Annotated in this window: 51 protein-coding genes (1 of these 51 cut by a window edge); 29 read left to right on the top strand and 22 right to left on the bottom strand. The window is 68.7% G+C overall.

The features are described from left to right. Positions 1-822 carry the 3' portion of an HpcH/HpaI aldolase/citrate lyase family protein gene (locus tag ACKTT0_RS13315; protein WP_407850349.1) on the top strand. It extends 3 nt beyond the left edge of the window, so the window shows 822 of its 825 coding nt (coding positions 4-825); its start codon lies beyond the left edge, outside the window; the stop codon is at positions 820-822. A gap of 48 nt (positions 823-870) precedes the next feature. Here the strand turns inward: ACKTT0_RS13315 and ACKTT0_RS13320 are convergent, their stop codons facing one another. From ACKTT0_RS13320 to hda, 4 genes are read right to left on the bottom strand one after another with little or no spacing between them, the layout of a single operon-like run. Further along, on the bottom strand, positions 871-1,359 hold the full coding sequence (locus ACKTT0_RS13320; RefSeq protein ID WP_407850350.1) for a 2-amino-4-hydroxy-6-hydroxymethyldihydropteridine diphosphokinase: 489 nt from the start codon (positions 1,357-1,359) through the stop codon (positions 871-873). After that, positions 1,356-2,711, bottom strand: coding sequence for a polynucleotide adenylyltransferase PcnB (pcnB, locus tag ACKTT0_RS13325; RefSeq protein ID WP_407850351.1), 1,356 nt, complete (start codon positions 2,709-2,711; stop codon positions 1,356-1,358). Before pcnB ends, ACKTT0_RS13320 begins: the two co-directional genes overlap by 4 nt. After that, positions 2,712-3,410 (bottom strand): HAD family hydrolase, encoded by a 699-nt coding sequence (locus tag ACKTT0_RS13330; protein ID WP_407850352.1) that lies wholly within the window; start codon positions 3,408-3,410, stop codon positions 2,712-2,714. Continuing rightward, positions 3,407-4,108: a DnaA regulatory inactivator Hda gene (gene hda, locus ACKTT0_RS13335; protein ID WP_407850353.1), complete on the bottom strand. Its 702-nt coding sequence runs from the start codon at positions 4,106-4,108 to the stop codon at positions 3,407-3,409. Before hda ends, ACKTT0_RS13330 begins: the two co-directional genes overlap by 4 nt. A gap of 227 nt (positions 4,109-4,335) precedes the next feature. Between hda and purM the strand changes: the two genes are divergently transcribed. Continuing rightward, positions 4,336-5,385 (top strand): phosphoribosylformylglycinamidine cyclo-ligase, encoded by a 1,050-nt coding sequence (gene purM, locus ACKTT0_RS13340; protein ID WP_407850354.1) that lies wholly within the window; start codon positions 4,336-4,338, stop codon positions 5,383-5,385. A 116-nt stretch (positions 5,386-5,501) separates the two neighbouring features. Here the strand turns inward: purM and miaA are convergent, their stop codons facing one another. Both miaA and mutL read right to left on the bottom strand, forming a co-directional pair. Continuing rightward, complete coding sequence (miaA, locus tag ACKTT0_RS13345) at positions 5,502-6,449, bottom strand: tRNA (adenosine(37)-N6)-dimethylallyltransferase MiaA (protein ID WP_407850355.1); 948 nt, start codon at positions 6,447-6,449, stop codon at positions 5,502-5,504. Positions 6,450-6,495: 46 nt separating this feature from the next. Continuing rightward, entirely contained in the window at positions 6,496-8,400 is a 1,905-nt protein-coding gene (gene mutL / locus ACKTT0_RS13350; RefSeq protein WP_407850356.1) for a DNA mismatch repair endonuclease MutL, read from the bottom strand. A 208-nt stretch (positions 8,401-8,608) separates the two neighbouring features. Here mutL and ACKTT0_RS13355 point away from each other — a divergent pair, with 208 nt between their 5' ends. Beyond that, a complete protein-coding gene (locus ACKTT0_RS13355; protein ID WP_094805799.1) occupies positions 8,609-9,253 on the top strand; it encodes a VTT domain-containing protein in 645 nt (214 codons plus the stop codon). 4 nt (positions 9,254-9,257) lie between these two features. Here the strand turns inward: ACKTT0_RS13355 and ACKTT0_RS13360 are convergent, their stop codons facing one another. The 3 genes from ACKTT0_RS13360 to tsaE form a co-directional block, all read right to left on the bottom strand. Next, entirely contained in the window at positions 9,258-9,692 is a 435-nt protein-coding gene (locus ACKTT0_RS13360; protein WP_407850357.1) for a VOC family protein, read from the bottom strand. Between the two features lie 99 nt (positions 9,693-9,791). Next, positions 9,792-11,186, bottom strand: coding sequence for an N-acetylmuramoyl-L-alanine amidase (locus tag ACKTT0_RS13365; protein ID WP_028356678.1), 1,395 nt, complete (start codon positions 11,184-11,186; stop codon positions 9,792-9,794). Beyond that, positions 11,117-11,653, bottom strand: coding sequence for a tRNA (adenosine(37)-N6)-threonylcarbamoyltransferase complex ATPase subunit type 1 TsaE (gene tsaE / locus ACKTT0_RS13370; protein ID WP_407850358.1), 537 nt, complete (start codon positions 11,651-11,653; stop codon positions 11,117-11,119). Before tsaE ends, ACKTT0_RS13365 begins: the two co-directional genes overlap by 70 nt. 145 nt (positions 11,654-11,798) lie before the next feature. Here tsaE and fumC point away from each other — a divergent pair, with 145 nt between their 5' ends. Next, entirely contained in the window at positions 11,799-13,190 is a 1,392-nt protein-coding gene (gene fumC, locus ACKTT0_RS13375; protein WP_407850359.1) for a class II fumarate hydratase, read from the top strand. Positions 13,191-13,980: 790 nt separating this feature from the next. Here the strand turns inward: fumC and ACKTT0_RS13380 are convergent. Next, positions 13,981-14,877 (bottom strand): AEC family transporter, encoded by an 897-nt coding sequence (locus ACKTT0_RS13380; protein WP_028356675.1) that lies wholly within the window; start codon positions 14,875-14,877, stop codon positions 13,981-13,983. A gap of 225 nt (positions 14,878-15,102) precedes the next feature. Between ACKTT0_RS13380 and ACKTT0_RS13385 the strand changes: the two genes are divergently transcribed. Continuing rightward, positions 15,103-16,086 carry a tripartite tricarboxylate transporter substrate binding protein BugE gene (locus ACKTT0_RS13385; protein WP_407852426.1) on the top strand — a complete coding sequence of 328 codons (984 nt, stop codon included), beginning with the start codon at positions 15,103-15,105 and terminating at the stop codon, positions 16,084-16,086. Between the two features lie 147 nt (positions 16,087-16,233). Here the strand turns inward: ACKTT0_RS13385 and ACKTT0_RS13390 are convergent, their stop codons facing one another. Next, on the bottom strand, positions 16,234-17,130 hold the full coding sequence (locus ACKTT0_RS13390; protein ID WP_407852427.1) for a LysR family transcriptional regulator: 897 nt from the start codon (positions 17,128-17,130) through the stop codon (positions 16,234-16,236). 94 nt (positions 17,131-17,224) lie between these two features. On the opposite strand from ACKTT0_RS13390, the gene ggt reads away from it, so the two are divergent. Then, positions 17,225-18,976, top strand: coding sequence for a gamma-glutamyltransferase (ggt, locus tag ACKTT0_RS13395; RefSeq protein ID WP_407850360.1), 1,752 nt, complete (start codon positions 17,225-17,227; stop codon positions 18,974-18,976). Positions 18,977-18,988: 12 nt separating this feature from the next. Here ggt and ACKTT0_RS13400 read toward each other — a convergent pair whose 3' ends face one another. Beyond that, positions 18,989-19,900, bottom strand: coding sequence for a LysR substrate-binding domain-containing protein (locus ACKTT0_RS13400; protein ID WP_407850361.1), 912 nt, complete (start codon positions 19,898-19,900; stop codon positions 18,989-18,991). Positions 19,901-19,986: 86 nt separating this feature from the next. Here ACKTT0_RS13400 and ACKTT0_RS13405 point away from each other — a divergent pair, with 86 nt between their 5' ends. Both ACKTT0_RS13405 and ACKTT0_RS13410 read left to right on the top strand, forming a co-directional pair. Next, positions 19,987-21,267 (top strand): amidase, encoded by a 1,281-nt coding sequence (locus ACKTT0_RS13405; protein WP_407850362.1) that lies wholly within the window; start codon positions 19,987-19,989, stop codon positions 21,265-21,267. A 7-nt stretch (positions 21,268-21,274) separates the two neighbouring features. Then, positions 21,275-22,246, top strand: a complete 972-nt coding sequence (locus ACKTT0_RS13410; protein ID WP_407852428.1) for a Bug family tripartite tricarboxylate transporter substrate binding protein — start codon at positions 21,275-21,277, stop codon at positions 22,244-22,246. 20 nt (positions 22,247-22,266) lie between these two features. On the opposite strand, the gene ACKTT0_RS13415 is transcribed toward ACKTT0_RS13410, so the two are convergent. From ACKTT0_RS13415 to ACKTT0_RS13425, 3 genes are all read right to left on the bottom strand, one after another. Beyond that, positions 22,267-23,436 (bottom strand): CaiB/BaiF CoA transferase family protein, encoded by a 1,170-nt coding sequence (locus ACKTT0_RS13415; protein ID WP_407850363.1) that lies wholly within the window; start codon positions 23,434-23,436, stop codon positions 22,267-22,269. A gap of 9 nt (positions 23,437-23,445) precedes the next feature. After that, entirely contained in the window at positions 23,446-24,423 is a 978-nt protein-coding gene (locus tag ACKTT0_RS13420; protein ID WP_028356669.1) for a Bug family tripartite tricarboxylate transporter substrate binding protein, read from the bottom strand. A 100-nt stretch (positions 24,424-24,523) separates the two neighbouring features. Continuing rightward, a complete protein-coding gene (locus tag ACKTT0_RS13425) occupies positions 24,524-26,203 on the bottom strand; it encodes an acyl-CoA dehydrogenase family protein (RefSeq protein WP_407850364.1) in 1,680 nt (559 codons plus the stop codon). A gap of 120 nt (positions 26,204-26,323) precedes the next feature. Here ACKTT0_RS13425 and ACKTT0_RS13430 point away from each other — a divergent pair, with 120 nt between their 5' ends. From ACKTT0_RS13430 to ACKTT0_RS13490, 13 genes are all read left to right on the top strand, one after another. Then, positions 26,324-27,211, top strand: coding sequence for a LysR family transcriptional regulator (locus tag ACKTT0_RS13430; protein WP_407850365.1), 888 nt, complete (start codon positions 26,324-26,326; stop codon positions 27,209-27,211). A 91-nt stretch (positions 27,212-27,302) separates the two neighbouring features. Further along, positions 27,303-27,806, top strand: a complete 504-nt coding sequence (locus ACKTT0_RS13435; RefSeq protein WP_407850366.1) for a MaoC family dehydratase — start codon at positions 27,303-27,305, stop codon at positions 27,804-27,806. A gap of 59 nt (positions 27,807-27,865) precedes the next feature. Beyond that, on the top strand, positions 27,866-28,855 hold the full coding sequence (gene dctP / locus ACKTT0_RS13440; protein WP_407850367.1) for a TRAP transporter substrate-binding protein DctP: 990 nt from the start codon (positions 27,866-27,868) through the stop codon (positions 28,853-28,855). A 1-nt stretch (position 28,856) separates the two neighbouring features. Continuing rightward, positions 28,857-30,473 carry an amidase gene (locus ACKTT0_RS13445; RefSeq protein WP_407850368.1) on the top strand — a complete coding sequence of 539 codons (1,617 nt, stop codon included), beginning with the start codon at positions 28,857-28,859 and terminating at the stop codon, positions 30,471-30,473. Then, positions 30,470-31,474 carry a TRAP transporter substrate-binding protein DctP gene (gene dctP, locus ACKTT0_RS13450; RefSeq protein ID WP_407850369.1) on the top strand — a complete coding sequence of 335 codons (1,005 nt, stop codon included), beginning with the start codon at positions 30,470-30,472 and terminating at the stop codon, positions 31,472-31,474. The genes ACKTT0_RS13445 and dctP (ACKTT0_RS13450) overlap by 4 nt, the downstream gene beginning before the upstream one ends. Continuing rightward, positions 31,461-32,093, top strand: a complete 633-nt coding sequence (locus tag ACKTT0_RS13455) for a TRAP transporter small permease (protein ID WP_407850370.1) — start codon at positions 31,461-31,463, stop codon at positions 32,091-32,093. Before dctP (ACKTT0_RS13450) ends, ACKTT0_RS13455 begins: the two co-directional genes overlap by 14 nt. Continuing rightward, positions 32,090-33,361: a TRAP transporter large permease gene (locus tag ACKTT0_RS13460; protein ID WP_407850371.1), complete on the top strand. Its 1,272-nt coding sequence runs from the start codon at positions 32,090-32,092 to the stop codon at positions 33,359-33,361. Before ACKTT0_RS13455 ends, ACKTT0_RS13460 begins: the two co-directional genes overlap by 4 nt. Before the next feature lie 28 nt (positions 33,362-33,389). Further along, on the top strand, positions 33,390-34,790 hold the full coding sequence (locus tag ACKTT0_RS13465; RefSeq protein WP_407850372.1) for an MmgE/PrpD family protein: 1,401 nt from the start codon (positions 33,390-33,392) through the stop codon (positions 34,788-34,790). A 39-nt stretch (positions 34,791-34,829) separates the two neighbouring features. Then, on the top strand, positions 34,830-35,984 hold the full coding sequence (locus ACKTT0_RS13470; RefSeq protein WP_407850373.1) for an acyl-CoA dehydrogenase family protein: 1,155 nt from the start codon (positions 34,830-34,832) through the stop codon (positions 35,982-35,984). Continuing rightward, positions 35,981-37,171: a CaiB/BaiF CoA transferase family protein gene (locus ACKTT0_RS13475; protein ID WP_407850374.1), complete on the top strand. Its 1,191-nt coding sequence runs from the start codon at positions 35,981-35,983 to the stop codon at positions 37,169-37,171. Before ACKTT0_RS13470 ends, ACKTT0_RS13475 begins: the two co-directional genes overlap by 4 nt. Next, complete coding sequence (locus ACKTT0_RS13480) at positions 37,168-37,926, top strand: GntR family transcriptional regulator (RefSeq protein WP_407850375.1); 759 nt, start codon at positions 37,168-37,170, stop codon at positions 37,924-37,926. Before ACKTT0_RS13475 ends, ACKTT0_RS13480 begins: the two co-directional genes overlap by 4 nt. After that, entirely contained in the window at positions 37,923-39,143 is a 1,221-nt protein-coding gene (locus ACKTT0_RS13485; protein WP_407850376.1) for an MFS transporter, read from the top strand. The genes ACKTT0_RS13480 and ACKTT0_RS13485 overlap by 4 nt, the downstream gene beginning before the upstream one ends. Then, complete coding sequence (locus tag ACKTT0_RS13490; RefSeq protein ID WP_407850377.1) at positions 39,127-39,969, top strand: HpcH/HpaI aldolase/citrate lyase family protein; 843 nt, start codon at positions 39,127-39,129, stop codon at positions 39,967-39,969. Before ACKTT0_RS13485 ends, ACKTT0_RS13490 begins: the two co-directional genes overlap by 17 nt. A gap of 43 nt (positions 39,970-40,012) precedes the next feature. Here the strand turns inward: ACKTT0_RS13490 and ACKTT0_RS13495 are convergent, their stop codons facing one another. Continuing rightward, a complete protein-coding gene (locus ACKTT0_RS13495) occupies positions 40,013-40,804 on the bottom strand; it encodes an IclR family transcriptional regulator (RefSeq protein ID WP_407850378.1) in 792 nt (263 codons plus the stop codon). Between the two features lie 183 nt (positions 40,805-40,987). On the opposite strand from ACKTT0_RS13495, the gene ACKTT0_RS13500 reads away from it, so the two are divergent. The 8 genes from ACKTT0_RS13500 to ACKTT0_RS13535 are packed head-to-tail and all read left to right on the top strand — an operon-like array spanning position 40,988 to position 50,515. Then, positions 40,988-42,130 (top strand): ABC transporter substrate-binding protein, encoded by a 1,143-nt coding sequence (locus tag ACKTT0_RS13500; RefSeq protein ID WP_407850379.1) that lies wholly within the window; start codon positions 40,988-40,990, stop codon positions 42,128-42,130. 28 nt (positions 42,131-42,158) lie between these two features. Further along, the gene (locus ACKTT0_RS13505; protein ID WP_407850380.1) at positions 42,159-43,034 is read left to right on the top strand and encodes a branched-chain amino acid ABC transporter permease; all 876 of its coding nucleotides are present in this window, start codon (positions 42,159-42,161) and stop codon (positions 43,032-43,034) included. Between the two features lie 2 nt (positions 43,035-43,036). Beyond that, positions 43,037-44,023, top strand: a complete 987-nt coding sequence (locus tag ACKTT0_RS13510) for a branched-chain amino acid ABC transporter permease (protein ID WP_407850381.1) — start codon at positions 43,037-43,039, stop codon at positions 44,021-44,023. Then, positions 44,020-44,799, top strand: coding sequence for an ABC transporter ATP-binding protein (locus tag ACKTT0_RS13515; protein WP_407850382.1), 780 nt, complete (start codon positions 44,020-44,022; stop codon positions 44,797-44,799). The genes ACKTT0_RS13510 and ACKTT0_RS13515 overlap by 4 nt, the downstream gene beginning before the upstream one ends. After that, positions 44,786-45,487, top strand: a complete 702-nt coding sequence (locus tag ACKTT0_RS13520; protein ID WP_094805827.1) for an ABC transporter ATP-binding protein — start codon at positions 44,786-44,788, stop codon at positions 45,485-45,487. The genes ACKTT0_RS13515 and ACKTT0_RS13520 overlap by 14 nt, the downstream gene beginning before the upstream one ends. Positions 45,488-45,506: 19 nt before the next feature. Next, a complete protein-coding gene (locus ACKTT0_RS13525; RefSeq protein ID WP_407850383.1) occupies positions 45,507-46,829 on the top strand; it encodes an aspartate aminotransferase family protein in 1,323 nt (440 codons plus the stop codon). Next, entirely contained in the window at positions 46,829-48,847 is a 2,019-nt protein-coding gene (locus tag ACKTT0_RS13530; protein ID WP_407850384.1) for a hydantoinase/oxoprolinase family protein, read from the top strand. The genes ACKTT0_RS13525 and ACKTT0_RS13530 overlap by 1 nt, the downstream gene beginning before the upstream one ends. Positions 48,848-48,862: 15 nt before the next feature. Further along, positions 48,863-50,515 carry a hydantoinase B/oxoprolinase family protein gene (locus ACKTT0_RS13535; RefSeq protein WP_407850385.1) on the top strand — a complete coding sequence of 551 codons (1,653 nt, stop codon included), beginning with the start codon at positions 48,863-48,865 and terminating at the stop codon, positions 50,513-50,515. On the opposite strand, the gene purU is transcribed toward ACKTT0_RS13535, so the two are convergent. The 6 genes from purU to ACKTT0_RS13565 all read right to left on the bottom strand — a co-directional run bounded on the left by purU (position 50,516) and on the right by ACKTT0_RS13565 (position 55,538). Further along, a complete protein-coding gene (purU, locus tag ACKTT0_RS13540) occupies positions 50,516-51,370 on the bottom strand; it encodes a formyltetrahydrofolate deformylase (protein ID WP_407850386.1) in 855 nt (284 codons plus the stop codon). It abuts the gene before it with no gap. Between the two features lie 10 nt (positions 51,371-51,380). Then, a complete protein-coding gene (locus tag ACKTT0_RS13545) occupies positions 51,381-52,490 on the bottom strand; it encodes an NAD(P)/FAD-dependent oxidoreductase (RefSeq protein ID WP_407850387.1) in 1,110 nt (369 codons plus the stop codon). A gap of 12 nt (positions 52,491-52,502) precedes the next feature. Next, positions 52,503-53,015 (bottom strand): flavin reductase family protein, encoded by a 513-nt coding sequence (locus ACKTT0_RS13550; protein ID WP_407850388.1) that lies wholly within the window; start codon positions 53,013-53,015, stop codon positions 52,503-52,505. A gap of 31 nt (positions 53,016-53,046) precedes the next feature. Beyond that, positions 53,047-53,679, bottom strand: coding sequence for a pyridoxamine 5'-phosphate oxidase (gene pdxH / locus ACKTT0_RS13555; protein ID WP_407850389.1), 633 nt, complete (start codon positions 53,677-53,679; stop codon positions 53,047-53,049). 90 nt (positions 53,680-53,769) lie between these two features. Continuing rightward, positions 53,770-54,408 carry a gamma-glutamylcyclotransferase gene (locus tag ACKTT0_RS13560; protein ID WP_407850390.1) on the bottom strand — a complete coding sequence of 213 codons (639 nt, stop codon included), beginning with the start codon at positions 54,406-54,408 and terminating at the stop codon, positions 53,770-53,772. After that, a complete protein-coding gene (locus ACKTT0_RS13565) occupies positions 54,405-55,538 on the bottom strand; it encodes an MFS transporter (protein ID WP_407852429.1) in 1,134 nt (377 codons plus the stop codon). The genes ACKTT0_RS13560 and ACKTT0_RS13565 overlap by 4 nt, the downstream gene beginning before the upstream one ends. Between the last annotated feature and the right edge of the window lie 215 nt (positions 55,539-55,753).

A 55,753-nucleotide genomic window follows, 5' to 3' on the forward strand; every position in this document is an offset into this window, starting at 1 on the left:
TCCTCCGTCGTCCGTACCGCCCTGTTCGTGCCGGCCAGCCGGCCCGAGCGCATCCCCAAGGCGCTGGCCTCCGGCGCCGACATCGTCATCGTCGACCTTGAAGACGCGGTCGAGCACCTGGCCAAGGACAGCGCCCGCGAGGCGCTGTGCGATTTCCTGGGGACGCATCCCGAGGCGCATCTGTGGGTGCGCATCAACGACGGTTCGACCGCCTGGCACGACGACGACCTGGCGGCCTGCCGCAACCATCCCGGCGTGGCGGCCATCATGCTGCCCAAGGCCGAATCGCTGGCCCAGGTGCGGCACGCGGCGCAGACCGGCATCGATATCGTGCCCATCCTGGAAACCGCCGCCGGCGTGCTCAACGCCGCGGAAATCGCCGCCACCCCCGGGGTGCAGCGGCTGGCGTTCGGCAGCCTGGACTACGCGCTGGACCTGGGCCTGACGCCCGATTCGGCAGGCGCCGGCGCGGTGCTGGACCACGCCCGCGTGCAGGTGCTGCTGCGCAGCCGCGCGGCCGGGCTGGCCCCGGCGCTGGACGGCGTGTTCCCGGGGGTGCAGGACACCGCCGGCATGCGCGCGGCGGCCTGCCGCGCCCGCGACATGGGCTTCGGCGGCATGCTGTGCATCCATCCCACCCAAGTCGGCATCATCCACCAGGCCTTCGCGCCGCCGGCTGCCGACCTGGAATGGGCGCGCCGCGTGGTGGCGGTGCACCGCGACAGCGGCGCCGGCACGTTCATGCTGGACGGCAAGATGGTCGACGCGCCGGTCATCGCGCGGGCGCGCCAGCTGCTCGAGCGCGCCGGCGAGCAATCCTAGGCCACCGGTTCCAGGTGTCTGACTCCTTCGGAGTCAGACACCTAGTCTTCAATCGGCCAGTCGTTCGATCGGCTGGTCTGCCAGTTGCGCCAGCAGTGTGCGCAGCGGGCCCTGCGCCAGCACCAGGCCGGGCGCCACGTCGCGCAGCGGCGCCAGCACGAAGGCGCGCTGGTGCATGCGTGGATGCGGCAGGACCAGCCGCGGGGTGTCCAGCACCGTATCGTCATGCAGCAGCAGGTCCAGGTCGAGCGTGCGCGGGGCGTTGCGGTAGGGGCGCTGGCGGCCGTGGCGCTGCTCCAGCGCCTGCAGCACATCCAGCAATTCCAGCGGCCCCAGGGTGGTGTCGAGCGCGGCCACCGCATTGATGAAATCGGGGCCGGCGGCGTCCACGGGCGCGCTGCGGTAGAAGGGGGACGGCAGGCAGTGCGCGATGCCCGGCGTGATGGCCAGCTCGTCGAGGACGCCGCGCAGCGTGGCGAGGCTGTCGCCCAGGTTGGCGCCCAGGCCGACGTAGGCGCGCACGGGCGGGTGCGTCATGCCGGATCGCGCGGCGCGGCGGGGCGGCGCGGGCGGCGGCGGCGCTTGCGCGGCGCGCCGGCTTCGGCCGGGTCGCGCGGCAGGCGCGCCAGTTCTTCGATCATGTCGGCGCGGGTGGCGTCGTCGCCGTTGGCCAGGTCCATCCACCATTGCGCCAGCACGCTGTCGAACTCGCCGGCGGCCGCGCGCAGCTGCAGGAAGTCGCAGGCGGCGCGGAAGCGCGGCTGTTCGATCATGCGGTAGATGGTCTTGCCCATGCGGCGCTCGAAGCGCGGCTGCATGAACCAGATTTCGCGCATGTCGGACGAGAAGCGGCGCTGGATGGCGAGCTTCTCGGTCTGTTCGTCGAGCACCGAATCGGCCGCCCGCACCAGCGCGGGAATGGTGTGCTCGCCGTCGGCGCGCAACTGCTTCCAGCGCGACTCGACCTGTTGCCACAACAGCGCGGCGAACAGGAAGCTGGGGCTGATGGTCTTGCCGGCGCGTACGCGCGAGTCGGTGCGTTCCAGCGCCAGTTCCACGAAATGCTCGCCGCCGGGCTGCTCGAGCACGACATCCAACAGCGGCAGCAAACCATGGTGCAGGCCGTCGGCGCGCAGCTGGCGCAGGCAGTCCATGGCATGGCCGCAGGTCAGCAGCTTGAGCATTTCGTCGAACAGGCGCGAGGCCGGCACGTTCTCGACCAGCGCGGCCATGGTGCCGATCGGCTTGCGCGTGGCGGGGTCGATGGTGCCGTTGAGCTTGGCGGCGAAGCGCACCGCGCGCAGCATGCGCACCGGGTCTTCGCGGTAGCGCTGGACCGGGTCGCCGATGATGCGCACCTGGCGCTTCTTCAGGTCCTGCACGCCGTTGTGGTAGTCGATCACTTCCTCGGTGTGCGGGTCGTAGTACAGCGCGTTCATGGTGAAGTCGCGCCGCGCGGCGTCTTCGGCCTGCGAGCCGAACACGTTGTCGCGCAGGATGCGGCCGTGCTCGTCGGTTTCCGCGTCCTGCGAGGCGGGCGCGCGGAAGGTGGACGTCTCGATGATCTCCTGGCCGAACACCACGTGCACCAGCTGGAAGCGCCGGCCGATGATGCGGGCGCGGCGGAACAGCGGGCGGATCTGCTCGGGCGTGGCGTTGGTGGCCACGTCGAAGTCCTTGGGCTCCAGGCCGACGATCAGGTCGCGCACGGCCCCGCCCACGATGTAGGCTTCATAGCCGTGCTGGCGCAGCACTTCGCAGACCTTGATGGCATGGCGCGAGACGTTGCGGCGGTCGATGCCGTGCTTGTCGCGCGCAATGCGCTGCGGCCCCCGGGAAGCCGGCATGAACAGCCGGCCGACGAATTTTTTTATGGTGTCGGTGATCATTTAAGACTTGGCATCTTCCATGTGCTCGAACAGGTCGAGCACCTGCCAGCCGCGCGCCAGCGCGATTTCGCGCAGCGAGGGGCTGGGATTGGCGGCGACGGGCCGGGTCACGGCCTCGAGCAGCGGCACGTCGTTGATCGAATCGCTGTAGAAGAACGATTCGGAGAAATCCGCGAGCGCCAGGCCCATGTCCGCCAGCCACTGGTTCACGCGCACTACCTTGCCTTCCTTGAAGCTGGGCGTGCCGTGGATGCGGCCGGTGTAGCGGCCGTCGCGGTACTCGGGGATGGTGGCGATCAGGTGCGGCAGGCCGAAGGCGCGCGCGATGGGCGCCGTGACGAAGCTGTTGGTGGCGGTGACCAGCGCGCACAGGTCGCCGGCCGCCAGATGCTGGTCGACCAGCCGCACGGCCTGCGGCGTGATGTCGGGCCGCACGACCTGCGCCATGAATTCTTCGTGCCAGGCGGCCAGCTCGAACGGCGTGTGCGCCGCCAGCAGCCCGAGCATGAATTCGGCGGCCTGCTCGGCGGTGAGCTGGCCCTGGTTGTAGCGCACCATCAGGTCGTCGTTGCGGCGGCGCGCCTCGGCGGGGTCGCCGGCGCGGCCGGTGCGCGCCAGGAAATCGGCCCATTGGTAGTCGCTGTCGAGCGGCAGGAGGGTGTGGTCCAGGTCGAACAGCGCGAGTCGTCGGGAGGTCATGTTGTTTGTGATTCCGGGTCTGCCAGCATGGCGCGCAACAGCGGTATGGTAATGGGCCGGCCGGTGGCCAGCGAATAGCGGTCGAGCGCGTCGAGCAGGGCGGCGAGCTTGCGGATGTCGCGTTCGCGATGCGTCAGCATCCACTGGATGACTTCGGGCGCCAGCTGCAGGCCGCGCTCGGCGGCTTGCGCCGCCAGCGCGGCGAGCTTGTCGGCATCGGACAGCGGCTCGAGCCGGAAGACCAGGTCCCAGCCCAGGCGGGTGCGCAGGTCTTCGCGCAACGGCATGGACAGGGGCGCGCGATCGCCGGCGACCGCCAAGGCGAATGCGCGGCTGGTGGCCGCGCATTCGCGCCACCGATTGTACAGGGCGAACAGGCCCGCCTGGCGGGCCTCGTCCATGCGGTGCACGTCGTCCACCGCGACCACGCGCGGCATGGGCTCCGCGCTGTTGGCGTCGGCCAGCCGGCGCAGCGCGCCGGCGTCCTGGCGGGCATCGATGTAGACCGCCCCGTCGCCCGCCGCCAGGCCGCGCAGCAGGTGGCTGCGGCCGCAACCGGCCGCGCCCCACAGGTACAGGGCCCGGCCGGCCGCCAGCGCGCGCGCGGCGGCCAGCGCCTCGCCGCTGGCGCCGGCGATGTAGTTCTGCAGCGTCGGGGCGGGCGCCGGAAGAACGTCGAGCAGTAGCTGTCGATTCATGAATAACGATCTAGGGCCTGTTCACACTCAAAGGAGCCGCGCGTCGGACGGATAACCGACGGCGCCGGGCGCGGGCCGCGGCGCGGCGGCCCATGCAAGGCCTGCGCAACGACGCCCGTCGCCGGCGCGAAAACGCCTGCCGCGCGAGCCAGGGCGCCCGGCATCGTAAAATTGCAGGCGCTGCACCCCTGAAACCCGCAATTGTTACATACCCCACGGTTTTTCTCATGACTACTCAACCTTCCGCCCCCCTGACGTACCGCGACGCCGGCGTCGACATCGACGCGGGCGACGCCCTGGTCGACCGCATCAAGCCCCTTGCTGCGCGCACCATGCGTCCCGGCGTGCTGGCCGGCATCGGCGGGTTCGGCGCCTTGTTCGAGGTGCCGGGGAAATACCGCGAGCCCGTGCTGGTGTCCGGCACCGATGGCGTGGGCACCAAGCTGCGCCTGGCCTTCGAATGGAATCGCCATGACACCGTGGGCATCGACCTGGTCGCCATGAGCGTCAACGACATTCTCGTGCAGGGCGCCGAACCGCTGTTCTTCCTGGACTACTTCGCCTGCGGCAAGCTGGCGGTGGACACGGCGGCGGCGGTGGTGGGCGGCATCGCGCGCGGCTGCGAACTGGCCGGCTGCGCCCTGATCGGCGGCGAGACCGCCGAGATGCCGGGCATGTACCCCGACGGCGAATACGACCTGGCCGGCTTCGCCGTCGGCGCGGTCGAGAAATCGGCGATCCTGGACGGCAAGTCGATCCAGCCGGGCGATGTGGTGCTGGGCCTGGCTTCCAGCGGCGCCCATTCCAATGGCTATTCGCTGGTACGCAAGATCCTCGAGCGCGCCGGCGCGCGCCCCGACCAGGACTTCCACGGCCAGCCGCTGGCCGACGTGGTCATGGCGCCGACCCGCATCTACGTCAAGCAGGTGCTGGCCGCGCTGGCGGCCCACCAGGGCGGCATCAAGGGCCTGGCGCACATCACCGGCGGCGGCCTGCTCGACAACGTGCCGCGCATCCTGCAGCCCGGCCTGGCGGCGCAATTGCACCGCGACGCCTGGGAAATGCCGCGCCTGTTCCAGTGGCTGCAGCAGCAGGGCGGCGTGGCCGACACCGAAATGCACCGCGTCTTCAACTGCGGCATCGGCATGGTGATCGTCGCCGACGCCGCCCAGGCCAACGCCATCGCCGCCACCCTGGCGGCGCAGGGCGAGACCGTCAGCCGCCTGGGCGAGATCGTCGCGCAAAAAGACGGCATGGCGCAGACCGTCGTCATCTGATCGCACGGCCGGTGTGCCCAGGTGTCAGACACCCTTGCGTAGATGGCGCGGGTAGGCGGCAATGCCGCAAGGGTGTCTGACACCGAGGTGAGGGAAACCATCGCCCGGCGACCGGATCACCCCCGCAATATCCCCGCCACCGCATCGACCACCCGCCCCGCGGCATCATCTGCCAGGCAGTCCACCACCATCCGTTCCGGCTGCGCGCGCAGCCAGGTAATCTGCCGCTTGGCGAGCTGTCGGGTCGCGGCGATGGCCTGCTCGCGCGCGGTGGCCAGGTCGACGGCGCCCTCCAGGTGCGCCCACATCTGCCGGTAGCCCACGCAGCGTACCGACGGCAGGCCGGGGTGCAGGTCGCCGCGCGCGTGCAGGGCGCGCACTTCGTCCAGCAGCCCTTGTGCCAGCATGGCGTCGAAGCGCTCCGCGATGCGCGCATGCAGCGCGGCGCGATCGGACGGCTCCAGGCTCAGCGTCACATAGCGATGGGCGTCCGGCTCGGCGGCGTGCTGGCGGGCGCCCAGCAAGGCCGACATGGGCCGGCCGCTCAACCGGCAGATTTCCAGCGCGCGCTGGATGCGCTGGCTGTCGTTGGGCGCCAGCCGCGCCGCGGTGACCGGGTCCAGCGCCGCCAGTTCGGCGTGCAGCGCCGGCCAGCCCCGCTGCGCGGCGCGTTCTTCCAGCTCGGCGCGCAGCGCCGGGTCGGCCCGAGGCAGGTCGTCCAGGCCCTCGCGCAGCGCCTTGTAGTACAGCATGGTGCCGCCGGCCAGCAGGGGCATGCGGCCGCGCGCCCGGATCGCGTCGATCAGGCGCAGCGCATCGCCGCGAAACTCCGCCGCCGAATACGATTGCGCCGGGTCGCGGATGTCCAGCAGATGCTGCGGCACGCGCGCCTGTTCGGCGCGCGAGGGCTTGGCGGTGCCGATGTCCATGCCGCGGTAGATCGTGGCGGAATCGACATTGATGATTTCCAGCGGCCAGCGCTGCGCGAGCGCCAGCGTGGCGGCACTCTTGCCGGCGGCCGTGGGGCCGGCCAGGCAGATGATGGGGATGGCGGAGGGGATCATGCCGGCGAGGGGGTGGCACGCCGGCGTGGCGATGTGCGCATGGCGGCTACTGTCCGCGCAGGAACAGTTTATCCAGGTCGGCCACCGACCATTGCACCCAGGTCGGCCGGCCATGGTTGCATTGATCGGCCCGTTCGGTGACCTCCATCTGGCGCAGCAGCGCGTTCATTTCCTCGATGGTGAGGCGCCGGTTGGCGCGCACCGAGCCGTGGCACGCCATGGTGGACAACAGTTCGTTGCGCTGCTCGGTGAGCAGGCGCGACACGCCCACGGCGGCCAGGTCGCGCAGCACGGCGCGCGCCATGGTCTCGATGTCGCCGCGCGCCAGCAGGGCCGGCACCGACCGCACGGCGATCGAGGTGGGGCCTGCGGGGCGCAGGTCGAAACCCAGTTCGGTCAAGTGTTCCCGGTGTTCTTCCACCAGGGCCACGTCTTTTTCCTGGGCATGGAACACCACCGGCACCAGCAGGTCCTGGCGCGGCAGCTCGCGCGCGTCCAGCGCGCGCTTGAGCTGCTCGTAGACCACGCGCTCATGGGCGGCGTGCATGTCCACCAGCACCAGGCCGCGCCGGTTCTGCGCCAGGATGTAGATGCCGTGCAGTTGGGCCAGCGCCATGCCCAGCGGATGTTCTTCGTCGGCCGGCAGGGCCGGCGGCGGTGGCGGCGCCGGCTCGCGCAGCGCCGCCACGGGTGCCGCCGCGGCGCTGTCGAGCGGCCGGTACAGCGTGCGCCAGTCGGTGGCCGGCACGCCGGCCGGCTCGTTGTGCAGGCGGAACGGCACCTGGGTGTGCGGCCGCGCCGCCGGCCGGTTCGGGATCGGGGCCGCTGGGCTGCCGCCCCCGTCGCGCATGGGCTGGGCCGGCATGGCGGCGCGCGCGCCGGCCGCCACGGCCGCCGTGGCCGCGAGCGGAGCCGGCTCGTCGTCGTCCCGCGCCGGCGGCGCGGCCGGCACCGCGGCGGCGCCGCCGGTCTGGGCCAGCGCCTGCCCGACCACCTGCGAGACGTAGCGGTGCACTGCGCCGCTGTCGCGGAAGCGCACTTCGTGCTTGGCCGGATGGACGTTGACGTCTACGGCGCCGGGATCGATGTCCAGGTACAGCACATAGGCGGGCTGGCGGTCACCGTGCAGCACGTCGGCATAGGCCGCGCGCAGCGCATGGCTGACGGTGCGGTCGCGCACGAAACGGCCGTTGACGTACAAATACTGCCGGTCGGCGCGCGCGCGCGCCGCGGTGGGCCGGGTAATCATGCCGGACAGGCCGATGGCGCCGACCGAGGCTTCGATCGGCAACCCGTGTTCGGCGAACTCGGCCCCGAGCACGTCGCGGATGCGCTGGCCCGGGTCGGCGGGCAGCCATTGGCGCTGGGCGCGGTCGTGGTGGAACAGGCGGAAAGCGATCTCCGGGTGCGCCAGCGCGATGCGCTCCAGCGCATCGACGCAATGCCCGAATTCGGTGGCTTCGGCGCGCAGGAACTTGCGCCGGGCGGGCACGGCGTCGAACAGCTGGCGCACGTCGACCGTGGTGCCGGGCGGGCCCGACGCGGGCGCGACTTGCCGGCTGCCGCCGTCGATCTGCCAGGCGTGGTCAGCGTCGCGCGTGCGCGAGATGATGGTGACTTGCGCGACCGATGCGATCGACGCCAGGGCCTCGCCGCGGAAACCCATCGAGGCCACCGATTCGAGCTCATCGAGCGAGCGGATCTTGCTGGTGGCGTGGCGCGCCAGCGCCAGCGGCAGTTCGTCGGGCGGAATGCCGCTGCCGTCGTCCGACACGGCGATGCGCCGGATGCCGCCGCCCTCGAGCCGCACTTCGATGGCGCGCGCGCCGGCGTCGATGGCGTTCTCGAGGATTTCCTTGAGCACCGACGCGGGCCGCTCGATGACCTCGCCCGCGGCGATCTGGCTGATCAGCAGATCGGGCAGGGCGGCGATGGCGCGGCGTTCGGACATGGGGAGCGATTCGGGATGGGCGGACATGCGACGATTTTAGCCCTACGTCGCGCCGTTTCCGGCAGGCCATGGCGGCCCGGCCGCGCGCAGGCGCGCATCGGGCGGTGCGCTATAGTCGAAGGCGGCTCGCACCCGGAAATCCCATACGGGCGCCGCGCCGCCGGGCAGGCGGAGGCGCGGCGCCCGCGACTGACTGACGCATTGATTCATGCTCGAATTTTTTCAGATGGTGTTGCACATCGACCAGACGCTGGGCGTGTGGGTCGAACAATACGGGTCCTGGGTCTACCTGGTCCTGTTCCTGATCATCTTCGCCGAGACCGGGCTGGTGGTGCTGCCGTTCCTGCCGGGCGACTCGCTGCTGTTCATCGCAGGAGCCTTCGGCGCCACCGGCAGCCTGGACCCGGTGCTGCTGGGCCTGCTGCTGATCGTCGCGGCCATTGCCGGCAATACGGTCAACTACGCCGTCGGCCGCTATATCGGGCCGCGCGTGTTCACCATGAACGTGCGCTTCCTCGACCGCGCCGCGTTGTTGCGCACGCATTTGTTCTATGAAAAGCACGGCGGCAAGACAATCGTGCTGTCGCGCTTCCTGCCGGTATTCCGTACTTTCGCGCCCTTCGTGGCGGGCGTCGCCGAGATGAACCTGCTGCGCTTCCAGCTGTTCAACGTGGCCGGCGCGGTGCTGTGGGTGGCCGGCCTGATCATCGCCGGCTATTTCTTCGGCAACATCCCGCTGGTGAAGGAGCACCTGAACACCATCGTGCTGGTGGGGCTGGCGGCCGCCATCGTGCCGGTGGTGCTGGGCGCATTGATCAAGCTGGCGCGCAGCCGGCGGCGCACGGGCCGCTGAGCCGCTAGGCGGCTTGCGGCGGACGGTCCGCGCGCGGCCAGTAGGTGCCGAAGCTCCACAGGTTCTGCTCCGGATCGCGGCAGGCGAATTCGCGGCTGCCGTAGCTGGTGTCGCAGGGTTCGGCCTCGATCTTGCCGCCGGCGGCGCGCACTCTTGCGCATAGCGCGTCGGGGTCGGCCACGGCTACGTAGATCGCGTCGGTGCGGCGGCCATCCAGGCCGCCCACCAGCTTGCCGTAGGCGTCGTCGCGGTGCTGTCCCAGCATGATGATCGAGGAACCCAGCGCCAGCTCGGCGTGCTGGACCGTGCCGGCGTCCCGGTAGACGACGTGCTCGGCGAAGCCGTAGACATCGACCAGCCAGCGGATCATCGAATCCGCGTCGCGGCAGCGCAGCGTGGGGAAAATGCAGGGCGGTGCATGGGGCGTGTCCGCATTCATGAGAAGCCTCCTTTCTGGCGACTGGAGGCTTCATCATAGGCGCGTCGCGCCCGCCCGGGTTGGGCGTTTTGTTACGCCGGCCGGGACGCCGGCGGCAGCTCAACTGGCGTCGGCGATGTGCGCCAGCGGCGGGTTGGCGACGAAGTACTGCTGGATGCCGTTCATCATGGCCTCGGCCAGCTTTTGCTGGTGGCTGCTCGAGCGCAGTTGTTCTTCTTCGCGCGGGTTGCTGATGAAGGCCGTCTCGACCAGGATGGACGGAATGTCGGGCGCCTTGAGCACCGCGAAGCCCGCTTGCTCGACGTGCCGCTTGTGCAGCCGGTTGATCTTCTTGATCTCGTCCAGGAACGCGGCGCCCAGCCGCAGCGAGTCGTTGATCTGCGCGGTGGTGGAAAGATCGAGCAGCACCTTGGCCACCTGGCGGTCGTGGCTGCCGATGTTGACGCCGCCGATCAGGTCGGCCGCGTTTTCTTTCTGGGCCAGCCATCGCGCCTGGGTGCTGGAGGCGCCGCGCTGCGACAGCGCGAATACCGAGGAGCCGTTGGCGCTGGGCTTGATCCAGGCGTCGGCATGGATGGAGATGAACAGGTCGGCCCGCACGCGGCGCGCCTTCTGCACGCGCACGTGCAGCGGCACGAAATAGTCGTCGTCGCGCGTCAGGTAGGCGCGCATGTTGGGCTGGTCGTCGATCAGCGCCTTGAGGCGGCGCGCGATGCGCAGCACCACGTCTTTCTCGCGCAGGCCGCTGCGGCCGATGGCGCCGGGATCTTCGCCGCCATGGCCGGGATCGATGGCGATGGTGACCATGCGCTTGCGGCGCGAAGGCGCGGCCGGCCCGGGGACAGGCGCGGGCGCCGGCGCCGGCTTGGGCAGGGCCACCGCGGGCGGCGGTTCTTGCCCCTGGGCCTGCGGCGCCGGCACGTTGGGCGTGACAGGGTTGCGCGCGATGTCTTCCAGGATGCGCGCCAGCGGGTCGTCGACGTCGGGCGCGCCCTGCTTGCCCAGCACCGCCAGCAGCGGATCCTGCGCGACCTTGGGATACAGGTCGAGCACCAGCCGGTACTGGTAGTCGGCCACCGGCTTGAGCGTGAAGACCTGCGGCGCGACCGCCTGCTTCAGGTCGAAAACCAGGCGCACGACATTGGGGCGGTTCTGTGCCACCCGCAGGGCCTGGATGTACGGGTCGTCGGGGCGTACCTTGGAGACCAGCTGGTTCAACGCGGCGCTGACTTGCAGGCCTTCGATGTCCACCACCAGCCGGTGCGGGTTTTCCAGCGTGAAATGTTCAGCCTTGAGTTCGCTGTCGAGTTCCAGCGTGACGCGCGTGTATTCGTCGGCCGGCCAGGTGCGCACGGCCAGGATGGTGGCGGCATGCGCCAGGCGCGGCAGCACCGGCAGGACGAGCAGGGTGGTGGCGGCGCTGATCAGGCGCCGGCGGATGGCGCCGCTGGGAGGGAGGGCACCGGGGGCGGAGGGACAATCGCGTTCAACCATGTTTGTCCTCGTGCGGTATGGGCAGTCAAGGTGACCTCGCGGCCCGGCTCTGCATAGACCAGCGAAATCTGCATGTCCGGAGGGGGCAGGAGCCCCCCGGCGCGTTCGGGCCATTCGATCAATACGATGGCCTCGTCACGCAGTAAATCCCGGAAGCCCGCGTCCAGCCATTCGCGCGAATCGGTAAATCTATAAAAATCAAAGTGATAGAAGTATAAGTTAGAAACTTTATAAGATTCAAGCAGCGCGTAGCTGGGACTCTTGATGCGGCCGGTTATGCCGCATTCCCGCAACAATGCCCGGGTGAAGGCGGTTTTTCCCGTGCCCAGGTCGCCCTGCAAGTGGATGCGGCCGCCCGCCGGGCCGCCGCCGGCGCCGCTGACCAACGGGGCGAACTGGCGGGCCAGCGCCTCGGTGGCGGCTTCGTCGGGCAGGGACAGGGTCAGGCTGCGCAGTGGGGCGGACATGGGGGGAGACGAGTGGTAAAACAGGTGAACGTCCCCGGATTATAGGAAGCGCGCGGTCTGCTATGATCGTTAGTGATTTCTATTCTCATCCATGCAACGCCGCGGCTGCTTGCCGGCCATGGGCCATGCCAGGAAACGCCACGCCATGAACACCCGTACCGAGAAAGACACCTTCGGCCCGATCGAGGTGCCCGCCGACCACCTGTGGGGCGCCCAGACCCAGCGCTCGCTGCAGTTCTTCGCCATTTCCACCGAGCGCATGCCGGTGCCGCTGGTGGCCGCGATGGCGCGCCTGAAGCGGGCGGCGGCCAAGGTCAACGCCGACCTGGGCGAGCTGGATCCCAAGATCGCCGATGCGATCGTGCGCGCCGCCGACGAAGTTATCGCCGGCCAATGGCCGGACGAGTTCCCGTTGTCGGTCTGGCAGACGGGCTCGGGCACGCAGAGCAACATGAACATGAACGAGGTGCTGGCCAACCGCGCGTCGGAGCTGCTGGGCGGCTCGCGCGGCGAAGCGCGCCTGGTGCATCCCAACGACCACGTCAACCGCGGCCAGTCGTCCAACGACACGTTTCCCACGGCCATGCACGTGGCGGCCGCCCTGCAGGTCGAGCACCACCTGCTGCCGGCGCTGAAGGCCCTGCGCGCCACGCTGGCCGAAAAGAGCGCGGCGTTCTACGACATCGTGAAGATCGGCCGCACGCATTTGCAGGACGCCACGCCGCTGACGCTCGGCCAGGAGCTGTCGGGGCACGTGGCCCAGCTGGATCTGGCCGAACAGCAGGTCCGCGCGACGCTGCCGGGCCTGCATCAGTTGGCGATCGGCGGCACGGCGGTGGGCACCGGGCTGAACGCGCATCCGTCGTTCAGCGCCAAGGTATGCGCCGAACTGGCGCACGAGACGGGCTCGGCTTTTGCGTCGGCGCCGAACAAGTTCCAGGCCCTGGCCTCGCACGAGGCGTTGCTGTTCGCGCATGGCGCACTCAAGTCGCTGGCCGCCGGCCTGATGAAGATCGCCAATGACGTGCGCTGGCTGGCCAGCGGGCCGCGCTCGGGCCTGGGCGAGATCCGCATTCCCGAGAACGAGCCGGGCAGCTCCATCATGCCGGGCAAGGTCAACCCCACGCAGTGCGAAGCCATCACCATGCTGGCCGCGCAGGTCATGGGCAACGACGTGGCCATCAACATTGGCGGCGCCAGCGGCAACTTCGAGCTGAACGTGTTCAAGCCGCTGGTCATCCACAACTTCCTGCAGTCGGTGCGGCTGCTGGCCGACGGCATGGCCAGCTTCGACCAGCACTGCGCGGCCGGCATCGAGCCCAACCGCGAGCGCATCGCGGAACTGGTGGATCGCTCGCTGATGCTGGTGACGGCGCTCAACCCGCACATCGGCTACGACAAGGCCGCGCAGATCGCCAAGAAGGCGCACAAGGAAAACCTGTCGCTCAAAGAGTCCGCCCTGGCGCTGGGCTACGTGACGGAGGAGGAGTTCACGAAGTGGGTCGTACCGGGGGAGATGACCAACGCCAAGCGGTAAATAGTCTTTCTGGCCGTCGCGGTGGGGCGCGGGCGCTGTCCGGGCTTCACGGGATCGGTCGGCCGCCCGGGCGGCCGACACCGCGTCGCTCGCCTCCTCCGGCCCCTACGGGCCTCCGTACGGCATCCGCTAGCTCGATCCCGAGGCGCCCGGACAGCGCCCGCGCCCCACCGCGACTCGCAGATATTCAAGTTCCCGGCATCGCTGGGACGAGCGATTTGCTTAGGCTTCGTGGCTGGGCGTCGGGACAAGAAAAACATCTGGCGCGCCGCAGTTGCCGGTCCGCCCAGCGCGGACCGGCAACTGCATTCGACCTTTGATTGCAATGGGTTTGGCACCGGAATTCTTGGCGAGATGGCGTGAGCTCGTTCTGCTTCCTTCTTGCCGAAGAATTAGCTGGCCTCGTCATCGGGTGGCGACCGTCGTGTGCCCTTTGCATGACCGTGAGCCATGGACGCGGGTCGTCCGGCCCCGCCGTTCCTCGTGATTCGCGCTCGAGAAGTCTTCCTCAGCAACGCCGGCTCAGGCACAACCCCATCGTCCTCACAAGCCCCACCGCCACATCCTGCGCAACCCGATCACGAATGCCCACCTGGGGCCGCGCAGGGCGGCCCCAGGTGGGCGGCCCTGCAAGATATTCGTCTTCCCCACCACGGTCGCCACGAAGCCCGCGCAAGATGACCGTCCCCGCGATGTGGGAAGCTTGAGCTCATGCGAGGCGCCCCAACGGCTGCCCGCCCCCCGGCTCGCCGCCAGAAGAACCCCAAAACCTCCCACCCCCGGGCAACGCTCACCCTCCGGCGACCGTCAACCACCCCGGTACGGTCACCACGGACAGCAGGGTCCCCAGCGATATCAGCACCGCCACCATGCGCCCGTCTCCCCCCATCCGCATGGCCAGCACGTAGGCGGCGGAGGCAGTGGGCAGGGCGGCGAATAGCAGCAGCATGCGGGATTCGGCCGCGGGCAGGCCGAGCAGCCGGGCCGCGGCCAGCGCGACGAGCGGCAGCAACAGCAGCTTGACGGTGAGGATCCAGCCGATCAGCCGCCCGTGCCCCTGGCCGCCTTGCCACGACAGGCTCGCGCCCACGCACAGGATGCCGAGCGCCAGCGAGGCGGAGCCGAGCCGCGCCAGCACGGTGTCGACGGGGCCGGGCAGTTGCAGGCCGGCCAGGTTGCCGGCCAGCCCCAGCAGCGTGGCCATCAGCAGCGGATTGCGCAGCAGTTCACGCAGCAGTCCGTGGTTGCCGTGGCGCGCCAGGCCGTAGACGGCGGCGATGTTGGCCAGCGGCACGGCGAAGCCGACGATCAGCGCCATGGTGGTCTGGCCGTGCGCGCCGCCCAGGCTGGCCGCCAGCGCCAGCCCGATATAAGTGTTGAAGCGGTAGCCGCATTGCGCCGCCGAGGCCAGCGCCAGCGGCTGCGCCCGCAGCGCCCTGCCGCCCAGCCAGGCCAGCGCCACCCCGATGGCCACCACGGCGGCGGTGGCCTGCAACAGCAGCAGGGCGCTGCCGGCCGAGATGGGGGTGCGCAGGATGGCCTGGAACAGCAGGGCGGGGAACAGCACGAAATACACCATGCGCTCGGTGCCGGCGAAGAATTCGCGGTTGAATCCCAGTTTGTGGCGCAGCGCCCAGCCCAGGGCGATCAGCAGGAAATCCGGCAAAACTAGCAGAGCGACCGACATGTAAAGGAGGGAAAAGTTGGGGAAAACACGGCGTATGGAGCTGCCGCGTCGACACATTTTGCTGCTATTCTCGTCGAATTCGGCAGAGCGCGTGCGCCATAAGCACCCAGGATTTCATATACTTCGCTCGCCAATTTCGCAGCGATCGGCTTATCGGCAGACTCGCTGAAGCCTGCACAATCGGCCCTCACACAGGGGCCCGCACTTGGAGGAAATACAACAATGATGATCAAAGCACGCACCCTGGCCACGGCCATCGCGCTGACCACGGGCCTGGCGGCCGCCTCGGCCGCCGTGGCCGCGGACGCCTATCCCAACAAGCCGATCCGCGTCATCGTGCCGTTCGCGCCGGGCGGCTCGACCGACATCATCGCGCGCCTGGTCACCCAGCGCATGAGCCAGGAACTGGGCCAGCCCATGGTGGTCGAGAACAAGGGCGGCGCCGGCGGCGCCATCGGCGCGGCGGAAGCCGCCCGCGCCGAGCCGGACGGCTACACGCTGTCCATCGCGACCGTGTCGACCATGGCCGTGAACTCGGCGTGCCGCCCGAACGACTTGCCCTACGATCCCATCAAGGACTTCCAGCCGGTCACCAACTTCGCCAACACCGCCAACGTGGTGTCGGTGAATCCCAAGTTCCCGGCCAAGGACTTCAAGGGCTTCCTCGAAGAGCTGAAGAAGAATCCCGGCAAGTACTCGTACGGCAGCTCGGGCACCTGCGGCGTGCTGCACCTGATGGGCGAATCGTTCAAGATCGCCACCGGCACCGACATCGTGCACGTGCCCTACAAGGGCTCGGGCCCGGCGGTGGCCGACGCGGTCGGCGGCCAGATCGAAATCCTGTTCGACAACCTGCCGTCGTCCATGCCGCAGATCCAGGCCGGCAAGCTGCGCGCCATGGCCATCGCATGGCCCGAGCGCATCGACACCATCAAGGACGTGCCCACCTTCAAGGAAGCCGGCTTCCCGCAGTTGAACCAGCCGGTCTGGTACGGCCTGCTGGCGCCCAAGGGCACGCCGATGGACATCGTCAACAAGCTGCGCGATGCCGCCGTGGTGGCGCTGAAAGACCCGAAGGTCATCGAGGCGCTCGACAAGCAGGGTTCGGCGCCGTCGGGCAACACGCCGGAAGAGTTCGCCAAGGAAATCCAGGAGCAGTACGACTGGGCCAAGGAAATCGTGAAGAAGTCCAATATCACGCTGAACTGATCCGCCGGCCGGGATGGGCCCTTCGGGCCCCGTCCCGCCGCCACGCAGACGGGCGCCCGCGGGCGCCCGTTTTTCTTGGCCGCACAGCCCCTGGGGCCTGTTCGCTCCACAAGGAGCCAGCACACTGGCCGGGAACCGGGCGGCAGGCTAGGCGCCCTGGAGCGGCGGCTGCGCCAGCTCGGCGCAGGCTTGCCGCAGCCGTTCGATGAACTCGCGGTGCAGGGCCGACAGCGGGTCGTGCGAGCGGGTCAGGATGCTGAGCGGCACTTTCAGCGGCGGATCGAGGCGCCGCACCACCATGCCGGGCCGCAGCATGGCGCGTACCGTGATGGCATCGACGATGGCCTCGCCGCAGCCGGCCTCGGCCAGCGCGCAGGCCACGTAATGAGTCTGTACCTGGATGGCCACGTCGGGGTCCAGCCCCTGTGCGTCGAGCGCCATCTGCAGCAGGGCGCCCGAGGCGTCGCGCGAATCCAGCACGATGAGCGTGTCTTGCGCCAGGTCGGCCAGGCGGGTGGGGCCCGGGCCCGGCTTGCGGCCCAGGTGCACCAGCTCGGTGTGGCCGAGCGGCGCGCGCGACAGGCCGGGATAATCGTGCTGGTCGAACGTGACGGCCAGGTCCAGCTCGCGCGTGAGCAGGCCTTGCACCAGCTCGGCGCTGTGATAGGTGTGGATATCGAACGTGATGCCTGGCCGCGCATCGCGGCTGGCGCGCACGACCTGGGGCAGCAGGCCCAGCCCCAGCGCGGGCGCGCAGCCCAGCCGCAGGTGGCCGTGGGGCCGTTCGCGCAGGCTGGCGGCCAGCCTGCGCACGCTGCTGAGGTCCTGGTTCAGGCGCTCGACCTCCGGCGTGAGGATCTCGGCTTCGCGCGTGGCCACCAGCCGGCCCTTGACGCGCTCGAACAGCTTGAAGCCCAGTTGCGCCTCGGCGTGCGCCAGCAGCTTGCTGGCGGCCGGCTGCGAGATATGCAGCGCGGCGGCGGCCTCGGTGAGCGAGCCGGTGCGGCGGATCGCTTCGAAGATTTCTATATGGCGCAGGCGCATGGCGGCAACGGAAGCGGCGGACAAAGCGCATTCTATTGCGATAATGGCCGGCAAAGCGGGCCGGCCGGCGCCGCGCCACCCTACGGAGACAACGATGCACATTCGACAATGGACGGCGGCGCTGTGCGCCGCGCTGCTGTGCGGGCCCGCGGCCGGCCAGGTGGCCGTCCCGGCGCACGAGAACCTCAATCCGGAAGCCGCGTCCGGCTACCAGGCCAAGCAGGCGGTGAGCGCGCGGCATTTCATGGTGGCGACCGCCAACCCGTTGGCCACGCAGGCGGGCTACCGCATCCTGAAGGCCGGCGGCAGCGCGGCGGATGCGGCCATTGCCGCCCAGCTGGTGCTGGGGCTGACCGAGCCCCAGTCTTCGGGCATCGGCGGCGGCGGGTTCATGGTGCACTATGCCGCCGGCCCCCGGCAGGTGCGCGTCTACGACAGCCGCGAGACCGCGCCGGCGGCGGCCCGCCCCGACCGCTTCATGCGCGACGGCAAGCCGCTGCCCTTCCGGCAGGCTGTCGACAGCGGCCTGTCGGTGGGCACGCCCGGCCTGCTGCGCGGCCTGGAGCTGGCGCACCGGCAACAGGGCAGGCTGCCTTGGCGGACCCTGTTCCAGCCGGCCATCGAGCTGGCCACGCAGGGCTTCGAAGTCTCGCCGCGCCTGCATGCCATGGTGGCGGAATCGCGCGAGGCGCTGGCGGCGCAGCCGGCCGCCGCGCGCTACTTCCTGGCGCCCGATGGCCAGCCCTGGCCGGTCGGGCACGTGCTGAAGAACCCCGAATACGCGGAGGTGCTGCGGCGCGTGGCCGACAAGGGCGCCGCCGCCTTCTACCACGGCGACATCGCGCACGACATCGTCGCGGCGGTGCGCGCGCACGCCACGCCGGGCGACCTGAGCGTGGCCGACCTGGCGGGCTACAAGGCGCGCGTGCGCGAGCCGGTCTGCGGCAACTACCGCGGCTACCGCCTGTGCGGCGCGCCGCCGCCCAGCAGCGGCCCGCTGGCAGTGCTGCAGATCCTTGGCGTGCTGGAGCATTTCCCCATGGACAAGCTGGGGCCGCGCAGCGTGCAGGCGGCGCACTATTTTGCCGAAGCGGGCCGGCTGGCCTACGCCGACCGGGGCTTCTATGTGGCCGATCCGGATTTCGCGCGGGTACCGATGCAGGCCATGCTCGAGCCCGCCTACCTGGCCCGGCGCGCCGCGCTGGTCCGGCCCGACCGCAGCATGGGCACGGCCTTGCCCGGCGACCCCGCCGGCCTGCTGGCCAGCCGGGCCCGCGACAATGCGCTGGAACTGCCCTCGACCACCCACGTGTCGGTCGTGGACGCGCAGGGCAACGTCGTGTCGATGACCAATACCATCGAATCGGCCTTCGGCAGCAAGATCTTCGTGCGCGGCTTCCTGCTCAACAACGAGCTCACCGATTTCTCGCTGTCCTTCAAGGACCCGGAAGGTCGCCTGGTGGCCAATCGCGTGCAGGGCGGCAAGCGGCCGCGCAGCTCCATGGCGCCCATGATCGTGTTCCGCGACGGCCAGCCCTACCTGACGGTCGGCTCGCCCGGCGGCAGCGCCATCATCAACTATGTGGCCAAGACGCTGGTGGGCGTGCTGGACTGGAACCTGGATATCCAGCAAGCCATCTCGCTGCCCAACCTGGGCAGCCGCAACCAGGCCACCGAACTGGAGCGCGGCACCGCGCTGCAGGACCTGGCGCCGGCACTGCGCGGCATGGGGCACGAGGTGAAGATGGTCGATTTCCCCAGCGGGCTGCAGGGTATCGTCATCCGCCCCGGCGAGCTGGTGGGCGGCGCCGACCCGCGCCGCGAAGGGCTGGCGCAGGGCGAGTGAGCGCCGGCGGCGTCAGCGCGGCGCGCGGAACTGCGACAGCGCGGCGACGAAACCTTCCACCGCGGCATTGGGCTGTTCCTGCAACGCCGCCACCATGATCTGCGCGCGCGGGGCCGCCGCGCCGCGCAGCGGCAGGAAATGCAGCGAATCGCCGCGCAGCCGCGACAGCGACTGCGGCACGATGGCGGGGCCGACGCCGGCTTCCACCAGCGTCAACAGGGTGGGGATCACGCTTTCCTGGCCGATGTCGGGCTTGAGCCGCGCATGCCGGAACACGCGGTGCACCATGGCATGGAAGTAGGGCGAGACATCCTGCTGGTAGCCCACCAGCGTATGCGCCGCCAGGTCTTTCAATGACACCTGGCGGCGGCCGGCCAGGGCATGGTCGCGCCGCACCGCGACGCACAGCGGTTCCTCGAACACGATGCGCGTCTCGATATCCGCCGGCACGGGATGCGGGCGCATCACCGCGACGTCCACCTGCCGGGCGCGCAGCGCCGGCTCCATGTCGATCGAATTCATCTCGCGCAGTTCGATGCGCACTTCCGGGTGGGCGTCGCGGTAATGGCTCAGCGCGGACACCAGCGGCGAACTGGCGGCGCTGGGCGTGATGCCGACGGCCAGCGTGCCGATCTCGCCGCGCGCCGCCTGGCGCGTCTGGCGCAGCATCAACTGGGTATCCGCCGCCAGCCGGCGGGCCCGCTCGTACATGACCGTGCCGGCGGGCGTCAGCTTGACCGAGCGCGTGGTGCGCGCGAACAACGGGACGCCGACGATCGATTCGAGCCGCTTGATCTGCTGGGTGAGCGGCGGCTGGGTCATGAACAGGCGGGTGGCCGCCCGCCCGAAATGCAGTTCCTCGGCGACGGTGCAGAACAACACCAGCAGGCGCCCGTCCAGGAAGATTAATTCCGATTTCGACATAATTTCACGGAAATTATGAAATAGACATAGATTAATCCGCTTCCTAAGATGCCGCATGTCTTGGATGCCATCAGGTGCGGATCTTCATGCGGGCTGCTGCTTTTCCTTTGTCGGTGAATGCCATTGCGCGGGATGTGGAGGCCGGCCGCGCCGGGCCGTGGGACGCGGCGCGGCAGGCCCTCGACGCGATCGCGCGGCTCGACGGCGGCATCCGCGCCTGGACCCATGTGCTGGCCGCCGACGCGCTGGCCGGCCTGGACGCGGCGGCATACCGGAGCGGGCCGTTGGCGGGCGTGCCGGTGGGCATCAAGGATGTGATGGACGTGGCCGGCATGCCCACCGGCCATGGCGCCGCGCTGCCGGCGCAGCAGGCGCGCTTCGACGCCTGCAGCGTGGCCATGCTGCGCGCGGCCGGCGCGGTGCCGGTCGGCAAGACCGTGACGGCGGAGTTCGCCTTTCGCAGCCCCGGGCCGACCCGCAACCCGCACGCGCCGGAACATACGCCGGGCGGCTCGTCGAGCGGATCGGCGGCGGCGGTGGCGGCGGGCATGGTGCCCGCGGCGCTCGGCACCCAGACCGGCGGCTCGATGATCCGGCCCGCCGCGTTCTGCGGCGTGGTGGGCTTCAAGCCCAGCTTCGACCGCGTGTTCCGCGACGGCATGAAGCTCACCTGCGAATCGCTCGACACGATCGGCTGGTACACCAACAGCGTCGACGATGCGCGCTGTCTCGCCGACGTGCTGCTCAATGACGCGGCGCCTCGCCAGCCTGTCGGGCGGCCGCTGGTGGTCGCCGTGCAGGATTGCAATCCGGAGGCCGGCGCCTGCGGCCACAGCCAGGCCGAGCTTGCCCGCGCCTGCGCGCGGCTGCGCGCCGCCGGCATGCAGTGCGAGCGCGTCGGCATGGAGTCCGAGACCGCGCGGCTGCTGCAGGCGCACGCGGTGATCATGCACTACGAATTCGCGCGCAGCCTGGCGCCGGTGGTCGCGCGCAGTGCCGCGGCGCTGAGCCCCGCGCTGCGCCAGGCGGTGGCGCACGGGCTGGCGATCGGCGCGCCGCAGTACCGCGACATGCGGGCGCTGCAGGCCGCGCTGCGCCATGCCTGGGACCGCCTCTACGGCGGCGCCGATCTGGTGCTGACCTTCAGCACGCCGGGACCGGCGCCGCACGGGCTGCGGCACACCGGCTCGGCCGCCTTCAACAAGATCTGGTCGGTGCTGGGATGGCCATGCCTGCACCTGCCGACCGCGCGCACGCCCGCCGGGCTGCCGCTCGGCCTGCAACTGGTCGCCGGCTGGGGGCACGATCATGCGCTGCTCGCCCATGGCCGGCGCCTGCATCACTTACTCACGCAAGAAGGGGAATGACGTGTACTTGAAGATCTTGAAGAAAGGGGCGCTGGCGCTGTGCATCGCGCTCGGCCTGCCGGGCGCCGCGGGCGCGGCGGACGATTATCCCAGCCGGCCGCTCAATATCTTCGTGCCGACCGCGCCGGGCGGCACGGTGGATATCGTGGCCCGCATCATGGCCGAGAAACTGGCGCCGGTGCTGGGACAGCCGGTGGTGGTGGTCAACAAGCCCGGCGCGGGCGGGGTGGTGGGCACCCAGGCCTTCCTGCGCGAGCCGGCGGACGGCTACACGGTATTGTTCACCGCCAACAGCAACCAGCTGATCGTGCCCTGGGTGTACCCGGACGCGAAGTTCGACCCGATTGCCGACTTCGCGCCGATCGCGGCGGTGGGACAGGTGCCGAACGTGCTGTGCGTGAACCCGTCGTTCCCGGCGCGGGACCTGCAAGAATTCATGGCGCTGGCCAAGGCGAATCCGGACCAGTATGAATACGCCTCGGCGGGAGCCGGCACGCTGAACCACCTGCTGGGCGAGATGCTCAATGAACGGGGCGGCCTGCGGCTGCGGCACATTCCCTATCGCGGCGTCGCGCCGGCCATGAGCGACGTGCTCGGCAACCAGGTGCCCATGCTGTTCGCCAGCCTGCCGTCGGCGCTGGAAAGCATCAAGGCCGGCAAATTGCGCGCGCTGGGCGTCAGCAGCGAGGCGCGCAGCCCGCTGTTGCCGGACGTGCCGGCCATCAACGAGGCCGTGCCCGGCTTCAGCGGCGATCTCTGGGTGGCCTTCTATGCGGCCCGCCAGGCGCCGCCGGCGTCGGTCGAGGCCTTGCATTCGGCCATCCGCAAAGTCATGGCGGACCCGGCCTTGCGGCAGAAGTTCGACCAGCTCGGCGTCGCCATGATGAACGACGGCCCGGCCGAGCTGGCGCGCCGCCAGCAGGCCGAGTTCCAGCAATGGAAGCAGGTCGTGCAGGCCTCCGGCGCGACGTCCGACTGATCAGGCCTGCCCTGGGGCTTTCATGCGGGACGCTTTTCAGCGGGCACAGGCCCCAGCTCCCGGCGCACTTCGTCATTGTGCTCGCCCAGCGCCGGCGGCAAACGCCGCAGCGTGGCGGGGGTGCGCGACAGCTTGATAGGCGAACCCACGCCGCGGTAGCCGTCCTGCTCGAGCACCATGCCGCGATGCCGGGTGTGCGGATGCCCGAGCACGTCCTCGACGTTCTGGACCGCCGCGGCCGGTACGCCGGCGCGCAGCAACTGTTCGGCCAGCGTCGCCGCATCGTGCGCCGCCAGCAGTCCCGCCAGGGCTTCGCGCAAGGCGTCGCGATGCTGCAGCCGCTCGGCATTGCTGGCGAAGCGCGGATCGTCCGGCAGGGCGGGCGCGCCCAATACGCGGGCCAGCGCGGCGAATTGCCGGTTGTTGCCGACCGCCAGGAAGATCGGTCCGCTGCGTGTCGGCAGCGTCTCGTAGGGCGCGATGTTGGGATGCGCGTTGCCGGTGCGGCCCGGGATCTTGCCGCTGTAGAAATAATTGGCGGCATGCGGGTGCAGCAGCGATACCGCGCAGTCGTACAGAGTGATGTCCAGGAACTGTCCCAGCCCGCTGCGCATCCGCTCGTTCAGGGCCAGCAGGACCGCCACCGCGGCGTTCAGGCCGGTGACCATGTCGACCACCGGCAGCCCGACCCGCGTGGCTTCGCCCTGTGCGTCGCCGTTCACGCTCATCAGTCCGCACATGGCCTGGGCGCAGGCGTCGTAGCCGGGCAGGCCGCCCAGCGGCCCGTCGGCGCCGAAGCCGCTCACGCGGCAGTGGACCAGGCGGGGGAACTCGCGGCTCAGTGCGTCGTAGCCCAGCCCCCATTTCTCCAGGGTGCCCGGCTTGAAGTTTTCCACCAGCACGTCGGCGTCGGCCAGCAGCCGGCGCAGCAGCTCCTGGCCGGCCGGCTGGGACAGGTCCAGCGTCATGCCGCGCTTGTTGCGATTCACGCCGATGAAGTACGACGCCGTATCGTCCAGGAACGGCGGGCCCCAGCCGCGCGTTTCGTCGCCGGCGGGCGGCTCGATCTTGATGACGTCGGCGCCATGGTCGGCGAGCAGCTGGGTGCAGTAGGGGCCGCCCAGCACGCGCGACAGGTCGATGATCTTGCAGCCGGCCAGCGCGCCGGCCTGCAGTGCGGCAAAAGTCATGGGGGTTCCTCAGTCCATGGCCACGTGGGCTTCCTGGATCACGGCGCGCCATTTCGGCACCTGGGCGGCGATGAACGTGGCCAGCCCCTGCGGGGTCTGGTCGTCGGCCTCGACGATGCCCTGCTTGCGCAAGGTCTGCTTCACGCCGGGGTCGGCCAGCGCGGCGACGAACGCCCGGTTGAGCGTCGCGACCACGTCCGGCGGCGTGCCCTTGGGCGCGACGATGCCGAAGAAGACGCTGACGTCGTAGCCCGCCAGCCCTTGTTCGGCCAGCGTGGGCAGGTCGGGCAGCGCGTCGGAGCGCTCGGCGCTGGCCAGGCCGATGGCGCGCAGCGTGCCGGCCTGCACGTGCGGCAGCGCAGTCAGGATGTCGGTGAACGACATCGAGACCTGCCCGCCCAGCAGGTCGTTGAGCGCCGGGCCGGTGCCCTTGTAGGGCACGTGCAGGATGTTGGTGCCCGCCATCTTGTTGAACAGGATGCCGGCCAGGTGCGACGACGCCCCGTTGCCGGACGAGGCATAGCTGAGCCGGTCGGGGTGCTGCTTGGCGTAGGCGATCAGTTCCTGCGCGTTGTGGACCGGCAGCGACGGGTGCACCACCAGGATGTTGGGCAGGTGGCCGATGCGGATGACGGGCGCGAAGCTCTTCTGCGGGTCGTACTGCTGATTGCGATACAGGCTCACGTTGATGGCCAGCGGCCCGGAAGTGCCGAACAGGATCGTATAGCCGTCGGGCGTGGCATTGGCGACGTGCTCGGCGCCGATGTTGCCGCCGGCCCCGCCGCGGTTTTCCACCACCACGGTCTGCTTCAACTGGTCTTTCAAGCCGTCGGCCAGGCGGCGCGCCAGCGCGTCCGTGGGGCCGCCGGGCGGGAAGGGCACCACCAGCGTCACGGGCCGGTCCGGGAACGCCTCGGCGGCCGGCACGGGTGCGGCCGCCAGCAGGGCGGCGCCGGCCATGGCCAGGCAAAAAAAACGTCGTTGCATGAGTGTCTCTCCAGGGTGGGGGCGCAGGCTCGCCCGCGTCGCGCGGGTCGGATGCGCTGTTGTCAAGGCGATGGCCCCGGGGGGGCCGCCGCCGCGGATGCTACAGGGCGTCGGCCAGCAGGGCGCGGCAGGCCGCGTCCTCGTCGGCGGGCAGGGCGCAAGGGTCGCGCGGCATCAGGCGATGGCGCAAGACCTGGTCAGCCAGCACGGCGCGGCTGGCCAGGCCGGGGGCCCGGGCTTCCCAGCGCAGCGCCGCCAGCGACACGACGTGGTACAGTGCCGACGCCGCCTGGCGCGCCAGGTCGGGACGGTTCTCGTGGGCGGCATGGCGCGCCAGCGCGCAGGCGCCGTCCAGCGCGCGCGCCTGGGCGTCGGCCAGTGCGGGATCGCACGGCGCGCCCTCGCGCAGCAGCGCGTCGACGCGGCGGCGCAGCGCGTCCAGCGCATCCGTCTTCTGGATGGCGCGCAGCACGTCCAGCGCCACGATGTTGCTGGTGCCTTCCCAGATCGAGCCCAGGTGTGCGTCGCGCACCAGGCGGGCCTCGACGAATTCCTCGATATAGCCGCAGCCGCCGCGCACCTCCATGCCGTCGCCCGTGACCTTGCGCGCATCGCGGCAGGCGCGGAACTTGATCAGCGGCGTCAGCACGCGCGCCAGCGCGGCCGCCTCGGCATCGCGTTCGGACTCGGCCAGCGCCTGGGCGGTCTGGAACATCACGCTGCGCGCCTGTTCGGCCCACACGCTCATCTTGGCCAATTGCCGGCGCATCAGCGGCATGTCGACCAGGCGCTTGCCGAAAGCGCGGCGCTGCTGGGCGAAATACACGGCCTCGGTCACGGCGCGCCGCATCAGGCCGGCGGCGCGCATGCCGTTGGACAGGCGCGAGTTGTTGATCATGTCGGCCATGTGCTTGAAGCCCTGGCCGCGCTCGCCCACCAGCCAGGCCAGCGCGCCCTCCAGGCGGATCTCGCCGCTGGCCATCGAGCGCGTGCCCAGTTTGTCCTTCAGGCGCAGGATGCGATAGCGGTTGTGCGCGCCGTCCGGCAAATCGCGCGGCAGCAGGAATAGCGACACGCCTTTCAGGCCCTCGACCGGCTCGCTGCGCGCCAGCACCATCGCGAAACCGGCATCCGGGTTGGAGCAGAACCACTTGTCGCCATGCAGCCGCCAGGACCCGTCGGCATGCAGTTCGGCGCTGGTGGTGGTGGCGCTGACGTCGGAGCCGGCGCCTTGCTCGGTCATGAACATGGCGCCCTGGCGCAAGGTATCGAAATCCTGCGACGTCACTTGCGGCAAGACGCGCTCGATGAGCGCCGGATCGCCGAACTTGCGCAGCGTGCGCGCCAGCGAATCGGTCATGCTGACCGGGCAGCACAGGCCGAATTCGCCCTGCACGAACAAGTGGCTGAGCGCGTACTTGGCGGCCGGCGGCATGGGTGCGGGCCAGCCGAGCACGCCGCCGCGATGCGACAGGGCGGCCAGCCCGAATTCGCTGTAGGCCAGCCGCTCGAGTTCGACATAAGCGGGATGCTTGTGCACGCGCGATTCGTCCTGGCCGGCACGGTCGCGCACCGACAGGGTGGGCGGATGCTTGTCGGCCACCGCCGCCAGCTCGTCGATGCGTCCGCCGGCCAGCGCGCCCAGGCGGTCCAGGTGTGGCAGCAGGTGGGCGTGCAGGTCGGCCGGCAGGTACAGGGCGCACAGGCCGGCGGCATAGGGGTCGGCGCGGAACAGATTGAGGCCGCGCGAATCAGGCACGGCAGTGGCGGTGGCAGGCATGGACATGGCACGGCGGGCAAAGATGGGAAAGCCGATGTTGTCTCATGCAATCTATCTATACAAATACCGTTTTTGTGTAGAACAATACAAGAAAAGTATGAATCTCCGGGCCAGGTACTCATGGATCTCGAACCGCGCCTGCTGCGCTATTTCATCGCCGTCGCGGAAGAACGGCATTTCAGCCGGGCCGCCGCGCGCCTGCACATTTCGCAGCCGCCGCTCAGCTACGCCATCCGGCAGCTCGAAGCCACGCTGGGGGTGCGCCTGCTGGAACGCACTAGCCGCCATGTGGCGCTGACCGAAGCCGGCCGGGTGCTGTACCGCGAGGCGCAAGCCTTGCTGCGCCAATCCGAGGCGGTCGGCACGCTGGTGCAGCGTGTCGATGCCGGCCTGCGCGGGCGCCTGCGCATCGGCTTCGTCGGCTCCATGCTGTACCGCGGCCTGCCGGACCTGCTCGCGGCCATGCGCGCCGCCTTGCCGGACGTCGAGCACGTGCTGACCGAGCTGAACTCGCACGACCAGATCGAAGCCGTGCGGCGCGGCGAGCAGGACCTGGGCTTCATTCACGCCAATCCCGCGCCCGCCGAGGTGCAGACCCTGGACCTGGTGGCCGAGCCGTTCGTGCTGTGCGTGCCCGATACGCATCCCCTGGCGAACCGCCGCCGCGTGTCGCTGCAGGCGCTGGCCCACGACGACTTCATCCTGTTCGCGCGTGCGGCCTCGCCCAGCTATCACGAGACGGTCCTGTCCTTGTGCGTGACGGCCGGCTTTCATCCGCTGATCCGCCATGAGGTGCGGCATTGGCTCAGCGTCGCCGCGCTGGTGTCGCAGGGGCTGGGGGTGTCGATCGTGCCGGCCTGCCTGGCGCGCAGCGGCCTGGCCGGCACGCGTTTCATCGCTTTTGACCACCAGGCGCGCTCGGTCAGCCAGGCGATCTGGGGGCGTGAAATGGATACGCCGTTGCTGCGCACGGCGGTGGAGTTGGTGCGCGCCCAATACGGGCGATGATGCACTGCACGATAAAAAATCATTGACACGTCTGTCATTCTGCCCGAGCATTTGTCCATACAAAGTGACAAAGCAGACAAAGGAGGCAGGCATGGAGGTCGTGGCCGTAGGTCCCAAGCGATATCGCTTCAGTTTCGGGCGATATCTGGAGGAATTCGAGCTGGGGGCCGTATATGAGCACCGGCCGGGGCGCACCCTGACCGACGCCGACAACATCCAGTTCTCGCTGTTGACGATGAATTTTCATCCGATGCATTGCGACGCCGCGTACGCCGGCCAGAGCGAATTCGGCCGGCTGCTGGTCAATAGCGGCCTGACGGTGGCGGTCGTGCTGGGCATGACGGTCGGCGATGTCAGCGGCAAGGCGATCGCCAACCTGGGCTGGAGGGAAATCAACCTGACTGCGCCCGTCTTTGCCGGCGACACCCTGTATGCCGAGTCCGAGGTGCTGGAGTTGCGCGAATCGCGCAGCCGGCCGACCCAGGGCATCGTCACCACCCGTACGCGCGCCCATAACCAGGACGGCGTGGAAGTGATGAATTTCATCCGTGCCTGCCTGGTGCCCAAGCGAGGGCACGGCGTGGGCGACCAGTAGGGCCCCTCGCGCGGGCCGGCCCGCGCCGCATCGCAGTACTCACCAGAGGAGGTATTGCCATGTTTCACCCGCTGTTATGCCGGGCGGCCCTGCTGCTCGCGTTGGCGTCGCCGCTTGCCGCGGGCGCCGTCGAAATGGTGTTGACGTCGGAAGTCGCGGCCTCGCACTGGAAGACCCGCTACATGAATGAGTTCGCCGCAGACGTGGCCAAGCGCACTAACGGCGAAGTACAGGTCAAGGTATTCCCGGCCTCGCAGCTGTACAACGACCAGGATGGCCTGGCGGCGCTGGGCACGGGCGCCGTTCACATGGTATGGCCGGTTTCGGTGCGGCTGGAAACGCTGGATCCTGGCCTGGGTTACGTGAACCTGCCCTTCGGCTTGTCGGATGAGAAGATGGCAAACGCCTGCTTCGCCAGCGGTCTTGCGGAGCTGATGTCCGACCGCCTGAAGTCGCGCCAGTTGCAAGTGCTGGGCCTGCTGCGTACTGCCGACCTTTTCTTCATTTTCCGCGACCGCGACGTGAAGTCGCTGGCCGACATGGAGGGCGCCAAGCTGCGCGTGACCGGCGGGCGCATTTTCCTGGACATGGTGCGCAGCTTCGGCGCCAGCCCGATTTCGATGGCGGCTTCCGAAATGAGCACGGCGCTGGCCCAGGGCGCTATCGACGGCGTGCTGACCTCGCCTGCCGGTTGGGCCGAGATGATCGGCAATACCGGCAAGTATGCCTTCCATGTGCCTGGCATGTCGCTGGCCACCTATGCCGTGGTGGCCGACCGGAGCTGGATGGACCAGCTGACGCCGTCGCAGCGCGACGCGGTGGCCGCCAGCCTGGACAGCATCCTCAAGCGCCAATGGGAAGAGGCGCGCGCGGCCGACGCCAAGCTGGTCAAGCAGATGGAGCAGCAGGGCGCCATCTACCGGGTGGCCGACGAGGCCGCCGCGGCGGAATGGCAGGCGCGCGCCGATACGGCCAAGAAGAGCTATACCGACAAGTATGCCGACGTGGTCCGGCAAGTCGATGCCATCGCCAAGCGCTGTGGAGCCTGACATGAGTGACCTCGTCGAGTCGGCGCGGCAATGGGTGCGGGCGCGTCGTCTGCCGCTGGAGGCGCAGGATGTGCCCGACCTGGCCGAGGCGGTGGCCGTCCTGACGGCGGCCGTGACACAGGAGGCCGCCGGGCTGGATATGACGCAGGTCGCCGTGCCGTTCGGCCAGGTGTTGCGCGCATCGGCCCTGCAACCTTGGCCCGACACGCCGCTACCGCGGCAGGGGGATGATCGGGCCAGCGTGGCCTGGGTGCGGGCCAGCCTGGCGCGGATCGAATGCGCGCCGCCCGGCAGGCTGGCGTGGGTGGACGTCGACGCCGATGCGGCGCTCGCCGAGGCGCAACTGCGCGACGCGGAACGGGGTGAGGGGCGCGCGCGGGGCCCGCTGCATGGCATGCCGGTAGGCATCAAGGACATGTTCGGCCGGCAGGGCCGCGTTTCCGGCTGGGGCTCGCCGCTACGCCGGGACGGCCCGGCGGCGACGGCCGACGCCGCCATCGTGGCGCGCTTGCGCGCCTCCGGGGCGGTCGTGCTGGGCACCCAGCACATGGCCGAATTCGCCATGTCGCCCACCGGCTGGAACGCCGCCTGCGGCCCGGGCCGCAACCCGTGGGACACCAGCAGGGCATCGGGCGGCAGCTCCAGCGGCGCGGCCATGTCGGTCGCGGCCGGCCATGTGCCGCTGGCCATCGGTTCGGATACCGGAGGCTCGGTGCGCCTGCCCGCCGCGCTGTGCGGGCTGACCGGTCTCAAGCCCAGTCAGCATCGCATCAGCATGGCGGGCGCCATGCCGCTGTCTCCCAGTCTCGATTGCATCGGGCCGCTGGCGCATACGGCTGAATTGTGCGGCCATGCCTACCGCGCCATGGCGGGTCCCGACGCTGCCGACCTGGCGTGCCTGGACGCGGGCGTCAGCGTCGGGACGATGCCGCGCCGCGCCCGCGTGGCCGTACCGCAGTGGCGCGACGACGATCCGCTGTCGGCAGACATGCGCCGTGCGCTGGATGAGGCCGTGCGTGTTTGGCGCGATGCCGGCGTCGAATGCATTCCGGTGGCGTCGCCCTACGCGCTGTTGCAGCGCGCCGGCCTGCTGGCTTCCATCCTGCTCGCGGTGGAGGCGGCCGCGATGCACCAGCGCTGGCTGCGGGAGCGTGGCGGCCAGTATGGGCGCCAGGTGCGCCGCCGCATTGCGCGCGGCCTGTTGGTGCCCGGTGTGGACTACTGCGATGCATTGCGGCTGCGCGGACCGTTCCTGCGGGGCTATCTGCGCGAAGTGCAGGGCGACGCCGATGCGGTGCTGCTACCCACGACTCCCGACGTGGCGCCACTGGTCGAAGACGCGCAGGCCGGCGACCAGGCCCGCCTGGAGCGCGACTTTGCCCTGCTGTCCGCCTGGACGCGCGGCATCAACTACCTGGGCCTGCCGGCATTGACCGTGCCGGTGGGCCTTGGCGCCGGCGGCTTGCCACTGGGCATGCAATTGGTCGGGCCGCCGTTGGGCGAAGACCGTGTGCTGGCGCTGGGCCGGCTGTTCCAGCAATGCACTGACTGGCACCGGCGCCGCCCGGTGGCCAGCAGCGGCCGGGCCGGCACGATCCACGAGGAGGAGACGACATGACTGCATTCTGGCGCAAGGCCGCGCCGTGGTGCGCCGCGCTGGCCATCGGCTGGGGCGCGCCGGCGGGCGCGACCGACATGATCATTACCAGCGAGATTCCGCTGGCCACGAACCCCAGCCCCTACATCGAGCAGTTCATCGCCGAGGTGGCCAAGCGCACCGACGGCGCCGTGCAGGGCAAGTATTTCCCGGCCTCGCAGCTCTACAACGACCGCGATGGGCTGGCTGCGCTCGGCACCGGCGCGGTGCACATGGTCTGGCCGGTGTCGTCGCGGCTGGAGCAGTTCGATGCGCGGGTCGGGCTGGCGAGCCTGCCGTTTGCCCTGACGACCGAAGAAATGACTAACGCCTGCTTTGCCGACGGTTTCACGCGCATGATTTCAGGCTACCTGGAGCCGCGCGGCATGCAGGTGCTGGGGTTCCTGCGCACCGCCGACCTCATCTTCCTGATGAAAGACCGGGACGTCCGGACGGTGGCCGACCTGAAAGGCCAGAAGGTACGCGTGATTGGCGGGCAGATCATGCTGGACGCGATGCGTTCCGTACAGGCCAGCCCGATCTCGATGTCCGCCTCGGAAATGTCGGCGGCCCTGTCGCAAGGCGCCATCGACGGCGCCATGACATCGCCGGCGGGATGGGTGGATGTGCTGGGCAATACCGCCAGGTACGCGACCCTGGCGCCGGGCATGGGCCTGGCCACTTCGGCGGTGACGGTTGACAAGCAATGGCTGGATGGGTTGCCGCAAGCGCAGCGCGCGGCGATCCGCGAGGTCCTGCAGGAAATCATCGCGCGGCAATGGCAGGAGACGGTGGCCAAGGACCGCGAATTGATCGATCGGATGGTGGCGCAGGGCGGCCATTACCGCGTCATGGCGCCCGGCGAAGTCGACCAGCTCAAAGAGCGTTTCGTGTCGGCCGGTGCCGGATTCCGCAGCAAGCATGCCAAGGCAGTCGCGCAACTGGAACAGATACGCAAGGAGTGCATCCATGATGGCAAGTGACTTCGATTCGGCTTCGCTGTCGGTGGCGCGGCGGCGGGACGGGAGCGCCGCCCGCGCGGCGCCGGAATTCGGCCGGCTGGGGTGGGCGTCGCGGCTGACGCTGGCGGTGGCCACCATCCTGGCGCTGGGCGCGACGGCCATCATGATCCTGGAAGGCTTCAGCCGCTACGTGCTGAACGTAAGCTATTTCTGGGCCGAAGAGTCGGTGCGCTTCCTGATGGTATGGGCGTTCTTCCTGACTTTGGGCATCGCCGGCTTCCGCCAGTGCCATATCCGCACCGAGCTGCTGGTGCAACGGCTGCCGGGCGCCGTACAGCGCGTCGTGTGGCTGCTGTCATGCGCGGCCGGCATGGCATTCGCCTTCATCCTGGGCTATTCGTCCGTTCCGCAAGTGCAGCGCTTCTACTCCATGGGCATGGTGTCCGAGTCCTCGCTCGAGCTGCCGATGTGGCTGTTGTTCCTGGCCATGCCGGTGGGCGGTGTGGCATTGTTCCTGTATTACGCGTGCGCCGGCTGGCATGCCTGGCGCTGGGGCGACCCCTTCGCCAGTCCCCCGGTCGAAGCTGAGCCGGATGCCGGCGTCGCCGCCGCCCTGGCCCGCCAGGAGCCGCTGCCATGACGCTCGCACTTTCCGTCATGGGCCTGCTGGTGCTGCTCGCGCTGGGCGCGCACGTTGGCACGGCCATGGGCCTGGTGTCCAGCGCCATGGTGATGTCGGTGGACGGCGTGCCGCTTACGGTAGTGGCGCAGACCGCCTTCAAATCGATCAATAGTTATCCGCTGATGGCGATCCCGATGTTCGTGCTGATGGGCAACCTGATGATGCGCGGCAATATCGTCGCCGTGATGATCGAACTGATCGGCAGCCTGGTGCGCTGCGTGCGCGGCGGCCTGGCGCTGACCGTGATGCTGGCCTGCGTATTCTTCGCGGCGGTATCCGGTTCCAGCGTGGGTTCGGCGGCAGCCATCGGCGCCGCCACGGTTGACGGCCTGAAGCGCGAGAGCTACCCGCCGCGCTTCTCAGCCGCGCTGGTTGCCGTGGGCGGCACCCTGGGCCTCATGATTCCGCCATCGCTCGGTTTCATCCTGATCGGCTCCATTGTCGGCCTGCCGGTGGACAAACTGTTCGTGGCCGGCATCGTGCCCGGCCTGATGGAGGCGGCGTTCTTGCTTTTGACCACCGTCTGGCTGACGCGCCGCCATGGCTACGGCGCCACGACCGGCCGGCCCGACTTGGCCGGCTTCGCGCGGCGCCTGCCGCGCGCCGCCGGCGCGTTGTCCATGCCGGTGCTGGTGCTGGGCAGCATCTATCTGGGCATTTTCACGCCCACCGAGGTGTCGGCGGTGGCGGCGGGCTATGCCGCGCTGCTGTGCGTGGTGCTGTATCGCACCATGAGCTGGCGCGGCGTGTGGCAGGTATCACAGGAGTCCATCCTGCAATCCACCATGATCTTCATGGTAGTGATGGGCGGCAGCTTGATCGGCTTCATCCTGGCGCGCATGGGCGTGTCGGCCTCGCTGATCGGGTTCATGGAACGCATGGACATGACTGCCTGGCAGTTCCTGCTGTTGGCCAATGTCGTGCTGCTGGTGCTGGGTATGTTCCTGGACGGCGTGGCGATGATCGTACTGACCGCGCCGCTGCTGTTCCCCATGGCGACCCACCTGGGCATCGATCCGGTGCATTTCGCCGTGATCATGGTGGCCAACGTGGAGATCGCCACGCTGACCCCGCCCATCGGCCTGAACCTGTTTGTCATGAGCGGCATCGCGCGCATTCCGGTGGAGCAGGTGGCGCGCGGCGTCGTGCCGTTCTATGTGACACGCCTGGTATCGCTGGCCCTGATTACCTTTGTGCCCTCGCTGTCGCTGATGCTGGTGACCTGACGGGCGCTCGCCGAACCTGGAGACGCACATGAAAGACAACGCAGCTACGCCGGCCGCCGGTGCGGCGGTTTCGGAAACGCTGGCGCGCTATGCGGCCGGCTTCGATGGCGCCCGCATCCCCGAGCGGGTACGGGAGCGCGCCCGCCTGTTGATGCTGGATTCCATCGGCATCGCCCTGGCTTCGCATGGCTACGATTTCTCGCGCCGCGCGCTGGCGGCCATCGCCGAGCTGGACGGAGGCGGCGACAGCGTGGTGATGGGCAGCCCGTTGCGCCTGGATCCACGCAATGCGGCGCTGGCCAACGGAGTGCTGGTGCACGGGCTGGACTACGACGATACGCACGCGCGCGGCGTGATCCATGCCACCGCCTCGGTGCTGCCGACCGTGCTGGCGCTGGCCGTGCGCGACAACCGCTCCGGCGCCGATATGGTGGCGGCGTATGTGCTGGGCATGGAAGCTGCCACGCGGCTGGGCGCGGTCGCCAAGGGCGGGTTCCACCAAGTCGGGTTCCACCCTACGGGGCTGATCGGCGCCTTCGGCTGCACGCTCGCGGCCGGCTGGCTGCTCGGCCTGGACGCCGCGCAGATGGTGGATGCGCAGGGCATCGCGCTGTCCGTCGCGGCGGGCAGCCTCGAGTTCCTCAATGACGGGGCCTGGAACAAGCGCATGCATCCGGGCTGGGCCGCCAACGCCGGCATCACGTCCGCGACGTTCGGCAAGCACGGCTACACCGGCACCCGGCTGGCCTACGAGGGGCGCTTCGGCCTGTACGCCAGCCACCTGGGCGCCACCGGCTACGACCTGGAGCTGGCGACGGCGGGCCTGGGCGAGCTGTGGGAGGTGGAGCGGGTATCGGTCAAGCCGCTGCCGGCCTGCCACTTCACGCACGCCAGCGTAGACGCGGCGGCGCGCCTGCACGCCCAGGGCGTGCGCGCGGACCAGGTGCGCCGCGTCACCGTGCTGGTGCCGGCCGAGGTCGTCAAGACGGTGTGCGAGCCGGAAGCAGCCAAGCGCAAGCCCGCCAACAGTTATGAGGCGCAATTCAGCATTCCCTATCTGGTCGGCACCGCGTTGTGCAGGGGGCGGCTGACCCTGGACGACCTGGAGGAGGCCGCCCTGCGCGATCCCGCCGTGCTGGCGCTGGCCGCCGTCACCGATTACCGGCATGACCCGGCCAGCGGTTTCCCGCGTCACTACTCAGGTGAAGTCATCGTCGAGCTGAAGGACGGCCGCACGCTGCGCGAGCGCGAGGCGGTCAACCGGGGCGCGGAGGACCGTCCGCTGACAGCCGGCGATATCCGCGCCAAGTTCCGCGACAACGCCCGGCGCCAGGTCGCCGAGGCGCGCGCCGAGTCCATCGAGCGTTGCGTGCTGGGCCTGGAACAGGGCCGGGCCCGCGACCTGGCCGATCAACTGGGGCAGGCCTGAGCGGGCAGCCGCCAGCGCATTCTTGAAGGGAGACACCGCATGACCGCGAATGACGAGAGCCAGGAGCAGTTGATCCTGGACATGGTAGGGCGCTTTCTGGAACAGGAGGTGCGTCCGCATGTCTGGCAATTCGAGCACGACGATATCTATCCCGAGGAAATCGTCGAGAAGATGAAGGCGATGGGCCTGTTCGGCTGCCTCATCGCGCCCGAGTACGGCGGGCTGGGGTTGTCCACCGTGACCTATGCCAAGATCATCGAACGCATTTCGGAAGAATGGATGTCGCTTTCGGGCATCCTGAATTCCCACTTGATCATGGCCGCCGCGGTGCAGCGCAACGGCACGGAGGCGCAGAAGCGCGCCTTCCTGCCGCGCTTCGCCACCGGCGAGCTGCGCGGCGGCATCGGCCTGACCGAACCCGATTGCGGCACCGACCTGCAGGCCATCCGCACGGTGGCGCGCCGCGAGGGCGATACCTATGTGGTGAACGGCACCAAGATGTGGATCACCAACGGCTACTACGGCAACTGCTTCGCCCTGCTGGTCAAGACCGATCCACAGGCCGAGCCACGCCACAAGGGCATGAGCCTGTTCATCGCCGAGAAAGGGCCGGGCTTCACGGTCAGCCGCAAGCTGGAGAAGCTCGGGTACAAGGGTATTGATTCGACCGAATTGGTGTTCGAAGACTACCGCATCCCGGCCGACCGGCTGATCGGCGGGGTCGAGGGCCGCGGGTTGCAGATGGTGTTGAACGGCCTGGAACTCGGGCGCATCAACGTGGCGGCGCGCGGCGTGGGCGTGGCGCAGGCGGCCTTGCGCGAGTCGGTGAAGTACGCGCAGCAGCGCAAGACGTTCGGCAAGCCTATCTGCGAGCACCAGGCCATCCAGACCAAGCTGGGCGAGATGGCCACCCGCACCGAAGCATCACGCCTCTTGACCTTGCGCGCCGCGGCAGCCTATGACCGCGGCGAGCGCTGCGACATGGAAGCCGGGATGGCCAAGCTGTTCGCCACCGAGACGGCCGTCGAGAACAGCCTGGAGGCCATGCGCATTCACGGCGGCTACGGCTACTCGAAAGAGTACCTGGTCGAACGCTTCTACCGTGACGCGCCGCTGCTGGTGATCGGCGAGGGCACCAACGAGATGCAGCGCATCATCATCGCCAGGCAACTGGTGGAAAGGAACCGCATATGAGCTTGCCCCTGGCAGGACTGCGCGTCGTCTCGGTGGAGCAGTATGGGGCGGGGCCGTTCGGCACGCAGCATCTGGCCGACCTGGGCGCCGAAGTGATCAAGATCGAGAACCCCCACGACGGCGGCGACGTGGGCCGCGCCGTCGGGCCGCATTATTTTGGGCCAGGCAACAGCCATTTCTACCAGGCTTTCAACCGCAACAAGAAGAGCGTCACGCTGGACTTGAAGAAGCCCGAAGGACAGCAGGTGCTGCGCGACCTGTGCCGCCACGCCGATGCGGTTTTCAATAATCTGCGCGGCGATCTGCCGGGCCGCCTCGGGTTGACCTACGAGGCCATGCGCGAGGTGCGGCCGGATATCGTCTGCGTGCACTTGTCGGCCTATGGACGCGACGGCGAGCGGGCCGGCTGGCCGGGCTACGACTACCTGATGCAGGCGGAAGCCGGCTATCTGTCCTTGACGGGCGAGCCCGACGGGCCGCCATCGCGCTTCGGCCTGTCCATCATCGACCTGATGACCGGCACGACGGCGGCGCTGGGCCTGGTGTCGGCCGTGCTGGGCGCGCGCCAGACTGGCCTGGGGCGCGACGTGGACGTCAGCCTGTTCGACGTGGCGCTGCATAACCTGGGCTACCTGGCCACTTGGTACTTGAACGGCGGCCACGAAACCGGCCGCGCGCCCCGTTCCGGCCACCCCTCGCTGGTGCCCAGCCAGTTGTACCGCACCGCCGATGGCTGGATCTTCATCATGTGCAACAAAGAGAAGTTCTGGCCGTTGCTGGCGCAGGCCATGGGGCATCCCGAGTGGGCCGAGGATCCGGACTACCGTAGCTTTCAGGACCGCTTGCGCCATCGCGACCGTTTCAATGCGGAGGTGGAAGCGGTCTTCATGACCGACACTACCGGCCACTGGATGGAGCGTTTCGCCGGGCGGGTGCCGGCGGCACCGGTTTATGATGTAGCGCAGGCGCTGGACAACCCCTTCGTGCAGGTGCGCAATTGCCTGCTCGACGCGCGGGATGACGAGGGCAGAACCATCAAGAACGTGGCCTCGCCGATCCGTTGCCCTGGCGAGGCCCCGCTGGCGCGCGCCGCGCCAGCCATGGGCGCCGATACCGATGCGCTGCTGGCCCAGGCGGGGTATGGGCCCGAGCAGATCGCAAGCCTGAGGAAGAATGCTGTTCTATGACCGTGAAGATCGAAGCGCCGGGAGGCCGTCCGCGATACCTGCAGTTGGCCACCACGCTGGTCAATGAAATCCGCTCCGGCCGCTATCCGGTGGGCAGCCTGCTGCCCACCGAGTTCGAGCTGTGCGACCAGTTCGGCGTGTCGCGCTTCACCGTCCGCGAGGCCGTCAAGCAACTGGTCCGGATGGGCCTGGTGACGCGCCAGCCCGGCGTGGGCAGCCGGGTGTTGGCCGAGGCGCCGGTCACCCAATATACACAGACCATGTCGGGCATTACCGACTTGCGCCAGTACGCCTACGAGACTTCGCTGGAGATCGAAGGGCAGGCGCTCCTGGAGGTGAATGGCGAACTGGCCGACATGCTGGACGCATCTTCCGGCGAGACCTGGCTGCATGTATGGGGGCTGCGCTATACCGAGGCGCACGATGCCCCCATCTGCATGACCGACGCGTACCTGGCGCCTGCGTTCCGCGCCGTGTCCGGGATCCACGGGCGCATGACGCGCGCGCTGTACGCGGTGCTGGAAGAAGAGTTCGACGTGCAGATCAAGACCGTGCACCAGGATATCCGCGCCGTGGTACTGGACGCGGCAGCCGCCAGGCGCCTGGCGGCCGAGCCGGGCTCGGCCGGCCTGCGGCTGGAGCGCCGCTATCTGGATGCACGCGATGCGCTGGTCGAACTGGCCGTCAGCGTGCACCCGGCGGACCGCTTCAGCTACCGCGAATCGTTTCGCCGGGACTGGCAGGTGCCGGCGTGAGAGTTTCGGCGGGCGGGACGCTGGCCATCACGCTGGCCGTGCAGGCGCTGGTCTCGGCCGCCGCGCTGGTCGTGCCGGTGCTGGCGCCGGTGCTGAGCGCCAGCACCGGCATGAGCGCCGAGTCGGTCGGCGTATATGTCGCCCTGATTTACGTAGGCGCGATGGCGGGCAGCCTGATGGCCGGAGGGTGGATCGCGAGCCGGGGCGCCATCCGCGCCAGCCAATGGGGGCTTGTGTTGTGCGCACTGGGACTCGCGTGCAGCTTGTCCGGCCATGTCGCATTGCTGGCCGTCGGCGCGGTGCTGCTGGGCCTGGGCTATGGGCCGATTACGCCGGCCAGCTCGCACTTGCTGGTCCGGACGACGCCGCCGCATCGGATGTCGTTCGTGTTTTCGGTGAAGCAGACCGGCGTGCCGCTCGGCGGCGTGCTGGCCGGCCTGCTGGCGCCCAAGCTGGAAATGGCCGTCGGCTGGCGCGGCACGGTGCTGGCGGCGGCACTGGCGTGCCTGGCGTGCGCCGTCCTGGCGCAAAGCGTGCGCGGCATGCTGGACGCGGACCGCGATCCGACCCGGCGCGCCGGCCTGGGCGACCTGCGCGCGCCGCTGGCCCTGATTTTCTCGCGGCGGCCGCTGGCACTGCTGGCCGGTGCCTCGCTGTGTTTTTCGGCCATGCAATGGTCGTTCAGCGCCTACATCGTGACTTATCTGCATGACAGCCTGGCCTATACCCTGGTGGCCGCGGGCATGATGCTGTCGCTGGGGCAGGTGGCCGGCGTAGGCGGGCGTCTGCTGTGGGGCTGGTGTGCCGACCGCTACCTGGGGGCGGTCCGCATGCTGGCCGTCCTGGCCTTGCTCATGGTGCTGGGGACCCTGGCGCTGGCGCTGCTGCCGGCTGGGGCACCAGTGCTGCCGGTGGCCCTGGCGCTGATGGTGCTGGGGGCGGCCGCGGTCGGCTGGAACGGGGTCTACCTGGCCGAAGTGGCGCGCCAGGCGCCAGCCGGCAAGGCCGGGCTTGCCACTGGCGGGGCGCTTACGTGCACGTTCCTGGGCGTGGTGCTGGGGCCGCCGCTGTTCGGCGCCATCGCCGCCCAGCTCGACAGCTATCGCGTTGCTTTCATCATCATCGCCATTCCGGCGCTGTTGTTCGGCCTGTTGCTGGCCAGCCAACGGCGCCGGTTCGCTTTCCGGGAGCCCGCCGCCCATGAATCGTCTGCGTAGTCTGCTGTTCGTCCCCGGCGATCGTCCGGAGCGGTTCGACAAGGCCATGGCGGCGGGCGCCGATGTGGTCGTGCTAGACCTGGAAGACGCCGTCCTGCCTGATGCCAAGCCGCTGGCGCGGCGCGCCGTGGTCGACTGGCTGGCGGCACCCGGCGCGGCCGTGATGGTGCGCGTCAACGGGGCCGGCACGCCCTGGTTCGACGACGACCTGCGCGCGCTGCGGCAGGCCTGCAGCAGCGCGGTGATGCTGCCCAAAGCGGAGGACCCGGCGGTCCTGGCCGGGGCCAGGCAGCAGCTCGGCGCGGCGGTGACGTTGTTTCCATTGATCGAGACCGCGTGGGGCGTCGAACGGGCGCGCGAACTGGCGCGCACGCCAGGCGTGGGCCGCCTGGTGTTCGGCAGCGTGGATTTTGCCCGCGATACCGGCATCCAGGACGAGGCCGGTTGGCTGCCTGCCCGCGTGGCCCTGGTGATGGCGTCGCGCCTGGCCGGGCTGGCCGCGCCGATCGACGGCACGGCGTTGCAATGGGTCGACGCATCGGCCCTGCAAGCCGAGGCCGAGGCGGCGCGGCGCCTCGGATTCGGGGGCAAGCTGTGCATCCACCCGCGCCAGGTCGAGCCTGTCAACCGCGGGTTCCTGCCGTCGGACGAAGAACTCTCCTGGGCGCGCCGCGTGGCGCGCGCGGTGGCCCAGGGCGGACGCGGCGCCATGACGGTGGATGGCAAGCTGGTGGACAAGCCGCTGCACGACCTGGCGTTGGCCTGGCTGGCGCAGGCGGGCGGTGATTCTTGCGCACCGGGGCCGGAGGCTCCGCGGGACGGCTGATGCGGCCGGCGCGCCGCCGCGACATGCGGGCCGCGGCCGGCCGTCAGGAGGCGGGATCCGGCGGCTGGCGCATATAGCCGGCCGCCAGGGCGTCGGACACGCGTTGCGCATAGCGTTGCATGATGCGCGCAATGTCCTCGAGGTTCTTCGTCTTGAGCCTTTGCATCGGCCCGGTGACTCCCAGGCTGTAGACCACGCCCAGGTGAGGCACGTGCACTGGCACGCCAAGCGCGGCCAGGCCTTCGTCGATTTCCCCTATGCAAGTGGCATAGCCATGCCGCCGCACTTGTTCGTATTCCTGCAGGATCTGCGCCGGATCGGTGCGTGTGTTCGCTGTCAGCACGGGTAGCGGCTCGGCCAGCGCCGCCTGGATCACGGCATCGGGCTGGAAGGCGAGTATCGCCTTGGCCGATGCGGCCGCGTGAGGCGCCATTCCCTTTCCTGGCAGGACGAAGCCGCGCCAGGGCGTGTCCGGCGCTTCCATCAGGATCGAGGATACGCGGTGCCCGGCATGCAATTTGGCCAAGTAGCAGGTCTCGTCGGTTTCGGCCGCCAGGTCGGCCAGATGCGGCTTGACGACGGCGGCCACCCATTCGGTATTCGCGCCGGTATAGGCCAGGCGGCGCACCCGGTTGCCCAGGACATACGTGCCGCCGGACGCCACGTCGACGAGTTGCGAATCCTGCATGGTTCCCAGCAGCCGATGGGCGCTGGTCTTGGGCAGCGCGAGCATCCGCGCGATATCGCTCAACCCGAGTCCGTCCGGGAAGGAGGCCAGTAGCTCGAGGATGCGCACATAGCGTTCTAGGGGGGGAAGTTTGGCGGCTTGGCTCATTGGTCAGTCCTTGCTGGCGCATTGTAGGGCGGCGTAAGCGAGCTTCCCGGGAAAACCCGATCTTGCCCGGCGGCCGGCAGCGTCGCTATCATACCGAAAAACAGTACTATGTTCCGAAAAACGGAACATGCCAGGGGGATGTTGCCCCGCCTTCGTTGTGATCGCCAACAGGAGCGCAGCAATATGTCAGTGCCTACTTTCCGTCTCTACGCGTGCCGCCGCCTGGCGGCCCTCATGCTGGCTGGCCTGGCCGGCACAGCCTGCGCCCAGGATGTCCTGGTGGGCGCCACCGTGCCCATGACCGGTCCGCTGTCCTTGACCGGCAAGCAATACTTCAATTCGCTCAAGCTGGCGGAAGAAGACATCAATAAGGCTGGCGGCGTGCAAGGCAAGCCGGTCAAATTCATATTCGAGGACGCGCAGGCCTCCAACGGGACGGCGGTCAACGCGTATGTGAAGCTGGTGCAGGAACACAAGCCTGCCTTCACCTTCTTGACCAGCTACAGCACCCAGAACATCGCCGTGGCGCCCGAGGTGGCCAAGGCGGCCATTCCCGCCATGTATGCCGGCGGCGCCGATGCCGTGGCGGAGCTGGGCAATCCCTGGATGTTCCGTATCCGGCCGGAAGACAGCACCGCCGCCATCGCCATGGCCCGCTTCGTCAAGGACCAGCTCAAGCTGGCCAAGCCGGGCATCATCTACATCCAGAACGATTTCGGCCAGGGCGGCGCCAATGCGGCCGCCGCGTTCCTGAAAGAACAGGGCATCGAGGCGGCGGGCATGGAGGCCTATGGCCAGAATGACAAGGACATGTCGGCGCAACTGCTCAGCCTGAAGAACAAGGGCGCCGATGTGATCCTGGCTTTCGTCTATCCGCAGGACGGCGCCATGCTGCTGCGGCAGATCAAGATGCTGGGCATCAAACAGCCGGTGGTGGCCTCGTCCGCTGCATTCGTGCCGGCGGCCATGCAGTTGTTGTCGCCGCGCGACCTGCAAAACGTCTGGGGCGTGATCGACACCTACCTGCCCGCTACGGAGAAGGGCAAGGCCTATGCGGAGCGCTACAAGGCGCAATTCTCGATGGACGCCGATCCCTATGGCGCGGCCTATTACGACGGTGCCATGCTGATGGCCCGCGCGATCAACGAGGTCGGCACGGACGCCCGCAAACTGCAGGCGTACCTGAAGGAGGTGAAGGACTATCAAGGGGTGTCGCACGTGTACAGCTTCGATGAGCAGGGCAATGGCGTGCACGACGTCGCAGTGGTCAAGTTCGCCGACGGCACCAAGGATATGCAGTTCATCGACGCTATCAAGGTGAAATGAGCATGGCGGCCGCGAGCAGGGGACTGCCATGCAGGAACTGATACAACTGCTAGTCAATGGAGTCGCGCTGGGCAGTGTTTATGCCCTGGCCGCGTTGGGTTTCGTCATTGTGTATTCGGCCACCAGCGTGGTGAACTTCGCCGCCGGCCAGTTCGTGATGCTGGGGACCTTCTTCGGCGTCACTACCATCATCCAGGCACAGTGGCCGGCGGCCCTGGCGTATCCGGCGGCGATCGCCATGATGGCGGCCTTCGGCCTGCTGTTCTATGCGCTGGTGCATCTGCCGCTGCAGAACCGGCCGGTAGTGTCGGTAATCATCGGCACGGTCGCGGCCGGCATCGCCATGCAGAATGGCGCACTGCTGATCTGGGACGCGTGGCCGTTCCGCGTGCCGTCGCCGTTTGGCGATGGCACGGTCGGCATCGCCGGCAGTGTCATCACGGTCCATGCGCTGGCCACGATAGGTATCACGCTGCTGCTCATCGTCGGGCTGTACGCGCTGCTGCACCGCACCACGATCGGTCGCTCCATGCGCGCCGTCGCGCAGGACGTCGAAACCGCGCGGCTGATGGGGCTGCGCGTGCGGCTGTTGCTGGGCTTTGCCTGGTTGCTGGCGGCGGTGTTCGCGGGCTTCGCCGGCCTGCTGGTCGGCCCGATGTGGTTCGCCGACGTGAATATGGGCGACGCCGTGGCGCTGAAGGCGTTCGCGGCCACCATCATCGGCGGATTCGGCAGCGTGCCGGGTGCCATCGCCGGTGGCTTGATGGTGGGCCTGATCGAGATCCTGGGCGCCGCCTATCTGTCTTCCACCTACAAGGATCTGCTGGCCTTCGGGATCATGATTCTGTTCCTGCTGGTCAGGCCGCAAGGCATTTTCGGCGAGCGCATCGCCGACCGGGGATGAAGATGAAAAAATCCCAACTGCTGTACGGCCTCGCCGTGCTGGTGCTTGCCGCGCTGCTGCCGCTCTTCATGCAGGGCTATGGCAACCGCCTCATGAACACGGCGTTGATATCGGCCATCGCCGTTATCGGCCTGAACTTCGTGTTCGGCTATGCCGGCCTCATCTCCCTGGCTCACGCGGCCTTCGTCGGCATCGCAGCGTACATCGTCGCCATTCTGACTACGGCTCATGGCTGGAGTCCGTGGCTGGCTGCGCTGTTGGCGATCGCCGCGACTTGCTTGTGCGCCTATATCGCGGGGCGCATCTTGCTGCGCCTGAAGGGGCATTATCTGGCGCTCGCCACGCTGGGCTTGAACGTCAGCTTCACGATCGTCGCGTCGAACTGGCTGGATGTCACCGGCGGCACCAACGGGATATCCGGCATTCCATCGCTCAGTCTGGCGGGCGTCCCGCTGGATGACGAGCGCAGCTTCTATTGGTTTGCATTGGCGGTACTGACTCTGTCGGCCGGGCTGGCCGCCCGGGTGCGCCATTCGCATGCCGGAAGGACCCTGATGGCGGTGCGCGACGACGAACTGGCAACCGCCATGACCGGCCTGCCCGTCACGCGGATCAAAGTGGCGGCCTTTACGCTGGGCGCGGCGTACGCTGCCGTCGCCGGCTGCCTATTCGCGTTCCATATCCGCTTCGTTTCGCCAGAAGACTTCAATTTCTCGCATTCCATCATTTACCTGGCGATGCTGATCGTCGGCGGCGAGGGCAGTATTGTCGGAGCGGTGCTGGGCGCGGTCGGCGTGACCCTCTTGCCGGAATTGCTGCGCGGCGTGGGCAATGCCTACATGCTGGTGTTCGGCGTGCTGGTGCTGGTCATCCTGGTGGTGCTGCCGCGTGGGCTGATCAGCCTGGCGCAGCCGGCTACGTATCGCGGTTTGCGCCGACGTCAAGGCACCGGGGCCGCGACCGCGGTTCATGGAGGGCGTTCATCATGACGCTCATGCGCGTACAGGGGGTCAGCAAGCGCTATGGCGGCGTACAGGCGCTGTCCGATGTGAGCCTGGACATCGAGGCCAATCAGTTCTACGCGATCATCGGGCCGAATGGCGCGGGCAAGAGCACGTTGTTGAATGTCATGACCGGACTGGTGCAGCCCTCTTCGGGCCAGATCACTTTCGATGGGGAGGCGCTTACTGGCAGGGCCACGCATGACATCATCCGGGCCGGAATCGGGCGCATCTTCCAGAGCGGCCGATTGTTCACCCGGCTGACCGTGCTGGAGAACGTCATGCTGGGCGCCGCCATGCGGGACTCGCGCTCGCTGGCCGGCATGCTGCTGCGGCCGGCGTCCACGCTTGCCCGCGAGCGCGCCGCGCGCGAGGCGGCCTACGAGACACTGCGTCAGTTCGGCCTGCAAGAGCTGGCCGGCCGCGCCATAGGGTCGTTGTCATACGGCAATCGCCGCATGGTCGAGATGGCCCGGGTCATGGTCGCCCAGCCTCGCATGCTGTTGCTGGACGAACCGGCAGCTGGCCTGAACTCCGGCGAGGTCGAGCAGCTCATGGCGCTGTTGCGGCGCCTGCGCGAGGCGCATCGCCTGACTGTGGTGCTGATCGAGCACAACATGGGCATGGTGATGCGGCTGGCCGAACGCGTGGCGGTATTGAATTTCGGCGCCAAGCTGGCCGAAGGCACGCCGGCCCAGGTGCAATCGGATCCGGCGGTGCTCGAAGCCTATCTGGGAGGAGGCTACCAACATGTTGAAGTGTAGCAACCTGGGCGCCGCCTACGGCGACATCGTGGCGCTGCGTGGCATCGACCTGGAAGTGAAGGCGGGCGAGGCCGTGGCGCTGATCGGCGTCAACGGCGCGGGCAAGACGACATTGCTGCGGGCCATCTCGGGCCTGCTGCCGACGACTGGCGAATTGAGTTTCGATGGCCGTCCGCTCGCCACGGTGCCGGTGCAGCAGCGGGTTCGGGCCGGGATCGCGCATGTGCCCGAAGGCCGGCGCATTTTCCCGGGCCTGACTGTGCGGGAGAACCTGGAGGTCGGCGCGACCGTGCGAGGCCGCGGCCCGCGCCTCGGCGAGGATTTCGAGCGCGTGTACGACTTGTTCCCGCGACTGAAGGAGCGCGCCGGCCAGCTGGGCTGGTCGCTGTCGGGCGGCGAGCAGCAGATGCTCGCCATCGGCCGTGCGCTGATGGCCAGGCCGAGGCTGCTGTTGCTGGACGAGCCTTCGCTCGGCTTGGCGCCGCGCCTGGCGGAAGAGGTCTATGCGCGCATCGCCCGCATCAACGAAGGTGGCATGACGGTTCTGCTGGTCGAGCAGAACACGGTCCTGGCGCTGGGCGTGGCCGACCGCGGCTATGTCATCGAGAACGGCAGCATCGTATTGGCCGACACGGCCGACACGCTTCGCCATCATCCGCGGGTCCGGGATGCCTACCTGGGCCGTTAACCCCTGTCTACGAGAAACCATGTACCCCGATTCTTCTTCCCGGTCGCAGGCGCTGCATACGCGCGCCAAGCGCAGTCTGCCAGGCGGCAATACCCGCACGACGGTCTATTTATCCCCATATCCGGTCTATGCGGCACGCGGCGCAGGCTGCCACGTGCATGATGTCGACGGCAATGTGCTGATCGACTGCATCAACAACTTTACCGCTCTGATCCATGGTCATGCCCATCCAGCGCTGGCCGCTGCCGCACATCGCCAGATCGATCTGGGCACTTCGTTCGGCATGCCTACCGAAAGCGAGATCATGCTTGCCGAGCTGCTGGCCGAGCGGGTGCCGGGCATCGAGCAGGTGCGTTTCACGAACTCCGGCACCGAAGCCGTCATGATGGCGTTGAAAGCGGCGCGCGCCTACACCGGCCGGCCGAAGATCGCCAAGGTCGAGGGCGCCTATCACGGATCCTACGACTATGCCGAGATCAGCCTGGATGCCGCGCCAGACAACTGGGGAGATGCTGTGCCGGCCTCGGTGCCCTACGCGCGAGGCACGCCGCAGGGGGTGCTGGCCGACGTGGTGGTAGTGCCGTTCAATGACTGCGAGGCCACCGAGGCGTTGTTGCGCCGGCACGGCGCCAGCCTGGCCGGCGTGCTGGTCGACTTGCTGCCCAATCGCGTCGGCTTGATCCCCGCTACGCCCGCTTATCTGGAAATGCTGCGCCGCGTGACCCGCGAACTGGGCATTCTGCTGATCGTCGACGAGGTCATCAGCTTGCGGCTCGGCCCGGGTGGCGCGCAGGCGCGCCTGGGTGTACAGCCCGACTTGACCACGGTGGGCAAGATCATGGGCGGCGGCTTCCCGGTCGGCGGCGTGGGCGGGCGTGCCGATGTGATGGCGGTGTTCGATCCCTCCGGCGGGCGGCCTGCGGTGCCGCATGGCGGCACATTCTCGGCCAATCCCGTGTCGATGGTGGCCGGCCTGGCGGCGATGCAATTGCTCGACGGAGAGGTCTACCAGCGGCTCGACCGCCATGGCGAGATGTTGCGCCAGGGCCTGAATCGGGCATTCGCCGATGCCGGCGTGGCCGGACAGGCCACCGGACTCGGCTCGCTGATCAAACTGCACTTGAAAGCTGCGCCGATCGCCAATTACCGCGATGCATTCCCCACGCCCGAACAGGGCCGGGCGATGGCGCGCTTCAATCGCGAAATGCTGAACCGGGGAATTCTGATGGCCGGCTATGGCCTGATGGCGCTGTCCACGCCCATGCAGGACGCGGATATCGAGCAGATTGTGCAGGCCGCCCATGAAGCGCTGGTGGCATTGCGCCGCGAAGAGGTGCTGTGATGGCCGTAACCGCAGGCATCGACGTAGGCGGTACCTTTACCGACTTGATCCTGGTCGACGACGAGACCGGCACGGTCAGAATATCGAAAGTACCCAGTACGCTGGATAACCAGGCCTATGGGGTACTCGAGGCACTGCGCCGCACCGAGGTGCCGCTGGCTCGCGTGGACAGCATCGTCCACGGCACCACCACGACGACCAACGCCGTGCTGGAACGCAAGCTGGCGAAGGTGGCGCTGATCACCACCGAGGGGTTCCGCGATATTCTGGAGCTGGGCAGGCGCACCCGGCCGCAGGCTTATGGGTTGACTGGCAGCTTCGTGCCCCTGATTCCGCGGGAATTGCGCCGCGAAGTGCCCGAGCGCATGGATGCCGATGGCCGCGTGCTGGTGCCGCTCGACGAAGCGGCGTTCGTCGCGGTGGTGCGCGAACTGGCGCAGGCGGGCGTCGAGGCGCTGGTGATTCATTTCCTGCACAGCTACGCGAATCCCGTCCACGAACAGCGTGCGCTGGAGCTGGCCCGCGAACACTGGCCGAATCAATACATCACGGCCGGGCATACCATCATTTCGGAATTCCGCGAATTCGAGCGCGGCACGGCGGCCGCGGTGAACGCATCGGTGCAGCCTATCCTGGACCGCTACATCGACCGCCTGCAGGGCAGCCTGTCGGCGGCGGGCTTCCGGAGCGACTTGCTGGTGATGCAGGGCAACGGCGGCACCGTGTCGGCGCGGACAGTCTCGCGCATGGCCATCAATACGGTCATGTCCGGCCCCGCGTCCGGCGTAATGGCGGCGGCTTATTCCGGGCGGCTGTCCGGCCACCTCAATCTCATCACATACGACATGGGCGGGACATCCTCCGATGTCGCGCTGATCGAGGGTGGCGTGCCCAAGGTGTCGAGCGAACTGGAACTCGAATACGGCATGCCGCTACACGTGCCGATGGTCGACGTGCATACCGTCGGGGCGGGCGGCGGCTCTATCGCACGGGTCCAGGCCGGCGGCCTGCTGCGGGTCGGACCCGACAGCGCGGGCGCGCGGCCCGGCCCCATCTGCTACGGGCGCGGCGGCGAGCTGCCGACGCTGACCGACGCCAATCTGGTATTGGGACGCCTCGACCCGCAACGCCTGCTGGCTGTTGATCGGGCCGTGAGCGTGGAAGAGATTGCGGCACGCATCGAGGCCACGGTCGGCCGGCCCTTGGGCCTGGACGCCATCCAGGCCGCCGCCGCCATTCTGCAGATCGGCAACAATAATATGGCGGGCGCCATACGCCTGGTCAGCCTGGCCCGCGGCTACGACCCACGCGATTTCGCACTGTTCGCGTTTGGCGGCGCCGGCCCTTTACACGCGGTGGCGCTGGCCCGCGAATTGGCCATCCCGACGGTGCTGATTCCTGTCCGCCCGGGCCTGACCAACGCACTGGGCTGCCTGGTTGCCGATGTGCGCCACGATTTCGTCAAATCGTTCAATCGCCCATTGAAGGACCTGGGCGATGATGAGCTGTCTGCCTGCCTGCGCGAACAGATCGCCCAGGGCCGTGCGGCAATTGAACGTGACGGCATCGCCGTGTCGGAGATACAGGTCTTCCATCACGCGCAGATGCAGTTCCAGGGGCAGAGCCATCTGCTGACGGTGCCGCTGGCATCCGACCAGGCTACCGTGGCGCAGCTGCAGGAGGCGTTCGCGCGCGTCTATTGGCAGCGCTTCCAAGTCGAACTGGCGGAACTGCGGCCGGTGTTGGTCACCCTGGATACCAGCTTGGTCGGAAAGCGCCATGGGGTGGAGCTTCACAGTTTGCGCAGCGCCGGGTCGGACCGTGCCGAGCCGCGCTTCCGTCGCGTGTGGTTCGGCGGCGCGGGCTGGGTCGATACGCCGATCTACGCACGCGAGCACATTCCGTCCGCCGGATTGGCGGGTCCCGCAATCGTCGAACAGTTGGACGCCACCATCGTCATCGAGCCCGGAACCAGGGCATGCGGCGATGATTACGGCAATCTGGTCATCTCTCTCTAAGGCTGCGGCATTTCAATGGCAAGCATCGATCCGGTCACGCTTACCGTCATACAGAGCGGCTTGCACCAAGTGTGCAATGAAATGGACCTGGCGCATTGTCGCGCCGCGTTTTCTCCGATTATTTCCGAGTCGCAGGATCGCTCCAACGGCATCTATCATCGCGACTCGGGCGAGCTCATCGCCCAGGGCGAGCTGGGGCTGCCTATCTTCGTGGGCACCATGCAGTTCTCGACCCAGGCGGTTATCGCCCGCGCCAACAGCATCGCGCCAGGCGATGTGTTCATGGTCAACGACCCATACCTGGGCGGCACTCACTTGATGGACGTGCGTTTCGTAAAGCCATTCTTTTATCGCGGCAAGTTGTACGCCTGGCTGGCGAACACGGGCCATTGGCCCGACATGGGGGGCATGGTGCCCGGGGGCTTTTCGGCGCATGCCACCGAAATAGAGCAGGAGGGCTTGCGGCTGCCGCCCGTGAAGCTCTACAAGCAGAATGAACTCGACCCGGAAATTCTATCCATCCTGATGTCCAATATCCGTATTGCCGAGCAACGCATCGGCGATATCAAGGCGCAGGCCGCCGCCCTGGCGATCGGCGAGCGGCGCCTGACGCAGCTGCTGGACCGCTATGGCCAGGATACCGTCGATACGGCCATCGAAGAGCTCAAGCGGCAGGCGTCGCAACAGACGCGCGCAATCATTGCCTCGATTCCGGACGGTGACTACTGTGGCGAGGCCTATCTCGATTCCGACGGCGTCGAAGACCGCCCCTTGAAAGTATCGGTGAAGATCCGCAAAGAGGGCGAGCTGATGCACTTCGACCTGGGGGACTCCAGCCCGCCTTGCGCCGGGCCCATGAACAGCGTCATCGCGACGACACGTTCGTCCATCTACCTGGCCATCAAGCACGTTTTTCCGGAGCTGCCTATCAATGCCGGCATGTTCGAGCCGCTGCGCATTGCGGATCCGGAGGGCACGTTCCTGTATGCCCGCTATCCGCGGCCGGTTTCAGGGTGCGCGGCCGAGGTCAGCCAGCGGATCGCCGAGGCGGTATTCGACGCGCTGCAAAAGGCCATTCCGCAGCGGTTGTTCGCTGCGCCGGCGGGCACCACGGCGAACCTCGCGATTGGCGGCAACGATCCCCTGCATGACAGGTCGTATGTGATGTACGTGATTTCCGGCGGCGGCTACGGCGGCCACCCGGGCGGAGACGGGCTGACCAACGGCTGCTCCACGATAGGCATTTCGAAAGCGGCGCCAGTAGAGGTGCAGGAGCAGTTGTACCCGGTGCTGTTCGAGCGCTACGCCATTCATGAGGGGTCGGGTGGCAAGGGCCAGTTTCGCGGGGGCATGGGAATCCACTACCGGATCCGGCTGCGTGCCGGATCGGCGCGGGCTTCCATGGTGATGGACCACGGGAAATTCGGTCCGCCAGGCGCGGCCGGGGGGCAGGAGGGCGGGCGTACGCGCGTGACCGTCTACCGCAACGGCGGTGCCTATGTGCCGCCGCACGTGTCGAAGGATCAGGGCATCGTGATGCAGGCCGGTGACGTCATCGAGGTGTATACCCCCGGCGGCGGCGGCTACGGTGATCCGGCCAGGCGCTCGCCCGAAGCGCTCGAATACGACCGGCGCCAGGGCTATTATCCGGAGTCCGCCGGCTGGTAGTTACCGGAACACCACCGTCTTGCCGCGATTGAGCACCACGCGGTGCTCGACGTGGCTGCGCACGGCGCGGGCCAGCACCAGCGATTCGACGTCGCTGCCGACCTGGGTCAGGTCCTGTGCCGTCATGGTGTGGTCCACACGCTCGATGTCCTGCTCGATGATCGGGCCTTCGTCCAGGTCGGAGGTCACGTAATGCGCCGTGGCGCCGATGATCTTCACGCCGCGCGCGTGTGCCTGGTGGTAGGGGCGGGCGCCCTTGAAGCTGGGCAGGAAGCTGTGGTGGATGTTGATGGCCCGGCCGGCCAGCGCCCGGCACATTTCCGGCGACAGGATCTGCATGTAGCGCGCCAGCACGACCAGGTCGATCGATTCCCGTTCGGCCAGGGCCAGCACCTGTTGTTCCTGCTCGGACTTGGTCTCGGGGCTGACCGGCAGGTGGTGGAACGGGATGCCGTACGAGGCGGCCAGGCCGGCGTAGTCGTTGTGGTTGGACACGATGGCGGCGACTTCGGCGCGTAGCTGGCCGCTGCGCACGCGGAACAGCAGGTCGTTCAGGCAGTGCCCCTGCTTGCTGACCATGATGAGCAGGCGCGCCTTGCGCCGCGCATCGTGGATCTGCCATTCCATCGCGTAGCCGCCGGCCAGGGCGGCGAACTGCTCGCGCAGGCTGCCCTCGGGTACCGCGGTCGGCAGGTCGAAGTGCACGCGCAGGAAGAAGCGGCCGGTTTCCTCGTCGCCAAATTGCTGTGAATCCAGGATGTTGCAGCCCAGTTCGAACAGCAGGCCGCTGACGCGGTAGACGATGCCGGTGCGGTCGGGGCAGGACAGGGTCAGGATGTAGTCGTTATGCTGCATGATCTGCGAATTAGAGCGACAGGCGCGCCAGGGTTTCCTCGGCGATGGCCAGGCTGGCGGTCAGGCCGGGCGATTCGATGCCGAACAGGTTGGCCAGTCCGGCGACGCCATGCGCGGCCGGGCCGGCGATGACGAAATCGGCGGCCGGCTCGTGCGGCCCGGAAATCTTCGGCCGGATGCCGGTATAGCCGGGCGCCAGGGCGTTGTCGGGCAGGCCGGGCCAGTACGTGCGCACCGCATCATAGAACACCTCGGCCCGGGCCGGGTCGAGCGTGTAGTCTTCGGCCGCGATCCACTCGGTATCGGGGCCGAACTTGGCCTGGCCGCCCAGGTCGAGCGTCAGGTGCACGCCCAGGCCCGCGTGCTGCGGCACCGGATAGATCAGGTGCGAGAAGGGCGCGCGGCCCGCCAGGGTGAAGTAGCTGCCCTTGCACAGGTATTCCTGCGGGATGCTGGCGGGCGGCAGGCCTTCGATGCGGCGCGCCAGGGTGGGCGCGTGGATGCCGGCGGCATTCACCAGCAGGTTGCACGACAGGCTCATGGCCTCGTCGCCGCCGAACTGCACGTCGAAGCCGCCGCCGGGCCGTACCCGGGCCGACAGCATGGGGGTATGGAATACACATTGCGCGCCGGCGTGTTCGGCGTCGCCCTGGTAGGCCAGCATCAGGGCGTGGCTGTCGACGATGCCGGTCGAAGGCGACAGCAGCGCGGCCGTGCAGCGCAGGGCCGGCTCCAGGGCGACAGCCGCGGCGCCGTCCAGGCGCTGCAGGTCGTCCACGCCATTGGCGCGGGCGCGCGCGGCGATGCCGTCGAGCGCCTGCGCTTCGGCGTCGCTGGTGGCGACGATCAGTTTGCCGAGCCGGCGATGGGGAATGCCGCGGGCGGCGCAGTATTCGTACAGCAGATGCTTGCCGCGCACGCACAACCGGGCCTTGAGGCTGCCGGCGGGATAATAGATGCCGGCGTGGATCACTTCGGAATTGCGCGAGCTGGTGCCGGTGCCGATGGCTTCGGCGGCTTCGGCCACCAGGACTTCGCGGCCGGCCAGCGCCAGGGCGCGGGCCACGGCCAGGCCCACCACGCCGGCGCCGACGACGATGCAGTCGATGTCAGTGCTCATGAATAATCGGGGTCAGTCGGAATGCTTGTGGGCCGGCGTCAGGTCGAAGCCGCCGGCGTGGAACACCAGCGGCGCTTCGGCCGTGTGGCCGCAGCGCTCGACCTCGCCCACCATGATCACGTGGTCGCCTTCGACGTAGCGGCTGCGGTTGCGGCATTCGAACCAGGCGGCGCAGTGCGCGTCCAGCATGGGCGTGCCGCCGGGCGCCTGCGCGCGCGGCAGCCCGGCGAAGCGCTCGCGCGTGTGGCCCAGGGCGAAGCGCCGCGCCAGCGCGATCTGGCTGGCCGACAGCACGTTGACGACGTAGCGTTCGCAGTGCTCGAACACGTCCAGCGAAGCAGAGGCGCGCGACAGGCTCCAGAGCACCAGCGGCGGGTCCAGCGAGACCGAGTTGAAGGAACTGACGGTCAGGCCGATGGGAGCGCCATCGGGCGCGGCCGTGGTGACGACCGTGACGCCGGTGGCGAAGCGGCCCAATGCGGTGCGGAAGAACTGCGCGTCGAAATCGGGGTCGGTGGCGGGCATGCAGGCGATTGAAGCGGGGACGGGCGGCGCGTCAGGGCGACAGGCGGTCGATGGCCCAGCCGCCGCGGCCGTCGGGCCGGTAGCGCAGGCGGTCGTGCAGGCGCGACGGGCGGCCCTGCCAGAATTCGAACTGGGTGGGCACCAGGCGGTAGCCGCCCCAGTGCTGCGGGCGCGGCGGCTGTTCACCGTACTGGGCGCGGACCTCCTGCTCGCGCGCTTCCAGGTCGGCGCGGCTTACCGGCTGGCTCTGGCGCGAGGCCCAGGCGCCGATGCGCGAGCCGAGCGGGCGGCTGTGGAAGTAGGCGTCCGATTCCTCGGCCGTGGCTTTTTCCACCCGGCCTTCGATGCGCACCTGGCGCTCGAGCGGCTGCCAGAAGAACAGCAGCGCGGCGCGCGGATTGGCCTGCAGTTCCAGGCCCTTGCGCGACTCGTAATTGGTGTAGAACACGAAACCGCGCGAGTCGTAGCCCTTGATGAGGACGATGCGGGCCGACGGCTGGCCTTCGGCGTCGACGGTAGCCAGCGTCATGGCGTTGGGCTCGGGCACTTGCGCGGCCAGCGCCTCGTCGAACCACAGGCTGAACTGGTCGAAGGGCGAGGCGGCGACGGTGTTTTCCAGCAGGGAGCCTTTCTCGTAGCTTTGGCGCAGATCGGAAACAGACATGGAAACGGAGCCGGCAAACGGCACAAAAGAGGACAGCCTCCAGTTTACCGCCATCGCCGGCGTGGCCCCGGAGGCCGAGAACGGCGCGCGCTAGTTTTCGGGCAACGGGTCGGGTTCCGTTTCGAGGCGCCGCGCGATGCGGTCGAGCCGCGCGTCGTGGATGCCGGCCGCGCGCAGGGCGTGCGCGGTCTGCATGACGTATTCGGTGCAGCGCCCATAGCGCCCGGCCGCGCGTCGCACGATGGCCAGCAGTTCGGCTTCGGGCAGGGCCCGGATATAGGCCGGATTGTCGCGGTTCATGATGAATACCAGGGCCCGCACCGGGCCGGCGTCGGTGGCGCAATTGATCCAGCGCGGCAAATAGGCGCCGGTGGACATTTCCCGGTCCCACAGGGCGGGGAAAAAATCGGGCACCGCCTTGCCGGCCAGCCGGTAGACCACGCCGCGGCACGACCCGCCGCGGTCCAGCCCGAATACCAGGCCCGGGCATTCCGGCGTGCCCCGGTTGACCCGCGACCACAGGCACAACGCGCGGTGGTGGCCGCGCAGGGTGGCCAGGCGCCGTTCCTGGTATTCGAAGTCGGGACGCCAGATCAGCGAGCCGTAGCCGTAGACCCACACGTCCTCGCCCTGGCGCCAGTGCTTCAGGGCGTCATCGAGCGAGGCGCGCCGTTCTTCGGGCGTCCAGAGGCGAAAGGGTACGGAGGAGGCGGTGGGCGGCGGATTCACGGCGCGGGCGTCTCGGCTTCTTGCGGGGGGTGGCGATTGGCCCAGCCGCCGGCGCTCAATGCCAGGGCGTAGGCCCAGAAAAGGGGGGCAATGCCAATTACCGCACCCAGCGCGCCGAAGGTCAACGGCAGGGACACCTGCGAGGCGTTGATGAACGCCATGCGCAGGCCGACCGCCTCGGCGGCGCGGCCATGCGGCGTGTGCTGGTGCAGCAGCGACAGCATGCTGGGCTGGCAGCAGCCCAGTGCCAGCCCCAGGACGAAAGACAGGCCGATCAATACGGCAACGTCGGCGAACAGCGGGTAAATCAGGAAATCCACCGCGGTGATGGCCATGGCCGTGCGGACCAGGCTCCAGGACCGCACGCGCGTCTGGATGTAGGGCAGTGCCAGGCGGATGAGGAACGTTCCCAGCGCGAAGGCGGCCAGTATGCTGCCGATCGTGGTGGCCGACAGGCCGATGGCCACGCCGAACAGCGGCACGACGAACAGATGGGTGTCCCAGGCGCCCGACAGGATGGTGTTGACCATCAGGATGCGCCGCAGCGCTGGCAGCTTCAGCAACTCGGTCACGCGCCGCCGGGCCACCTGGCGCGCGGCCGGCTCGATGCTGCGGTCGACGGCGCGCAAGGCCGGCTGCAGGCGCCGCAGGCCGGCCAGCGCCACCAGCGGCCCCAGGGCCAGGATGCCGAACGCCAGGCGCGAACCCAGGTGGTCGATCGCCAGGCCGGCGATCAGCGGGCCGCTGAAGCCCGAGCCCGCCATGGCCAGCGACAGCCACGAGAAGTTGCGCAGGCGGCGTTGCGGTTCGGCGTGGCCGAGCACGTCCTGGGTGGCGACCTGGTGCAGCATGAAGCCGATGCCGATGCTGCAGGCGGCCACCAGCAGGGCGAGCTGCGTCTGCGCCGCGAAGGGCAGCAGCGTGCCCAGCACCACCAGCGCATTGCCCAGCGTCACCGGGCGGCGCACGCCGACCCGGTCGATCCATTGGCCGGCGCGCACCGACATCAGCATCGGAATCACCGCGAACACGGCGACCAGCCCGCCGACGACGAAGGTCGACAGGCCCAGTTGCAGGGCGGTCAGCGATACGGTGATGCGTCCCCCTGTCAGCGCCACGTGGTTCAGCATGGCGACCACGCACAGCAGGCCAGCGCCGGAAAATTCCGTCGCGGCGGGGGCGGGCGAAGGGGAAGAAGACGGGGCGGACACGGCGTTAACTTCAGCCATTCTGGCCCCAACTCCCTCTAGTGTCGAGGTTGCAGGCCGATGATGGGCTCGTACCCGCAGCCTTGGCTGCATTGCCGGTAACAGCCACGTTGGCGCAAGACTGCCGGCAGTTGCAT

This window comes from Bordetella saccharivorans, assembly GCF_045862855.1.
GTDB classification, from domain to species: domain Bacteria; phylum Pseudomonadota; class Gammaproteobacteria; order Burkholderiales; family Burkholderiaceae_B; genus Bordetella_A; species Bordetella_A petrii_F.

Coding starts and splice junctions, on each gene's coding strand:
- ACKTT0_RS13455 (WP_407850370.1), top strand. CDS start 31,461: ATGATGGCAAGTGACTTCGATTCGGCTTCGCTGTCGGTGGCGCGGCGG.
- ACKTT0_RS13545 (WP_407850387.1), bottom strand. CDS start 52,490: ATGAGCACTGACATCGACTGCATCGTCGTCGGCGCCGGCGTGGTGGGC.
- ACKTT0_RS13365 (WP_028356678.1), bottom strand. CDS start 11,186: ATGGTTGAACGCGATTGTCCCTCCGCCCCCGGTGCCCTCCCTCCCAGC.
- ACKTT0_RS13515 (WP_407850382.1), top strand. CDS start 44,020: ATGACGCTCATGCGCGTACAGGGGGTCAGCAAGCGCTATGGCGGCGTA.
- hda (WP_407850353.1), bottom strand. CDS start 4,108: ATGAATCGACAGCTACTGCTCGACGTTCTTCCGGCGCCCGCCCCGACG.
- pdxH (WP_407850389.1), bottom strand. CDS start 53,679: ATGTCTGTTTCCGATCTGCGCCAAAGCTACGAGAAAGGCTCCCTGCTG.
- ACKTT0_RS13550 (WP_407850388.1), bottom strand. CDS start 53,015: ATGCCCGCCACCGACCCCGATTTCGACGCGCAGTTCTTCCGCACCGCA.
- ACKTT0_RS13435 (WP_407850366.1), top strand. CDS start 27,303: ATGGAGGTCGTGGCCGTAGGTCCCAAGCGATATCGCTTCAGTTTCGGG.
- ACKTT0_RS13405 (WP_407850362.1), top strand. CDS start 19,987: ATGCGGGCTGCTGCTTTTCCTTTGTCGGTGAATGCCATTGCGCGGGAT.
- ACKTT0_RS13460 (WP_407850371.1), top strand. CDS start 32,090: ATGACGCTCGCACTTTCCGTCATGGGCCTGCTGGTGCTGCTCGCGCTG.
- ACKTT0_RS13320 (WP_407850350.1), bottom strand. CDS start 1,359: ATGACGCACCCGCCCGTGCGCGCCTACGTCGGCCTGGGCGCCAACCTG.
- ggt (WP_407850360.1), top strand. CDS start 17,225: ATGCACATTCGACAATGGACGGCGGCGCTGTGCGCCGCGCTGCTGTGC.
- ACKTT0_RS13415 (WP_407850363.1), bottom strand. CDS start 23,436: ATGACTTTTGCCGCACTGCAGGCCGGCGCGCTGGCCGGCTGCAAGATC.
- ACKTT0_RS13470 (WP_407850373.1), top strand. CDS start 34,830: ATGACCGCGAATGACGAGAGCCAGGAGCAGTTGATCCTGGACATGGTA.
- ACKTT0_RS13505 (WP_407850380.1), top strand. CDS start 42,159: ATGCAGGAACTGATACAACTGCTAGTCAATGGAGTCGCGCTGGGCAGT.
- ACKTT0_RS13420 (WP_028356669.1), bottom strand. CDS start 24,423: ATGCAACGACGTTTTTTTTGCCTGGCCATGGCCGGCGCCGCCCTGCTG.
- ACKTT0_RS13475 (WP_407850374.1), top strand. CDS start 35,981: ATGAGCTTGCCCCTGGCAGGACTGCGCGTCGTCTCGGTGGAGCAGTAT.
- ACKTT0_RS13535 (WP_407850385.1), top strand. CDS start 48,863: ATGGCAAGCATCGATCCGGTCACGCTTACCGTCATACAGAGCGGCTTG.
- dctP (WP_407850367.1), top strand. CDS start 27,866: ATGTTTCACCCGCTGTTATGCCGGGCGGCCCTGCTGCTCGCGTTGGCG.
- ACKTT0_RS13430 (WP_407850365.1), top strand. CDS start 26,324: ATGGATCTCGAACCGCGCCTGCTGCGCTATTTCATCGCCGTCGCGGAA.
- ACKTT0_RS13360 (WP_407850357.1), bottom strand. CDS start 9,692: ATGAATGCGGACACGCCCCATGCACCGCCCTGCATTTTCCCCACGCTG.
- ACKTT0_RS13390 (WP_407852427.1), bottom strand. CDS start 17,130: ATGCGCCTGCGCCATATAGAAATCTTCGAAGCGATCCGCCGCACCGGC.
- dctP (WP_407850369.1), top strand. CDS start 30,470: ATGACTGCATTCTGGCGCAAGGCCGCGCCGTGGTGCGCCGCGCTGGCC.
- ACKTT0_RS13465 (WP_407850372.1), top strand. CDS start 33,390: ATGAAAGACAACGCAGCTACGCCGGCCGCCGGTGCGGCGGTTTCGGAA.
- ACKTT0_RS13500 (WP_407850379.1), top strand. CDS start 40,988: ATGTCAGTGCCTACTTTCCGTCTCTACGCGTGCCGCCGCCTGGCGGCC.
- ACKTT0_RS13565 (WP_407852429.1), bottom strand. CDS start 55,538: ATGCTGAACCACGTGGCGCTGACAGGGGGACGCATCACCGTATCGCTG.
- ACKTT0_RS13355 (WP_094805799.1), top strand. CDS start 8,609: ATGCTCGAATTTTTTCAGATGGTGTTGCACATCGACCAGACGCTGGGC.
- purM (WP_407850354.1), top strand. CDS start 4,336: ATGACTACTCAACCTTCCGCCCCCCTGACGTACCGCGACGCCGGCGTC.
- purU (WP_407850386.1), bottom strand. CDS start 51,370: ATGCAGCATAACGACTACATCCTGACCCTGTCCTGCCCCGACCGCACC.
- ACKTT0_RS13445 (WP_407850368.1), top strand. CDS start 28,857: ATGAGTGACCTCGTCGAGTCGGCGCGGCAATGGGTGCGGGCGCGTCGT.
- ACKTT0_RS13490 (WP_407850377.1), top strand. CDS start 39,127: ATGAATCGTCTGCGTAGTCTGCTGTTCGTCCCCGGCGATCGTCCGGAG.
- ACKTT0_RS13385 (WP_407852426.1), top strand. CDS start 15,103: ATGATCAAAGCACGCACCCTGGCCACGGCCATCGCGCTGACCACGGGC.
- ACKTT0_RS13380 (WP_028356675.1), bottom strand. CDS start 14,877: ATGTCGGTCGCTCTGCTAGTTTTGCCGGATTTCCTGCTGATCGCCCTG.
- pcnB (WP_407850351.1), bottom strand. CDS start 2,711: ATGATCACCGACACCATAAAAAAATTCGTCGGCCGGCTGTTCATGCCG.
- ACKTT0_RS13530 (WP_407850384.1), top strand. CDS start 46,829: ATGGCCGTAACCGCAGGCATCGACGTAGGCGGTACCTTTACCGACTTG.
- ACKTT0_RS13520 (WP_094805827.1), top strand. CDS start 44,786: ATGTTGAAGTGTAGCAACCTGGGCGCCGCCTACGGCGACATCGTGGCG.
- ACKTT0_RS13330 (WP_407850352.1), bottom strand. CDS start 3,410: ATGACCTCCCGACGACTCGCGCTGTTCGACCTGGACCACACCCTCCTG.
- fumC (WP_407850359.1), top strand. CDS start 11,799: ATGAACACCCGTACCGAGAAAGACACCTTCGGCCCGATCGAGGTGCCC.
- ACKTT0_RS13525 (WP_407850383.1), top strand. CDS start 45,507: ATGTACCCCGATTCTTCTTCCCGGTCGCAGGCGCTGCATACGCGCGCC.
- ACKTT0_RS13480 (WP_407850375.1), top strand. CDS start 37,168: ATGACCGTGAAGATCGAAGCGCCGGGAGGCCGTCCGCGATACCTGCAG.
- ACKTT0_RS13400 (WP_407850361.1), bottom strand. CDS start 19,900: ATGTCGAAATCGGAATTAATCTTCCTGGACGGGCGCCTGCTGGTGTTG.
- ACKTT0_RS13425 (WP_407850364.1), bottom strand. CDS start 26,203: ATGCCTGCCACCGCCACTGCCGTGCCTGATTCGCGCGGCCTCAATCTG.
- tsaE (WP_407850358.1), bottom strand. CDS start 11,653: ATGTCCGCCCCACTGCGCAGCCTGACCCTGTCCCTGCCCGACGAAGCC.
- miaA (WP_407850355.1), bottom strand. CDS start 6,449: ATGATCCCCTCCGCCATCCCCATCATCTGCCTGGCCGGCCCCACGGCC.
- ACKTT0_RS13510 (WP_407850381.1), top strand. CDS start 43,037: ATGAAAAAATCCCAACTGCTGTACGGCCTCGCCGTGCTGGTGCTTGCC.
- ACKTT0_RS13495 (WP_407850378.1), bottom strand. CDS start 40,804: ATGAGCCAAGCCGCCAAACTTCCCCCCCTAGAACGCTATGTGCGCATC.
- mutL (WP_407850356.1), bottom strand. CDS start 8,400: ATGTCCGAACGCCGCGCCATCGCCGCCCTGCCCGATCTGCTGATCAGC.